Raw genomic sequence first — 57,671 nt, forward strand, 5'->3', positions numbered from 1 at the left:
ATCAAGATCACCGATCGTGAGATGAGAACACTCCTCGCGCGGTATCTGACCCCACACGAGTGGCACGGCGAATGGAACTACACCATCAGCCCGACCGACACACCCAGTTGAGCGTGTTGTTCATTTCCAAGCCCTTAGGCCGCGGTCCGCGTTTGCCGAACCCGATTGGTCCGCCCTGTCCCGTTGACGCCGATATGCCCACCGGATCACGAGCGGTACCGGCGGGTGCGCGGGTTCAAGCGGTGGTGGATCGCGGTCATGGCCTTGGGGTACGCGGTGGGGTCGTCGTGCAGAACGGACATCGCGTTCGCCCGATCGAGGAAGGCGACCAGCTCGAACGCCAACTGGGCGGGGTCGGCGTCCGGGGCGAGCTCGCCGGCGTGCCGCGCCTGTTCGGCGGTGTGCTCGATGAGCTCGGTCCATTCGGCGACGGATGCGGCGATCAGGTCGTGGACCGGACCCGGCTTGGCATCGAACTCGGCGGAGACGGCGGAGAAGAAGCAGCCGCCGGGGAAGACGCGGCTGCGCGAGTAGTCGAGCTGGTTCTCGCACAACTCGGAAAGCCGCCGCAGGCCCGCCGGCACGGTCATCGCGGGCTCCACCACGCGCTCCCGGAAGATCTGGACGGCGGTGCGGATCGTCGCCAGCTGCAGGTCCTGTTTGGAGCCGAACAGGGCGAGCACGCCGCTCTTGCTGATGTCGAGGTCGCGAGCGACTCCCGCGAGGGACAGGCCGTCCAGGCCGTCGGTCGAGGCGATGTCGGCGGCCCTGCGCAGGATCCTGCGCCGGGTCCTGTCGCCGCGCGCGGTGCGGCCGTCGGTGCGCGTGTCGGTCATTTCACCACCTCGTCCGAAATCCTAACAGACTATGTGACCGTCCGGTCGGTCATGTAGTACAGTCCGGCTCGCACCTCAGACGAACGGTTCCCCCGAGAGGACGGCCGACATGACCAACACCGACGAGAACAGTGGCGGCACCGAGGTTCGCCCGTTCCGGATCGAGATTCCGCAGGCAGATCTCGTCGATCTGCGGGACCGGCTGGCCAGGACCCGGTGGTCGGCCGACCTCGCCGGCGCCGACTGGGAGCGTGGCGTTCCGGTCGGCTACCTGCGCGCTCTGGCCGACTACTGGGCCACCCGCTACGACTGGCGCGGGCACGAGGCACAGCTGAACGAGCTACCGCAGTTCACCACCACGATCGACGGGCAGAACCTGCATTTCCTGCACGTTCGCTCACCGCACGCCGGGGCCACCCCGTTGCTGTTGATCCACGGGTGGCCGGGTTCGGTGGTGGAGTTCCTCGACCTGATCGGGCCACTGACCGACCCGGCCGCGCACGGCGGCGACCCGGCGGACGCCTTCCACCTGGTGATCCCGTCCATCCCCGGGTTCGGGTTCTCCGGCCCGTTGACCGAAACCGGCTGGACCGACAGCCGGGTCGCGGCCGCGTTCACCGAGCTGATGGCCCGGCTCGGCCACGACCGCTTCGGCGTGCACGGCGGCGACGTCGGCGCGTTCGTCGCACCCCAGGTGGGCCGGGCGGCGCCGGAGCGGGTCGTCGGGGTGCATGTCAACAACCTGGTCACCTTCCCCACCGGCGACCCGGCCGACATGGCGGCGCTCACCGAGGCGGAGCAGGGTCGGCTGGCGGAGATGAAGCGGTGGCAGGAGGAGCTCGGCGGCTACATGCAACTGCAGGGCACCCGGCCGCTGACCATCGCGCACAGCCTCAACGACTCCCCGGCCGGACAGCTCGGCTGGATCGTGGAGAAGTTCAAGGACTGGACCGACCCCGCCGCCAAGCTGCCCGAGGACGCCGTCGACCGCGACCGCATCCTCACCAACATCAGCATCTACTGGTTCACCGACACCGCCGCCTCCGTCGCCAACTCCTACTACGAACGGTTCAACGACCCCGGCATGTGGGCCCCCAAGCCGCGGGGCACCGTCCCCACCGGCGTCGCGGTCTTCACCACCGACACCTCCATCCGCGGCTTCGCCGACAAGGTGCACAACATCGTGCACTGGTCCGAGTTCGACCGCGGCGGCCACTTCCCCGCCCTGGAGGTGCCCGACGTGCTCGCCGACGACATCCGCACCTTCTTCCGCGCCCTGTAGCCGAACCCGTGCCCTGACCCCAACTGTTGGTCTGCCTCGGACATCGCGGCGTCGCCGGTCGGCGGCGCCGCGGCGTCACACCCAGACCCGGTGGCGGCCTTCCCATGTCCGCCAAGGTTTCCGCGAGCAAGCCTGCCGGGGCCGCCGACGTCCGCGGCACACGCCTCCAGTCGCGCTCGGACGTGGGATGGGGCCGTATCCGCGGGGTGATCCGGCACGACACCTGATCCCGCTCACGGTCGGCGGCCGGCGGGCTCGGCCCGCACCGGCGGTGAGCTGGTCGGGCTCGTCGGCGCCGCCGAGGTGGGGCTCGGTTCGGTGTCGACGCTCGGGGGTGCGGTGCCTGCCGCGTCGAGGAGCCCTCGATGGGCTGCGGCTCGTCCTCGGTGCTCACGCCGCAGCCGGGCGCACACAGGACGGCCAGGGCGGCGACCGCCGCGACCGCCGCGACGGCCCCGGGTCATTCGGCGGCCTCCGGGAGCTCGATGACGAAGCGGGCGCCGCCGCCCGGCCGTTCCTCGACCCAGACCCGGCCGTGGTGCCGGCGGATGTGTTGGGTGACGAGGGCGAGGCCGAGGCCGGCGCCGCTGTCGGTGGAGTCGCGGTCGGCGGGGGAGCCGCGGGCGAAGCGTTCGAAGATGTGTTCGCGGGCGTTGGTGGGGACGCCTGTGCCCGCGTCGTCGACCTCGATGCGGGCGTGGCCGTCGCGGCTCAGAATTCCCAGCCGTACCAACCCTTTGCCGTGCCGGGTGGCGTTGTCGAGGAGGTTGGTGACGGCGCGTTCGAGGCGGCGGCGGTCGGCGTGCACCCAGGGCCGCTCGGTGATGTCGAGTGCGTCGGGCGGGATGTGGCTGTGCTTGGCGGTGGCGTGGACGAGCGTGGCGAGGTCGACGAGCTCGAAGGTGGATCGGTCGGTGTCCTGGTCGCCGCGGGAGATTTCCAGGAGGTCGTCGACCATGCGGCGGAAGCGGTGCAGGTCGGTGTCGAGGAGGTCGACGGCTTGCCGGGTGTCGTCGGGTAGGTCCGGGCTGCGGCGTTGGAGTACGGACATCGCGTTGAGCATGGTGGTGAGAGGGGAGCGCAGCTCGTGGCTCACGTCGCCGGCGAAGCGGGTGTCGCGGGCGACCCGTTGCTGTAGTCGTTCCGCGGTGTCGTTGAACGCGTCGGTGAAGGGGATGAGGTCGGGGTCGTGGGTCGGGGGGAGCCGGACGCTCAGGTCGCCGTGCGCGGCTTTCGCCGCGGTGTCGGTGAGCTTGCGCAGTGGGCGCAAGGAGTGGGTGGTCGCCCAGCGGCCGAGCAGTGCGCCGGCGAGGCCGCTGGCGGCGGTCCCTGCGAGGAGGATCCAGCTGAGGAAGCGGAAGGTGCGGTCGAGCTCGCGCAGGGGTGAGACCTCGACATAGGTGGCCGACTCGGCGAGCAGGGGCAGGCCGACGGCGAGGACGGGGACGCCGTCGAGCGTGGTGCGTTGGTGAGCCGGAGTGCCGCGCTGGACCATGTCGAGGAACCCGCCGGGGAGGCGTTTGGGGTCGACGAGGTTGCCGCCGCTGATCATGTGGCCGTCGTCGACGAGCAGGACGGCCGACTCGGCCTCGGAGCCCAGGCCGGTCATGAGCTCCTCGAGGCCGACGGAGCCGCGGCGCAGGACGGCGGCGACGAGGCGGGCGTTGCCGGTGGCTTGGGTGACCGCGCTGCGCTCCCGCTGGTCGATCATGTAGCCGGTGGACAGCTGCCAGGTGGCGAGCGCGAGGGTGCCCGCGACGACGAGGGAGACGAGGCTGAACCAGGCCATCACCCTGGTGCGCAGCGGAAACCGGTTCATGGTTCGCTCTGTGACACTGGCTCGCTCCGCTGCTCGTCAGTCCCGCGAGTCCAACGCCCAGGACCCGCGAGTCCAACCCCCAGGACCCGCGAGTCCAACGCCCAGAACCAGACACCGGCGGCCTGTGACACTGGCTCGCTCCGCTCGCTGGTGAGTGGGCCGTCGTCCTGTGGCACGGGTTCGCTCACTGGTCATCACCGGGGTGGTCGCTGGGGGACTCGGCGCGGTAGCCGATGCCGCGGGCGGTGGTGATGAGGGTGGGCTGGCTGGGATCGGGTTCGATCTTGCGACGGAGCCGGCGGATGTGGACGTCGAGGAGGCGCGTGTCGCCGAAGTAGCCGTAGTCCCAGACGCGTTCGAGGAGTTGTTCGCGGGTGACGACGGTGCCGCGGGCGGTGGCGAGGGTGCAGAGCAGCCGGAACTCGGTCTTGGTCAGCGGGATCTCGTCGGTGCCGCGCAGCACCCGGCCTTCGGCGGCGCGGATGGTGAGGTCGCCGAGGTCGATCGTGTTGTCCTGGTCGGTGACCCGGGTGCGGCGGAGCAAGGCGCGGATCCGGGCGGCGAGCTCGCCCGCGTCGACCGGTTTGGTGACGTAGTCGTCGGCGCCGGCTTCGAGGCCGGCGATGACCTCGTGCGATGCGGTGCGGGCGGTGACCATGATGATGGGCAGGTCGCCGCGTTCGCGGATCCGGGTGCACACCTGCAGGCCGTCGATGCCGGGCAGCATCAGGTCGAGCAGGACCACGTCCGGGTCGGGCGGGTCGGCGAGCAGTTCGAGTGCCTGTTCGCCGGTGGCCGCTTCGACCACCCGGTAGCCCTCGTCGGTCAGGGCGAGGCGCAGGGCGCCGCGGATGCGCGGGTCGTCCTCGACGAGCAGCAGGGTGGTGGTCACACCGGCGTCGTACTCCATGGTCAACGGCGATGCTACGCGGCTGGGTCGGCCTCGCGAGCCCCACTCGGCGGGGGACAGGCGGGTGCCGAGTGGGGACTCGCGGGGTCAGGTGGCGGTGCGTTGGACTGCGTGGGAGAGCTCGATCAGGCGGTCGACGTCGGCGTCCAGGCTGTCGTCGCTCGGCATCGCGATGGGGATGGCCTGCGGCGGCACGGTCTGCCCGGCAGCGTGGGCCCGCAGCGCGCCGGTGAGCTGCTCGGCCAGGTGCTCCGGGACGGCCAGCTCGGCCGGGTCCGCGCCCATGTTCGCGAGGTACGGGCTGATCCGGACCAGCCCGTCCCGGCACTCGATGACCCTGCGGTAGTACCGGCGGTGCACGCTCCGCAGGCTCAGCGCGTCCCGCCAGGGGCTGATCGGCACCCGGCTCAGCGCGTCCTGCGGGAACCGCTCGTTCAGTACTGTCCACAGTGGACGGAGGTGGCGATACGCGCGGCGGTGCCGGACCCACACCCGCAGCGCGGCCAGCCGGGTGACCACGGTCGGGTAGGCCATCCCCGCCACGAACAGCACGATCCCGAGCAGCAGCAGGAAGATGCTCGTGATGACGATCGGCGGCGCGGCCGGGGTGCCGGCCCACCTGCTGACGTTCGACACCACGAACGTCGCCCCGGCCAGGGAGTCGCGGCCAACCCGCCGGAGGCGACCCGCAGCCCCCGACGCAGCCGCGGCTCGGCGCCGCGCGCGTAGCGGCGGGTCCACACGCATGCGGCGGCGAAGGCGTAGAGCAGGTAGCTGTTCGCCGCGATGTAGAACGCCGCGATGCTGTCCACCCCGACTGGACCCTCACCCGGCGTGGAGGTCACCGTGGCGGCCGGGACACGCAGGTCGGCCGGGATGGCGAGGTTGGCGGCGGTGACGACCGCCAGGGCGACCGCCAGCCCGACGGCCTCCCGGGCGGCCCGCCCCCTGGCGAGGCGCGCCTCGAGCGCGGAGAACTGGAAGAAGCAGACCAGGCTGTAGGCGGCGACCAGCAGCAGCCCGTGCTGGACGTAGCGGGCCGTCATCGCGTCGACGCCGAGGAAGTCCGTGCCCGCGCTCGCCGCGATGCCGAACGGGTAGGCGACCGACCAGCCGGCCAGCAGCCCCGCCACCGCCCACCGCCGGACGTCCCCTGGTGAGCGGGCCACCAAGTACAGCATCCACGCCAGCGCCCCGAACGACGCGATCCCGTGGATGACATCGAACGCCGTGTAGGTCACAGCCACCCCAACCGGTCGGTCAGCGCGGTGCCCATGCGCTGCGCCGCGGCGTCCGAGGAGGCCGCCGGCGGGCCGACCGAGTCGAGCACCGAGGCCCACTCCAGGATGATCGTGGCGACCGTCTCCGCCTCGCGCTCCTGGACGGAGACGTAGGAGGTCCGGCGCAGCGCCCGGCGGACCGCGCCCGGCGCCAGGTCCGGGTACTCGTCGCGCAAGGTGGCCGGTTCGACGTCGGGGCAGAGCTGGTCCAGCAGTGTGTCGTCGTCCTCGTCGCTGCGGTGGCCGGCCAGGATGTGGCCGAGCTCGTGCAGGATGATGTGGCCCTGGTGCGCCTTGCTGGTCTCCCGCTGGTACAGGATGTAGTCGGTGCTGTCGGTGGTGATCCAGGCGCCGAACGGGCCGGGTACGGGGATCGGGTGCGCGACGGGTCTGATCGGCTTGCCCCGCTGCAGCCCGACCCGCCGGCACAGCTCGTGCACGTCGAGCGGCGGTCGGATGTCGAGCTCGTTGAGCAACCGCCGGCAGCGCCGGCGTAACTCCCGTTCGCGCACCGTCATACCTCCCGACTCGCACCCCCAGCCCTGTGGCGTCAGCAGTTTTCCAGATCACCGCTCAAGTCGTCAGGCCCACCGCAGCTTCTCGCCCGTTCACTCTTCCGGACCAGTGTCGCGCTCGGCCCGCTCCAGCCGGTGCACGACGTCGAGCAGGTCCATCACCTGGCGGCGGCCCGCGGGCGAGAGCTCTCCCGCGCGCAGCGCCATGAGCTGGGCGTCGCTGCTGCCCATGATCTCGTTCAGCCGCGCCTGCTAGGCCCTGAGCTCCTCGAGCTGCTGGTCGACCCGGTCGGTCACCTCGTTGTCGAAGAAGTACGAGACCGGAACGCCGAAGAACGCGGCGAGCGCCTGCAGGTGCTTGAAGGTGGGGTTGTCCTTCTTGCCCTTCCGCAGCTGCCAGATGTAGCTCTGCGAGATGGTCACCCCGGTCGCCACGATCGCCGTCGCCGCCTGCTCGTTGCTGTACTCGTGACCGCGCCGGGTGGTCGCGGTGGCGAACAAGTGGTTCAGCTTGTCGGCCAGGCTTCTGGCCCGTCCGGGCGCCTGTTCGGCCATCGGTGCCCTCCCACCACCTCATGTCCTCTACCGACAGATAGACGTGATTGCGTGCCGTCATTTTTGTCAGTTGAAACCGGACGGTCAAGCAGTCTACGCTCCGCGGTGTCTTCTTCCACTCATGTGAAAGACGTTCTCATCCTATTGGCGTACCAGAGTCCAGGGAGGTTCCCGCGATGCGGCTCGCCGGCGCGGACGACGCTCCCCTCGGACCGTGTTGTACTACGTGCGGTCAACCGCTCGGCTTCCGCACCACCGACAAGCTGACCGGCCTGCTCGACCGGTGGGCCTGGGACGAGGCGGCGGCCGAGATCCTCGGCGAGGTCGGTGACCAGCCCGCCGTGCTGTTGATGCTCGACCTCGACCGGTTCAAGGACATCAACGACACGCACGGGCACCTCGCCGGGGACGCCGTGCTGCGTGCCGTCGCGTCGGTGGTCCGGGGTGCGGTGCGCCAGATGGACATCGTGGGCCGGTACGGGGGCCACGGCGGCGACGAGTTCCTCGTGCTGCTGCCGGCCACCGACCGCGACCGCGGGGAGAAGGTCGCCGGGCGCGTCCTGGCCCAGATCCGCGCCGCCGCCGTGTCGGCGCCGTCGGCACGCGACGGGATCATCACGATCACCGGCCTCACCGCGTCCATCGGCCTCGCGGCGCGGGAGCAGAGCTCCGACCACGACCTGGTCGCGTTGTTCCAGGGCGCGGACGCCGCGCTGCTGCACGCCAAGCACACCGGCCGGGACCGGATCGCGATGGCCAGCGCGATGGCCAGCGTGATGGCCACCGTCCGTGCCAGCGACGTGCCGCCGATCTGGCGGCAGTGCCGGCCCGACCTCGAGGAGATCCGTTTCCTCACCGACCTCACCAGCGAGTGGAGCAAGGCGTCGGTTCGCCGGGTCGCCGACCGCGCCGGGCAGTCGCACTACGAGACCGTCCTGGCCGAGCAGCTGCGCGCGCTGCTGCGGATGCTGCCCGGCGAGCACGAGCTGGACGTGCTCGCCGCGCTGTCCTGCGGGCCGCTGCCGTACAAGGACGTGGCCGGCACCAAGCTCGACACCACGCTGCGCCGGCTGGAGCAGGCCGGGCTCGTGGCCTGCGACCGCGAGGGGGACACCGTCGCGTGCTGCTCGCTGACGCTCGCCGCGCGCGAGCTGCTCGACAAGCTTCTTCCCGCCATCGAGTGGGCCGGGAAGATCAGTTCCACAGGGGCGGCAGGGGCGTGAGTGCGTGGCGGTGTGCGGGGGCAGCGCACCGCCACGCACTCACGAGAACGACCGTGTGGTGCGCGCGTCAGCTCTTGCGGGCGACGCCCGCGTAGAGCCCGTCCTTCTCCGGGTCCTCCGGTAGCTCGGTGCCCTGCTCCGGCCGCCACCGCGACGTCGTGACCAGGCCCGGCTCGACCAGCTCGAAGCCACCGAACAACTGGAGCACCTCGGCCCGCGACCTGGCGCGGACGTTGTTCTGGGACTTGCGCATCTCGCGGGTCAGCTGCTCGCCCCTGATCACCGCGAAGTCGTCGGTGAAGTGGGTGATCGCGAGATAGCTGCCCGTCGCGATGGCGTCGCGGTACGCGGCGAACACCCCGACCGGGTCCTGCTCGTCGAGGATGTAGTGGCCGATCGTGACCGCGAGCAGCCCGATCGGCTGGTCGAAGTCGAGGACGCGCCGGGCGTGCTCGTTCTGGAGCACGAGGCCGGGCGTGGTGACGTCCGCGTGCACCATGACCGCTTTCTCGTTGCCCTCCAGCAGGAGCTGGCTGTGGGCGACCGCGACGTACTCGTTGTCCACGTAGACCACCCGGGACCCGGGGTCGGCGGCTTCGGCGATCTCGTGCACGTTGCCCACGGTCGGGATGCCGGACCCCAGGTCGAGGAACTGCCGGATGCCGCGCTCGATCATGAACAGCACGGCGCGGCGCAGGAACGCCCGGTTCATGACGGCGACCCGCTTGGCCTCCGGCTGGATCTTGATGAGCCGTTCGATGAACTCGCGGTCCGCGGCGAAGTTGTGGTTCCCGCCCAGCAGGTGGTCGTACATTCTTGCCGCACTCGGCCTGCTGAGGTCGACTGATGTGGGAACCCAGTTGGTCTGCTGCGACACCGCACACCTCTCTGTTTCGGATCCGTGACCGAAACAGTACTGACGGACGTCGGCCCGGCGGGAAGGGTTCACCCGGTTGGCCCAGCAAGTGAAACGGTGACCCCGAACGGGTTGCTCGGCCGGCGCGCCGCCGCCGGCCGAGCAACCGGACCACTACCCGGCGGCGGGTTCGTCGGGGATCCCGTTGTCCGGTGGGGAGTCGGAGGCCGCCGAGTCGTCCTCCTCGATCGGGGCGTCGCCGATGTCGGTGACCAGGACCGGAGTCAGCTCCTCGCCCACACCGCCCTTGATCTCGACCAGCTGCATGCCCGAGATGCCCATGTGGCTGTCGGCCGAGAAGCGGAACGGGGCGAGCCCCGGTCCCTCGAAGTCCGCGCCGGCCTTCTCGATCGCCGCGACGATGCCCTCACGGGTGGGGTTCTCACCCGCGGCCTGCAACGCCTGCACGAAGGTGTAGGCCTGCGACATGCCGTACACGCGGTAGTTCGTCAGCTCGCCCTCGCCGCCTTGCTCGTCCCACACCTTCTGCCACAGCTTCATCCACGGGTCGTCCGGCACGTCGGTGCCCGGGATGTACTCGGTGGTCAGCACGCCGTCGAGCAGGCCGGAGCCGTCCTTCACCGCGCCCTCGGAGAACCTGGCGAGCAGCGAGCCGACGAGCGCCGGGTCGGAGCCCACGTTGCTGTAGAACCACTTCGGCTTGTAGTTCAGCCGCAGCGCGAGCAGCTGGCTCAGCGCGGTGTACGACGGCGTGTTGAAGCCCAGGATGAGGTCCGCGCCGGACGCCTGCAGCGCCGCCATCTGCGGCGCCACGTCGGTGTTGCCGGACTGGTAGCGCTGCACCTCGACGATCTGGTCCTCGAGGAACTGGCGCACGCCCTTCTCGCCGTCCCGGCCGAAGTCGTCGTCCTGGAGGAAGAGCCCGACCTTGGCGTCGGGCATGTTCGTCTTCACGTAGTCGCCGATGATCTTGCCTTCGATCTCGTAGTCCGGCTGCCAGCCGAACGTGAAGGGCTTGTCCTTCGGCGCGTCGCCCCACTGCAGCGAGCCGGAGGAGACGAACAGGTCGGGCACCTTCTCGCCGTTGAGGAAGTCGACCACCGCGCTGTGCGTCGGCGTTCCCAGCCCGCTCACCATCGCGAAGATCTCGTCGTTGAGGACGAGCTCGTTGGTCACCTGGCTGGTGTTGGTCGGGTTGTAGGCGTCGTCACGCACGACGAACTCGATCTTGCGGCCGTGCACCCCGCCGTTGGCGTTGACGAAGTCGTAGTAGGCCTGGTGCCCGCTGGGGATCTCGCTGTAGCCCGGCGCGGCCACCCCGGTCAGCGGGAAGTGGCCGCCGATCTTGATGCTGTCGTCGGTGATCCCGACGGTGGAGCCCTCGGACGGGGTGTCCTCGCGCTCGTCACCGGCGCCGCACGCGGCCAGTAACGCGCCTGTCGTCAGCACCGTGGTGACCAGCACGGTGGATCGGGGCCATCGCTTCATCGGTATTGCCTCCAAATAGGTGCTGGGTAGTGGAGCTGGGTTACTGGGAGGACCCACGGCGGCGGGCGGCGGCGCGGACCCCGCCGACTACCCCGGCCGGCGCGAAGAGCACGACGAGCATCGTGACCAGGCCGTAGATCAGTGGTGCCAGCTCGGCCGACCGCACGTCGCTCAGTCCGAGGTCCTGGCCGAGACCGGTGACCAGCTGCGGCACGAACGTGAGCATGGCGGCGCCGAGGAGCGCGCCGGTCAGCGTGCCGAGTCCGCCCAGGACGATCGCGGACAGCAGCAGCAACGACAGGGTCAGCGTGAACCCGCTCGGCGCCGCGATCCGCGCCGACAGCGCCAGCAGCCCGCCCGCGAGCCCGGCACACGCGGCGCTGACGACGAACGCGAGCACCCGCGCGCGGCCGAGGTCGATGCCGGCGAGCTCGGCGGCGACCTCGTTGTCCCGCACCGCCCGCCACGTCCGGCCGACCCGGCCGCGAGCGAGGTTGGCCAGCAGCACGAACGTCACGATCAGGCAGAGCCAGCCGAGGTAGGCGAGGTAGCGGCTGCGGCTCATGTCCTGCCCGGTGACGAAGAACACCGCGTCGGCGAACCAGTTCGGGATCTCCGGCACGCGCACGTTCAGCCCCTGCTCCCCGCCGAGCGTCTCGCTGAAGTACAGGGGAATGCCGGGGACCGCCACCGCGAGCGCGAGCGTCGCGCCGGCCAGGTACGGCCCGTGCAGCCGCGCCGCCGCGACCCCGACGAGCGCACCCGCCACGAGCGTCACGAGGGTGCCCGCGAGCAGGATCACCGGCAGCGGCAGCGGGTTGTCGCCCTGGAGCAGCAGCGCGGCGGTGTAGGCGCCGATGGCCATGAAGGCCCCGTGCCCCAGGGAGATCTGCCCGTTGAGTCCGATGAGGATGGTCAGGCCGCCGGCGGCGATCCCGTAGTAGGCCATCGACGCGAACTGGGCGTTGCGGAACTGCCCGGTGCTCTCCAGCACGAGGACGACCACCACCATGGCCAGCAGCGCGAGGGTGAGGTGGCGGCGCAGCGGCGTCCGGCCCATGATCCTGTCCACACGGGACACCCGGCGCGATGGCGGGGAGGCCGCCGCGGGGCGCTCCGCGGACGAGGTGGGGGCCTCGGTGTTCGTGGACATGTCACACCCTCCGCTCACGGACGTGGGCGAACAGGCCACCCGGGCGGACCAGCAGCACCGCCATGAGGATGACCAATGAGGCGAGCGGCACCAGCTCGGATCCGACGTACCCGCTGACCAGGCTCAGCGACAGCCCCAGGGTCAGCCCGCCGGCCACCGCGCCGGCCGGGCTGTCCAGCCCGCCGAGCACGGCGGCGACGAAGCCGTACACCACCACACCGTCCATGTAGGACGGATGGACGAGCCCGCCGCCGGCGATCAGCAGGCCGGAGAGCGAGCCGACCACCGCGGCCAGCGCCCAGCCCAGGGTCAGCATCCGGCCGACCCGGACGCCGAGCAGCCGCGACATCTCGATGTTGAACGCGGACGCGCGCATCTTCAGGCCGACGTTGGTGCCCCGGAACAGCAGCACCAGCGACACCATCACCGCGACCACCGAGAGGATCGTGAACACGCCGAACCCGGTGAGCGCGATGGTCGTGTCACCGAACTGGAAGCCGCGCAGCCCGAACGGCGCGGGGAACGACCGGTAGCGCGCGCCGAAGACCAGCGCGGCGACCGCGTGGATCACGATGAACAGGCCCAGCGTCAGGATCACCGCGTTGATCTCGGACTTGCCGACCATGTAGCGGATCACGAACCGCTCGACGAGCGCGCCGAGCACCAGGCCGGACAGCAGCGCGACCACGAAGCCCAGCCAGTAGGACAGCCCGGCGTCGATGAGCACCAGCGCGATGTAGGTGGTGATCATCGCCATCGGGGCCTGCGCGAAGTTCACGATCCGGGTCGCCCGCCAGATCAGCACCAGGGCGAGCGCGAACGCGGCGTAGACCATGCCGAGCGTCAGTCCGGTGAGGACGGTGGTGGTCAGCTGCTGCACGGGGCCCCCTTCTCAGAATCCGAGGTAGGCGTGGCGGAGCTGCACGTCCTCGGCGAGTGCGGACGCCTTGTCCTGCACCACGAGCCGGCCGAGGTTGAGCACCACGCCCCGGTCGGCGATGGACAGCGCGCTGCGCGCGTTCTGCTCCACGAGCAGGACGGTGAGCCCGTCGGCGGCCACGAGCGTCTGCAGCAGGTCGAAGATCTGGACCACGATGCGCGGGGCGAGCCCCAGCGACGGCTCGTCGAGCAGCAGCACGGTGGGCCGGGCCATCAGCGCCCTGGCGATCACCAGCATCTGCCGCTCACCGCCGGAGAGCACGTGCGCCGACTGGCGGCGGCGCTCGGCCAGGATCGGGAACAGCGAGTAGGCGCGGGCCAGGTCGTCGATCTTGACCCGGGAGCCCCGGCCGAGCCCGCCGAGGCGCAGGTTCTCCTCGACGGTCAGCTGGGTGATCACTCCGCGGCCCTCGGGGACGTGCGCCAGCCCGATCCGCGCCATCTGCTCGGTGGGCACCCTGGTGAGATCGCGGCCGGCCAGGGCGGCGGTGCCGCGGGTGGGCCGGACGAGTCCGGAGATCGTGCGCAGCAGGGTCGTCTTGCCCGCGCCGTTCGCGCCGAGCACCGCGGTGATCTCACCCCGCGGGGCCTCGAAGCTCACCCCGTCAAGCGCGGTCACCGGGCCGTAGCTCGCGGTCAGGTCCGTGACGGTCAGCATCCCCACCGCCGCTCCGGGCGCGTCGCCGCCGTCTCATGTGGAACGTCCTCGCCGAGGTAGGCGGCCAGCACCGCGGGGTGCTCCCGGACGTGGTCCGGGCCGCCGCGGGCGATGACCTTGCCGAAGTCGAGCACCACGATGTCGTCGCAGACGCTCATCACGAGATCCATGTGGTGCTCCACGAGCATCACCGAGGTGCGCACGGTCAGCCCGCGGATCAGCTCGCCGATCTCGGCCATCTCGTCGTTGGCGAGGCCGCTGGCCGGTTCGTCGAGCAGCAGCAGGTCCGGCTCGACCGACAGCGCCCTGGCCAGCGCGACCCGCTTGCGCACCGGGTAGGGCAGGCTCGCCGCGTACCGGTGGGCGACGTCGGCGATGCCGAGCTCCTCGAGCACCGCCATGGTCCGCTCGGTCAGCGCGCGCTCGTCGCGGCGGTGGCTCGGAAGCGCGAGCAGCGCGGACCAGAACGTGGTGCGGGCGTGCCGGGTGGCGCCGACCATGACGTTCTCGAGCACGGTCATGTGGTCGAAGAGGCCGAGATCCTGGAGGCTGCGCGAGATGCCGAGCCCGGCGAGCTGGTGCGGACGCAGCCCCCGCAGCTCCTGCCCCCGCCATCGCAGCAGCCCGGCGTCCGGCCGGACGAAACCGCACGCGACGTTGAACAACGTCGTCTTGCCGGCGCCGTTCGGCCCGATCACGCCGAGCACCTGGTTGGGCGCCACCTCCAGGGAGACGTCCGACAGCGCCACGAGGCCCCCGAAGGTCACCGACACCCCGGACATCTCGAAACCAGGTTCTGGCACGCACGGCTCCCAACGTCGGGATGTGGTGCGCACCACTTTGGTGCGCGGAGCACGATCAGAGACATAGGCGCGGCGCACAAAATAGGTCGTGCGAACCGACTCAATTCCGTCGCCCGGGTTGGTTCTTATGTGCGGCGGGTGCCACTCTTCTGACCATGGACGTGGCGCACGGCAGCCCTCGGGTTCCCCCGTCCGGGGTTCCCGACCCCGCGCCCGAGATGGAGCACAAGATCGAACGGGCCTGGGCGTCACTGCTGGGCCAGGCCGACGCGATCGCCGACGACATCACGCTCACGCTGCTGGAACGCGATCCGTACTGGTCCGAACAGCGCCCGGACCGGCAGGCCGACCTGCGCGCGAGCAGCCGCGAGCACGTCCGCAGCGGCATCCGGGCGATGGCCGGCATGGCCGACCCGGAGCAGCGGGCCACGGACGTCTGGCGCGAGACGGGCCGGCTGCGGGCGCGCCAGGGCGTGCCGATGGACCGGGTCCTCAGCGCGTACACGCAAGGCACCCGCACGTTGTGGGAGGCGTTGCTGCGGCAGGGATGGGCCGAGAAGGTCCAGGTCAACGAGCACCTGCTCGTGCTCGCCGGCCAGAAGCTGTGGGCCGCGCTCGACGTCCAGAACGCGGTCCTCGTCGAGGCCTACCGGCGCGAGAGTAACCGGCTGCAACGGCAGAACCTCCAGCGCCAGCAGAACTTCCTCGACGGCCTGGTCGAGGGCAGGGGAGCGGATCCGGAGTTCGCCAGGGAGGCGCGCGAGGCGCTCGGCATCGGCCCCGACGAGGTGGTCGTGTGCGTGGTGGCACCGTTCATCGATCCGCTCGACGAGCCGCTGCGGGCACCGGAGGACCGGCTCGAGCGCGCTGGCCTCAGCTCGCACTGGCATGTTCGGGGCGGCAACTTCTTCGGCCTGATCCCGAGCGGGGCGCTGACCGTGCCGCAGCTGGTCCAGGTGCTCGAGCCGTGCGTCGCCGGCCGGGTCGGCCTCGCCCCGTGCGCCGACGGGCTGGCCGGGTTCGCCACCGCCTACCAGCTCGCGTCCCGGACCGCCGAGTCCCTTCCCCGCGGCACCCAGCGACTTGCTCCGCTCACCGACCGGCTGCCGGAGGTGCTGCTCGCGGGGAGCCCGGAGGTGCTGCCGGTGCTGGTGGCCGAGACCGTCGGCCCGCTGCTGCAGCAGTCGCCGCCGCTGGCCCGAACGCTGCTGGAGACCCTCGAGGCCCTGCTCGCCCACGACGGCTCACCGACGCACGCCGCGGAGGCGCTGTTCTGCCACCGCAATACGGTGATCTACCGGATGAAGCAGATCGAGTCCCTCACCGGGCGGACCCTGCAGCGCCCGCAGGACAAGTTCGAGATGGCGCTGGGCCTGCTGGCGACCGGGCGTGCCTTCACCGGCCGCTGACCGGCCCGCGCCGCTACCGTCGCGGATCAGCGCCGCGGGAGCGCCGAGGCGGACGGGTCACCCCCAGGAACGACGCGATGGTCGTGGTGAACCAGGTGGGATCGTCGAGCCAGAGGAAGTGGGCGGCTCCGGGCAGGGTGGCGAGGGTGGCGTTCGGGAACAGTCCGGCGAGCTCGGCCACGACGCGCGGGGGGCTGTTCACATCGACTTCTCCGGCGAGCAGCAGGACCGGCGCGCCGAGGGTGGCCAGTGCCGCGCGGGTGGCTTCGGGGTGGAAGGCGCCCTCGGCGCCGTAGATGGCGGCGGCCCGGGTGTTGCGCCGCGTCTCGCCACTCACGTGGTGGGCTTGTGTCGCGGCGTCCCACCGGCCGTAGACGAAGGGGGTGAGGGCGGCCCGGTCGCCGTCCGTGGCCTGGCCGGCGTTGATCCTCTCGAAGGCCGCCGACGCCGGCCCGAACCAGGACTCGCCTTCGCGGAGCCGCACCACCTCGCGCCGGTCGTCGGCGGTGGCGGCGAGGCCGAGGGCGTAGGTGCTCGGCGCCACCAGGACGAGCTTGTCGATGTGCTCGGGGTACCGGGCCGCGTACAACACGGCGAGGTTCGTACCCCCGGAGTGCCCGAGCAGGTTCACGCGATCGAGGCCGAGATGCTCGCGCAGCGCCTCGACGTCGTCGACCAGGCGATCGCAGCGGTACGTGCCTGGGTCGGCCGGTGTCGCCGACTGCCCGGTGCCGCGGTGGTCCAGCAGGATCAGCCGAAGGCGCGCGGACAGGCCGCCGAGGTCGCCGAGGTAGTCGGAGTCCTGCATCGGACCGCCCGGCAGACACACCACCGGGGTGCCCTCGCCGAGCACGTGGTAGGCGAGTTTCGTTCCGTCGTTCGCGGCGAGGGCAGGCATGGACGGGATCGTCCCAGCGCCACCCCGACCGGGCAATCGAGATTCCCGTGGCGCGTACCCACCACGCGCCGGCACGGCGGGCGCTCAGCGTGCGGCCAGGTAGTCCAGGACCAGGTCGCCGAGCAGGGTCCGGTGCTGCGCGCGGCGTTCGGGGTCGAGCATGTCGCGCTTGAAGATGGCCTGGAACGTGTGCCGGTTCGCGATCCGGAACACGCAGAACGAGCTGATCACCATGTGGATGTCGAGCGGGTCGACGCCGCCGCGGAAGACGCCGGCCGCGTGCCCGCGGTCGAGGATGCGGGCCAGCACGTCCAGTGCCGGGTTGGCGAGGCCGGACAGCGCCGTCGACCGGGCCATGTGCTCGGCGTGGTCGATGTTCTCGATGCTCACCAGCCGGATGAAGTCCGGGTGCGACTCGTGGTGGTCGAAGGTCAGCTCGGCCAGCTGGCGCATGGCGTCGACCGGGTCGAGGTGCTCGATGTCGAGCTTCTGCTCGATGGCCCGGATCCCGGCGTAGGCGTGCTCGAGCACCTCGACGTAGAGCTGCTCCTTGTTGCCGAAGTAGTAGTAGATCATCCGCTTGGTGGTGCTCATCTTCGCGGCGATCTCGTCCACCCGGGCCCCGGCGTAGCCCTTGTCGGCGAAGTCGCGGGTGGCGACGTCGATGATCTCCGCGCGGGTCCGCCCGGCGTCGCGGGTGCGTTCCGCGCCGCCGGCGGGTCGGGGCGGCTGTCCGGCCAACGACTCGCCTCTCGTCTCGCTTGTCGTCACGTGTCGTCACTGTAGCGCCGGCCCGGAGCCACGCGGCTCAGGCGAGACCGGCGCGCAGCCGGAGCAGCCGGCGCATCGCGACGATGCCGGACAGCGGGCCGACCGCCAGCACGGCGAACGCCCACTGCCACCCGACGGCGCCCGCCAGCACCGGGACGAGCCAGATCGTGCCGCCGGTGAGCAGGAACCCCATCGCCACCTGCAGGGTCAGGGCGGTCCCGACGACGCTCCGGTCGGCCAGCTCCGTGCCGAGGGCGGAGAACTGCACCGAGTCGCCGACGACGCTGTAGCCCCACAGCAGGCCGACCGCGACGAGCAGCCACAGCGGCGCCGCGAGGAACAGCCCGATCGTGGCGGCACACTCGGCCGAGACCCGCCATCATGCCGATGGCCGTGCGCTCCCGACCCCAGCGGTCGCCGAGCACCCCGCCCGGGTAGTTGGCGACGGCGCCGGCGACGAACACGGCGAAGGTGACGTACGCGGCGCGCACCGGGTCGGCGCGGCCGTGCCGGTCCAGCGCGGCGGAGAAGAACGGCAGGAACCACGCCCACATCGCGTAGAGCTCCCACATGTGGCACAGGTAGCCGACGGACGCGAGGCGGGTGCCGCGGTCGCGCCGGATCCGCCGGATCTGGCGCGGGTCGAACACCGCCTTTCGGGAACGGGTACGGGCCTTCCCGGACGGCCGCCAAGGTGATCGCGCCGCCGACCAGCGTGAGCACGGACGTCGCCACGATGACCAGGCGCCAGTTCAGCCCACCGAGGCCGTTGACCAGATGCGGCACGCCGGAGCTGACGCTCAGCGCGCCGACCAGCAGCCCCATCGCGGCGCCCCGGCCGAGGCGGGACCAGGTGGAGATCAGCTTGAGCGCGGGCGGGTAGACGCCGGCGATGAAGAACCCCGTCGCGAACCGGGTCAGGGCACCCTAAATTACGTCGCTATTGACATTACTGACCTTCGGCGGTGAACACGTACGACCCGGCCGGCAGGTGGAACGTCCCGGCCGCGGTGGGCACCGCCTCGGCGGGATAGGTGATCGTCGACGGCTGGGTGGTGGGGACCTTGACGGTGGCCGAGGTGCCGGTCGGGACCGTCACCCGCAGCGTGAGCGTGCCCGCCGACACCGACCACTCGCTGACCGCCGCCCCGTACGGCGTCTCGTACCCGGAGCGGGCCGAGGTCAGGCCGCCGCCCGGTTTCGGGGCGACGAGCAGGCTCTCGTAGCCCGGGCTTGCCGGGCCGAGCCCGCCGACCTGGCGGTAGAGGAAGTCGCCGACCGAGCCGAGACCGTAGTGGTTGAACGAGTTCATCCCCGGGTCGTTGAAGGAGCCGTCGGAGCGGATTCCGTCCCAGCGTTCCCAGATGGTCGTCGCGCCGTTGCTCTGCATGTAGCCCCAGCCGGGGAAGTCCGGCTGCAGCAGGATCTGGTACGCCGTGGCGACGTGGCCGTGGTCGGCCAGCACCGGCAGCAGGTTCTCCACGCCGAGGAACCCGACCGACAGGTGCCCGCCGGTCGCGGCGACCTTCGCGGCGAGCTTGTCGGCCGCGGCCTGCCGCCGATCCGAGGGCAGCAGGCCGAACGCCAGCGCCAGCACGTAGCCCGTCTGGGTGTTCGCCCCGACGGTGCCGTCGGCCGCGGCGAACCGGTTGGTGAACGCGGCCGCCACCTGGTCGGCGAGCCGGCCGTACGAGGCGGCCTCGGCGGTGCGGCCGGTGGCGGCGGCCATCCGGGAGACCAGCCGGGCCGACCAGCCGAAGAACGCCGTGGAGATCAGGTCCTGCGCGGTGTTGTCGTTGACGTTGAGCCAGTCGCCGTAGGTCCACTGGTCGCGGATCAGGTCGCTGCCCGAGGTGTCGCGCAGGTAGTCGACCCAGCGGGCCATGGCGGCGAAGTGCTCGTCGACCACGCGGGTGTCGCCGTAGCGCTGCCACATCGTGTACGGCACGATCACGCCCGCGTCGCCCCAGCCGGCCCGGCCGGCGCTGTCCAGCACCGCCGGCACGACGTCGGTGTAGGCGCCGTCGGCCCGCTGCGCGTCGACGAGATCGTCGGCGAACTTGTCGAGGAATGCCTGCGTCGCCAGGTTGAACGTGGCGGTGCCGGCGAAGATCCCGATGTCGCCGGTCCAGCCGAGGCGCTCGTCGCGCTGCGGGCAGTCGGTCGGGATGGAGAGCATGTTGGACCGCTCGCCCCAGACGATGTTGTGCTGCAACTGGTTCACCAGCGAGTTGGAGGTCGTGAGCGTGCCGGGCTGTCCGCCGCTCGTCCACGCGGCCCGGCCGGTGATCATGTCCGCGGTGGGTGTGACACCCGCGGGCAGGCCGGTCACCTCGACGTACCGGTAGCCGTGCACGGTGAACCGCGGCTCGTAGGTCTCCACGCCGCCGGTGCCGGCCAGGGTGAACCGGTCGGTGACCTGCGCGCCCCGTATGTTGGCCAGGTACACCGTGCCGTCGGGGTTGAGCACCTCGGCGTGGCGCATGGTGACCGTGGTGCCAGCCGGCCCGCGCACCGCGAGCCGGTTCCAGCCGGTGAGGTTCTGCCCGAGGTCGAACACCCACACGCCGGGCGTCGGCTGGGTGATCGCCGTCGGCCGGAACTCCTGCTGCACGGTCACCCCGTTGTCCACCTGGGACACGAGCGCCGGCTTGGCGTCGGTGCGCACGACGGGCGCGGACCAGGCGCTGTCGTCGAAACCGGGACCGTCCCAACCGGACACCGCGAGCCGGGCGTCGTAGGTCTCGCCGTGGTAGAGGTCGTCGGCGCGGATCGGTCCGCTGGTCACCTTCCAGCTGTTGTCGGTGCGCACCGTCGTGCTCGTGCCGTCGGTGAAGGTGAGCCGCAGCTGCGCCGAGTACCAGGGCCGCGTGCCGTACCGCTGGCTGCCGGCTATGCCGAGGCTGCCCGAGTACCAGCCGTTTCCCAGCCACGCGCCGAGTGCGTTGGCACCGTGGCGGATCTGCCCGGTCACGTCGAACACCTTGTACTGCACGCGTTTGTTGTAGTCGGTCCACCCGGGCGCGAGCACCTCCGCGCCGACCCGCGCGCCGTTGAGCCGGGTCTCGTGCAGGCCGAGCGCGGTGGTGAGCAGCCGCGCGCTCGCGACCGGCTTGTCGACGGTGAAGCCCTTGCGCAGCAACGGGGACGGCTGGGCCACCCGGACGTTGGCCGCCCACGGCCCGCTGCCGTAGGTGGCCAGCGCCCGCGCGGCCGGCCAGGCGCTGTCGTCGAAGCCGGTCCGCTCCCAGCCGGCCGGGCCGCTCTGGCCGGCCTTCCAGCCGGCGTCGGTGACCACCGTCTGTCCATCCTGGACGGTGAGCTTGCCGATGAGCCCGGCGGGGGACTGGGTGGTGTTCTCGCTCCGCACGGCGATCGTGTTGGTGCCGGCGACGAGCCGGCCGGTCAGGTCGACGACGGCGGCGCTCTTCCATGACTCGAACACCCGCGGCGAGGCGCTGACCTGCGTGCCATTCACCCACACGTCGGCGGTGTCGTCGCCGGTGACCACGAGCGTGGCGCGGGCCGGCGCCGCGGCGAGGTCGAGGGTGCGCCGGAAGTACCGGGTCGCCGGCGGCACCCCGGCGGCCGGATCGCCCTCGGGGAACCAGATCCAGCTCGCTCCGGTGAGGTCGGGCGCGACCGCGGCCTGGCCGATGAAGTCGGCGGTCCACTCCGACGCCGGTGCGCGCAGGCCGGTCTCGAAGGTGTGGGTCGGGCTCCAGGCGCCGGCCCGGCCCTGGCCGTCCCACACCCGGACGCGCCAGGAGTAGCGGGTGAGCGAGGTCAGCGCGGGGCCGCCGTAGACCACGTCGACCTGCTGGCCGGACGCGACTCGCCCGCTGTCCCAGATGTCGCCGGCGTCGGTCGACACCACGACCTGGTAGGCGGCCTGGCGTTGCTGTGCCGTGGCGGACGCCAGCTTCCAGCCGAACCGCGGCCGTTCCGCGTCGACACCGAGCGGGTTCGCCCGGTGCTCGACGGTGCCGCTCGCGACCCGCAGCGGCGACGCGGTGTCCAGGTCGGGTGCCGCGACATCGCTGCTCCACGGCGAGATCCCGTAGGTGCCGAGGTCGGTGGCGGCCGGCCAGGAGCTGTCGGCGAACCCCGGTAGCTCCCACCCCTCGCCGACCGTGCGGTCGGCCTTCCAACTGCCGTCGGTGACCAGGTCGGTCGTGCCGCCGGCGGTGGCGACACGCACGCGCCCGATGACCCCGGCCGGTCCCGTCGCGGTGTTGCGCGCGGCGATCGCGATCGTGTTGGTGCCGGCGGTGATCGCAGGCCGGAGGTCGACGAACATCGCGCGGCGCCAGGAGTCGTCGCCGCGGGCCGAGGCGGCGAGCGGCTTGCCGTTGAGCCAGACGTCGACCGTGTCGTCACCGGTCACGACGAGCTGGGCGTCGCTGACCGCGCCGGCGGCCACGACGAAGGTCGTGCGGAAGTATCGGTGGGCGGCGGGCGCGCTGACGCGCGGGTCGCCCTCCGGGTACCAGACCCAGTGCGCCCCGGTCAGGCCGACCGGTGCGGCGGCGCTCGCGAGCCCGCCCGGTACGGCGAAGACGGACAGGACCAGGGTCGTGACAAGCACGGCGACCACCGCGCGGCGGCTGTTCCGGGGCATGGCAGGGCTCCCACTCAGCAGACCGACGTCTCAGATTTAAACGTTTCATTTGACAGGGTGTGCACAACTGTAATCACCGTGTCACGCGCACGCAACGGTCGGACTCGTACCGGGTAGGAGCTCCTTGTGCCGCAACGAAAAGGTGGCAGGACCGATGACCGGGTGGCGCACCGGTTCGGCCTGTCCACTCCGATCGGTCCTACCGCAAGGATCGTGGGGTGACCCAACAGCCGAAAGATCGACCGCGGTCCGATGGAAACCGGGTGCCGTGCCCGTCGCGACGGGCACGGCAGGTGGCACGTCCGCGACTTCGCGAGCGCCCGCGCGGTGCTCCGCGGCACCGACACCGTCCAGGCCGGTCTCGGGGTGGCGAAGGTGGCGAAGCTGTCCGCACAAGTGTCCCGGCGCGCACATCGCCATCCAGGAGTCGGACATCTTCCTCTCGACGCTGTTCGCCCTGGACGGCGTGCGGATGACCACCCCGCCGCGCGTGTCGTTCAACGAGGACTTCGCCAGCTACGCGCCGCACGGCCTGACCGTCTCAGTAGGACGGTGAGGCCGCAGGCCCTGGTGAAACACTTCGCGGATGTGTACCGTCCGGCTCATCCCGCCGTCGACGTTGGGAGAGTCGTGCGAACTCGCAGCCTGCCCGCCGGAGTCGTGCTCGTTCTCGCCGCGACCCTGCTCGCCGGCACACCCGCACACGCGTCGCCGGACCGCCGGCTGCCGATCGTGTTCGTGCATGGCAACTCCGGGTCGGCCGCACAGTTCGAGACCCAGTTCCAGCGCTTCGCCAGCAACGGGTACCCGCGGGAGCTGCTGTTCGCCTACGAGTACGACACGAGCGTGCCGGACAACACGGTGGCCGTCGCGGAGCTGGAACCCTTCATCGACGATGTGCTGGCGCGCACGGGAGCCGGCCAGGTGCTGGTGGCCGCGCACTCGCGGGGTACGACCGTCAGCCACGCCTACCTCGCCGACCCCGCGCACGCCGCCGAGGTCGCGAAGTACGTCAACCTCGACGGCCGCAGCTCCGACACGCCACCCGGTGGCGTGCCAACGCTCGCGGTGTGGGGTGAGTGGCAGTCACCGCCGGACCCGATCCGCGGCACGGTCGGGTCCATCGGCGGCGCACGGAACGTCTACAACAGGCAGTTCGGCCACACCGAGACGGCGTCGTCGGCGAAGACGTTCGGCGACATCTACCGCTTCTGGTTCGGCCGGAGCCCGGCCACCACCGACGTCCTGCCCGAGCCGCCCGGCCGGGTCGAGGTCGCCGGCCGGGCGGTGCTGTTCCCGGAGAACATCGGCTACGCCGGCGCCGAGCTCGAGGTGTGGGAGGTCGACGCCACCACCGGCCGGCGCCGCGAGCGGCGCCCGGAGGCCACCTACCCGATCGACGAGACCGGCGCGTTCGGCCCGTTGTGGGTGCACGGCAAGAAGAGCTACGAGTTCGCCGTCACCCGCGAGGACGGCTCCGTCCATCACTTCTACCAGCGGCCGTTCACCCGGGACGACTACTTCCTCCGGCTGAACACCGGCCGGCCGGGCGCCGGGCTGGAGGCGTTCACCAAGCACGATCCCCGGCACGTCAACCTGACCTTCGTGCGCGCTCGCGAGATGTGGGGCGACCAGCCCGACAGCGACGTGCTGACGGTGGACCGGCTCCGCGACGGCACACCGCCGCTGAACGTCCTCACGCCGAGCGTGGCCCCGCGGACGAGCCCCGGCGGCCAGGGCGGCAACACCGGCGAGGTCAACGCGCTGTTCCTCACCGACGTCGGCGCCCGCACGGCCACCGGCTACGCGGATCCCGACCAGCGCACCGATCTCGGGAAGAACCAGCTGTTCCCCTTCGACAACCTGACGTTCCTCGCCGCCGCGGACGTGTACGTGCCCGCCGACACGCCGGCGAGGGGAACGGTGCGGCTCGCCCTGACTCCGCGCGGCGGCCGGACCGCGGCGGTCGTGAACGTGCCCGCCTGGCCGTCGGACGTTCACCGGATCTCGGTCACGTTCCCCGACCCCGGCCAAGGCCGGTGCGACTGAGCACCGCGCCGAGCACGACCCCGACCACGACGAGGCAGCCGCCGGTGATCGCCGCGATCACCGGCGGCTGGTCGGGATCTCCAGGTACCCGGTGATGCCGAGGATCCGGGACAGGCCCCAGGGGAGCAGGGCGAGCTGGTCGTTCCACAGGGTCATGGCGCGTTCGAGACCGAGCACGGCGACGAGCCCGCCCAGCGCGGCCGGCGGCAGGCCGGTCGCGACCAGGATCCGGCCGGCCGCGCGGGCGCGGGTCATGCCGTACCCGTTGCGCAGCACGGCGTAGGCGGTCACGAAGACGGCGAGGAACGCGGCGAACGCCACCGTGACGTACACCGAGCGGGCGCCGGGCTCGGTCCAGAACGCGAACCAGTAGTGGCCGGGTCCGCGCGGCACGAGCGCGAGAAGCAGCACCACGGTGCGCAGCAGGGCCAGGCCGCCGACCGCGGCCAGCAGCATCTGACCGGGCACGGTCGAGCTATTGCGTCCATTGGACGTAACTTTGCCTCAAACCGTACAAACTTTCGTTGACCGTCGACGAAAGTATTCGTAAGTTCGGCTCCACGGGCTGTCCAGCCGAGGCGAACCCCTGCCGCCTCAACGGCCCCGAGGAGCAACGATGCACCTGTCCATCGACAAACCGTTCCGCCGTGCGCTGCCGGCGGCACTCGTCGTGCTGGCCACGGTCGGCGCCGGCCTCGTCATCGCGCCCGCGCGGGCGCACGCGGACGTCCCACCCCAGGAACCGGGCGTGACCCTGCGCGTGTTCGACGTGCAGGTCGGCCTGAACGAGATCTGCACCCTGAAACCCGGGCAGACCCCCAACGTCGACAAGCTGATGCCGACGATCGACTGGACCACCACCGAGGACTTCGGCATCGGCGACTACTTCGTCTCCGAGGTCACCGGCAACATCAGCGTCGCGACCGCGGGCACCCACGACTTCCGGCTCACCAGCGACGACGGGTCTCGCCTGCGCATCGACGGCACCGTCGTGATCGACCACGACGGCCTGCACTCGCCGACGTCCAAGGACGGCTCGGTCGCGCTGACCGAGGGCTACCACGCCCTGCGGATCGACCACTTCGACAACCAGGTCGACCAGCAGATCACGCTGGAATGGCGGCCGCCGGGCGCATCGGACTTCGTCGTGGTGCCGAGCTCCGTGCTGAGCACGGACGCGGGCGTCGTGCGGGTGACCGCGCCGGGGCGCAAGGAGTGCGAGGGCGTCACCGACACCCCGGGCGACGGCCTGCCGCTCACCGGCGTGCACCCGAACTACACCTTGACCAACCTGCGCCCCGACGGGTTCGAGCCACAGGTGAGCGCGATGGACTGGCTGCCCGACGGCCGGCTGGCCATCGCCACGTGGGGCGGTACGGACAACGAGCTCGGCGAGGTCTACCTGCTGAGCAACGTCACCGGCAGCACCGACCCGTCACAGGTGCTGGCGCAGCGGATCGCGAGCGGTCTCAAGGAACCGATGGGCATCAAGTACGTCGACGGCAAGCTGTACGTGTCGGAGAAGAACGGGCTCGTCGAGCTGAACGACACCAACGGCGACGGCGTGACCGACGACTACCGCACGATCGCCACCTGGCCCTTCGGCGGCAACTTCCACGAGTTCGCGTTCGGGCTCCTGTACCGGGACGGCTTCTTCTACCTCAACCTGTCCGTGGCCATCGACTACGGCGGCGCCACGACCGACCCGCAGCCCGCGCCGACCGCGGCACCACCGTCAAAGTCGACCGGAACACCGGCGCGGTGTCCTATGTGGCCGGTGGGCTGCGCACCCCGCACGGCATCGGGTGGGGTCCCGGCGGCGACGTCTTCGTCACCGACAACCAGGGCGGCTGGCTGCCGTCGTCGAAGCTGGTGCACATCAAGCAGGACCGGTTCTTCAACCACTACATGAACCCGGACGGCCCGTTCGACTCCCAGCCGGTGACCCAGCCCGTGCTGTGGCTGCCGCAGAACGAGATCGCCAACTCGCCGAGCAACCCGGTCCTGCTGAGCGAGGGCGTCTTCGCCGGGCAGATGCTGTTCGGTGACGTGACCTACGGCGGCATCCAGCGGGCGTACCTGGAGCAAGTGAACGGCGAGTACCAGGGCGCGGTCTTCCGCATGACGCAAGGACTCGAGGCGGGGGTGAGCCGCATGAGCCTCGGGCCCGACGGCGCGATCTACACGGGCGGCATCGGCGCGGGCGGCAACTGGGGCCAGCCGGGCAAGCTCAGCCACGGCCTGCAGAAGCTGACCCCCAACGGCGCCAACACCTTCGACATCCTCGCGATGCGGGCGGTCCAGGGCGGCTTCGAGCTCGAGTACACCCAGCCGCTGTCGGCCGAGACCGCGCAGGACCTCGCGGCGAGGTACGAAGCCAGCCAGTGGCGCTACGTGCCCACCGCCGACTACGGCGGCCCGAAGGTCGACGAGCAGGCGCTGACCGTGACGTCCGCGTCCCTGTCCGCAGACCGCAAGAAGGTCACCCTCGCGCTGTCCGGTCTGCAACCGGGTCGCGTGGTCCACGTGCGGTCGCCGCGGCCGTTCGCGGCGGAGTCCGGTGAGTCGCTGTGGAGCACCGAGGCCTGGTACACGCTCAACTCCATGGTCGGCAACACCGGACAGGCCACGGAGTACGAGGCGGAGACGGCCGGGCTGAGCGGCGGTGCCGCGGTCAACACCGACCACACCGGCTACTCGGGCACCGGCTTCGTGGACGGGTACTGGACCCAGGGTGCGACCACCACGTTCAACGTCAGCGCGCCGTCCGCCGGCACCTACAACGTCGGGCTCCGCTACTCCAACGGCCCGAACCCGGTCGCCGGCACCAAGACGGTGAGCCTGTACGTCAACGGCACCAAGGTGCGGCAGCTGCCGCTGGCGAGCACCGGTGACTGGGAGACCTGGGCGACCCACACGGAGGCCGTCGCGCTGGACGCCGGCTCGAACTCGGTGGCGTTCAGGTACGACAGCGGCGACGACGGCAACGTCAACCTCGACAAGATCACCGTCGGCTCGGGGCGCGGATCGTGCTGTTCGACGGGACGAACCTCCACGCCTGGGAGGCGCGCTCCGGCGGCGCGGCGACCTGGCCGGTGGCGGACGGCTCGATGGAGTCGCTCGGCGGCGACATCCGGACGAGGCAGAAGTTCGGCGACTTCCGGCTGCACGTCGAGTGGTACGAGCCCGAGTACCCGCCGGAGGTCACCGGGCAGGCCAGGGGCAACAGCGGCATCTTCCTGCAGGAGCGCTACGAGCTCCAGGTGCTCGAGTCGTTCGGTGACACCACTCCCGCGTCGAACGAGGCGGGCGCGATCTACTCGAAGCGGGCGCCGGACAGCAACGCGGCGACGGCGTCCGGGACGTGGCAGACCTACGACGTCACGTTCCGCGCGGCTCGCTTCGACGCCGCCGGGAACAAGACCGCCAACGCTCGGGTGACAGTCGTCTGGAACGGCGTCGTCGTGCACGACGACGTGGAGATCGACGGCGGCACCGGCGACAGCCTGCCGGAGGACGCGGCACCGCAGTCGATCCGCCTGCAGGACCACGGCGATGCCGGCGCGAACCCGCGCTTCCGCACCATCTGGGTCGAGCCCTTGGCCTGACCCGGCCCGACCAGGACGGGCTCGGCGACCATCCGGCCGCCGGGCCCTACCCGGTCGCCAGCACGTCCTCGAGCTCCGCCACGGCCGTGGTCAGCTCCTCGGCGAAGCGGTGCATCTGGTCGGCCACGTGCCGCGGGGTGCTCAGGTAGATGTTGAGCCCGTCGGGCAGCAGCACGTAGGCGACCCCGATGCACTGCGGGCTGGTGGAGCCGAAGCCGAAGTACTGGATGTTCGCCGACGGCGCGGAGCTGGTGCTCAGGTAGTCGTCGCGCATGACGAGCCAGCCGGGACTCTCGTAGAGCGCGATCGGCTCGGTGGCGCCGGCCCGCTCGGCGATCAGCTGCAGCTCCCAGAGGTGCTGCTCGGGAGCGTCGCCGGCCTGGCACTCCTTCGCCAGGGCCACGTGCTTGGCCGCCGCGGCCCGGAAGGCGGCCGAGCGGGCGGCCCGGTCGGCGCTGTCGTCGTCCATTGTGGACACGAAGGTCAGCACCTCGGGGGTGACGACGCGCATCGCCTCCGTGCGGCCGTGCCGGTACTGGCGGGTGGCGATCGACTCGTAGGTGGCGCCGGTGAGTCCCTTCGCCCGCCGGTGGGCGAGCTGGTAGGCCATCTGCACGAACGCGTCCGGGGACATGCCGAGCTGCTTCGCCCTGCTCGCCCCGAAGTCCGCGAACGACACCGTCCGCGTCGCGGTGGCGTCGGCGTACGCGGCGAACGACTCGCCGGCCTCCCGCGCGGTCCGGCCCAGCGTGGCGTCGAGGGTGAGCTCGATGCGTGTCGCGGTGGGCACCCCGGTCGCGGCGGGCGGGCCGGCGGGCGCCGTGTCGAGCTCTGCGGTCAGCATGATGTCGACGAAGCTGAGGATCGTGGTGCCGTCCAGACCGCAGTGCTCCACGTTGATCCCCGCGGTGCCGTCGGCGAACACGACCAGCGAGAAGGACTTGTCGAACCACCGGTTGCCGCTGTTGCCGTGCAGCAGCCCGTCGCAGGCCTGCTGGGTGTCCGCGGGCGAGACGTCCTCCAGGCACAGGCCGAACAACGCGGTCTCGAGCTCCTCGAATGCCGCCGCGTTGCCGGGGTCCGCGAGCAGGGTCTGCCTCGCGCCGGCCCACTCCGCCCTTGCCATCGTGGTGAGGTGCCCGGCGGCGGTGGCCGGGTCGGCCAGGACCTCGCCGGTCTTCATGATCGTGTGGAGCGCGGCGGCGAGGCTCTCGCGGTCGTAGGGCCGACCGTCCGGGTCGAGCACGTCCAGCCGGAACGGGGTGCCGCGGAAGAACACCACGAGGTGCCGGGCGGTCGAGGGCCCCGGCCACTCCTCGCTGTAGGGCGCCCGGACGGTGTCCTGCACGGCGCCGGGGATCCGGGTGGTGGAGAACAGGAACTTGTTCTGCACCATGGACAACGGCCGGCCGCGCTGGACGGCAGGCGGAACCGACTCGTCGTCAAGACGTAGCTTGTAGTCGACCGCCGCGGCCACGAGCGTGGCGGCCCGCTCCACCTGGTCCTGGCCGGAGTCGTGGAACAGGAAGAAGAAGTTGGCGTTGAGCGCGATCCGGTCCCGGCGGCCGAGGTAGCGGTAGGGCCAGAACTCGTCCAGCCAGCTGCCCACGTCGGGCCGCGCGTCGTAGCGTTCCAGGGCCGCCTGCAGCTCGTGGGCGGGGCTCTGCGGCGCGAGGAACGCCGCCACCGCGTCCTCGGTCCGCGCCCGCTGCGTCGCGGTGAGCAAGGGCGCGGACCATTCGAGGAACCGCCGGCAGGTGTCGGCCAGAGCGGGGACGGGCACCCGAGGGAGGTGCTCCTCGTTGCCGAAGGTGCGCGGGGACGGGTTGGGGTTCACGGTTGTCCTCGGGTCTCGACGGGCTCGGAAAAGTAGAGCTGGGCGCAGAGCCAGCCCTCGGTCTCCAGTTCGTGCGGTTCCACGCCGTTCGCGCGGAGGGCGTCCAGGATCTGCTCCTGCTCCCGCGGGTCGGCGAACCTGCGCTGCTTGACCATCCCGGCGACGCCGGTGGTGCGGTAGCCCAGCGCGGCGAGGCTCTCCGCGATCGGCTCGTAGGAGAACATCCGCAGCACGAAGTGCGCCATCGCGGGGCGCCGACCGTCCGGCATGTCGGCGATCCGGGCGATGGTCCGCTCCGTGATGTAGCCGATGCACCCGGTCGAGACGACCAGGTCAACTCCGGCGAGCAGCGCGGCCTGGTGCTCGGTCGGGGCGTCCCGCTCCAGGTCCGCGGGAATCGCGTCGTCGATGAAACCGGCGGCGTGCGCGTACTCCAACGCGGGCGCCGAGGAGTCCAGCCCGATGAACCGGGCACCGCGGGACCGCCCGAGCGCCCGGTCGCGGTCGAGCAGCCCGGTGCGGTCGAGCCGGCCGGCTTCCTCGCCGGTGTAGTGGTCGTAGAGCTCGTCCATGGTCGCGTCGCACCGGTACAGCGCCGCGTTGACGCCGTAGGAGCAGCCGACGTCCAGCACGGTCGGCTGGGGGCGTTCCTCGATGAGCTTCGCGAAGTAGGGCTTCGCCAGCTGCGGCAGCTGATAGTCGAGCTCGCGCAGGGTGGCGAAGTAGGGGCGGGGATCGGGCTCGGTGTAGACGTGGTCGAGGGAGACCTTGCCGGTCGAGTCGAAGGGCACTGGTCAGCTCCTTGCCTAGTCGAGCAAGCTGTCGCCGCGGACGGCTTCCGCGGCGAGATGCTCGGACAGGACCCGGCCGAAGAGCTGCCTGGTCCGCTCGGCGCTGCCGATCACGCCGGGCCGCTGACTGTAGGCGAAGATCGCCGTGTGCCGGGCCCGGCCGCCGCGCACGGTGCTGACCCGGTGCAGCGCGAGGCGGCCGCGGAACAGCTGCAGGTCGCCCGGGCGCAGGGTGAGCCTGCGGACGAGGTGCTCGCCGTTGCCCGCCAGCACGGCGGCGACGTCGTCGACGTTCTCCTCGCCGGCGGAGCGGATGTTCGGGCAGTACTCGAAGACGCCGTCGCGGTCGGCCCGCCGGGTGAGCATGCTGACGGTGAACTCGTTGGTGTCGAAGTGCCACGGGTGCGCCCTGCCCGGCGCGATCACGTTGAGGCACAGGCCCGACAGCGGGTCGGCGAGCTCGTACAGCCCGGGCAGCGCGAAGCAGTCGGCGACGAAGCGCTGGAACACCGGGCTGGTGTAGAGCTGGTGGATCACCGAGGACACCGGGATGTGGTCGCGGGCCACGAAGGCGTTGCCGCGTTCCATGACGGTGCGGCCGGGATGGCCGTCCGGCAGCGGCGCGTCGATGGCGATGTTGTAGGCGTTGACCAGCTCGACCCGGCCGTGTGCCAGCGGGGCGATCTCGGCGCACTCCCGTTCGAGCGCGTCCAGGAGAGACGGCCGGACGAAGTCGGCAAGGACACAGCAGCCGATGTCGTCCAGCTCCGCCCTCGCGCGGGCGACGACGGCCCGCCAGGCCGGCCCGTCGGGATCGGACAGGGGGTAGCGGTCGGTGTCGACCACCTCATCCACGGACACGGCTCCCGAGATGCTCATGGAAATCATGGGTACAGCACGAGATCGTGGCACAACAGGACCAGCGGTCGTTGGTGACACACCCCACACACTCGGTAGCCGCCGAGGACTTCACCAGTTGCGGGTGATGGGTGGGGCCAGTTGGAGGACGACCGTGCGAGCGGTGCCAGCGATCCGGCTGACCGCACCGGCCACGCGACTGGCCGGCACGAAGCCGGCGGAGGAGGTGCGCCGGTGCCGCAACAGCGATACGAGTTTCGGGTGAGCGGCAGGCTTTCCGAGCGCGCGCAACACGCGGTCGGGAACTTCAGCGAGGTGCGGATCGTGCCGGACCCGCCGGAGACGATCATCTACGGTGCGGTCACCGACCAGGCCCACCTGCACGGGATCCTGGCGTTCCTGGAGAAGCTCGGGCTGCAGATCGTGTCCGTGCACCAGCTGCCCGACGAGACCGAGTGACGGCACCCGGTGTCGGTTTGGCTCGCTTCGCTCGCTGGTGAGTGGGCCTGTTTCCGGTGTCTTCCCTCCTGTGCTGCTCACTCACTCGTTCCTCGCTCGCTCCGCTGCTCGTCAGTCCAGACACCGGCGGCCCACTCACGGCCCCGTGTCGTGGCTTGCTCGGTCCGCTCGGTCACGATGTCGGGGGCGTGGTGTTCGTCGGCGGGTCGGATGGTGAACCCGTTGTAGGGGAGCAGATGCTGGCCGCGTCGCCCAGTGCGGTGGCTAGGTCGCGTGCGGCGGCGCGCAGGCCCGTGGTGTCGATCGGCTGCGCCGTCAACGCGGTCTGCACGCGGTCGAGGGCCTGCCCGGCCTCGTCCAGACCGGCGCGCGCGTCGGGCTCGACCGCGTCGCGGGCGGCGTCGAACGCGTCGGACAGCTCTCCCGCCGCCGCGCTCACCTGGTCGGCGGTCGCGTCTCCGGTGGCCAACCGGCCGACCTCGGTGACGAGCGTGCGGGCCCGGTCCGCAACGCCGGTGCATTCCGGCCGGATCCCGTCCGACGGGGCAGTGGTCGTCGGTGTCGTCGCCGGGGGCTCCTGGGCCGGTTCGCCGTTCGTGGGGGAACAGCCCACGTGCAGCAGCAGCGTCACGCAGAGCATCAGGGTCGGACGTCGAACGGTCACCCGGCCATGGTCACCGCTGGGCGATCGCGTCCGGTGTCGTCAGCGTCCTGGTCGGCATCGTCGTGCTCGCGTACCCGGTGTCCAGCGTGACCACGATGATCTGGCTGTTCGGCATCGCCCTTGTCGTGATCGGTCTGACCGCGGTCGTGGGCGCGTCGTTCGGGGTCAGCCGCGGCCGGGCCACGTCCCGCGTCTCGCACGCCGCGGGCCCGGCCACCCCGTGAGGGTGTGTGCGACGCCGACATCAGACATGCGGTGATTGTGGATGTTCACTACGTGGAGCTGATCTGGGCCGCGCCGTAGGTTCACCAGCATGACTGCTGGGGATCTCTCCGGAAGACGTGCGCTGGTCACCGGAGCGGCCAGCGGAATCGGCCGGGCCTGCGCCACGCGGCTCGCCGCCGCCGGGGTGAAGGTGGTGGCCGCGGACCTGGACGCCGGCGCGGTCCAGCGGGTGGCCGCGGAGATCGACGCGCAACCGGTGGTCGTCGACCTCTCCGATCTCGACTCCGTCGACCGGCTCGACCTCGACGTCGACATCGTCGTCAACAACGCCGGGCTGCAACACGTCGCGGCGATCGAGGAGTTCCCGCCGGAGCGGTTCTCCTACATCCTGCGGGTGATGCTGGAGGCCCCGTTCCGGATCGTGCGGGGCGCCCTGCCGCACATGTACGCCCAGGGCTGGGGCCGGGTGGTCAACATCTCCAGCGTGCACGGGCTGGTCGCCTCGCCGTTCAAGGTCGCTTACGTGGCCGCCAAGCACGGGCTCGAAGGGCTGTCCAAGGTGATCGCGCTCGAAGGGGCCGAGCACGGCGTCACGTCCAACTGTGTCAACCCTTCCTACGTGCGGACGCCGCTCGTGGAGAACCAGATCGCCGCGCAGGCCGAGGTCCTCGGCATGGAGCCGGGCCAGGTCGTCGACGAGGTGATGCTCGGGCCCGCGGCGGTGAAGCGGCTGATCGAGCCGGCGGAGGTCGCGTCGCTCGTGGTGTACCTCTGCGGCGCCGACACCTCCGGCGTCACCGGGGCGTCCATGCGGATGGACGGCGGCTGGACCGCCCGCTGACGCATCACCGGGCGAGCCGAAGAACCGGGGCGAGGGGCTATGGGAACCATCGGCGGCATGTTCTGGAACGACTTTCTCCGGCTGCTCACCCGGGACGCCGCCGCGGTCGAGTTCGAGGGCCCGTTGCTCGCGGCCCGGTCGGGCGGCGCGCCGCCGGAGGTCGTGGCGGAGCTAGCGGAGGGCAAGCGGCTCGCCCTCCAGGTCCGCGAGGTGCTCGCCAGCCGCCGGCGCAGGGAAGGCCAGCTGACCGCGTTGTTCGAGACCGCGGGCGACCTCGCGCGGCTCACCGACCTGGACTCGGTCCTCTATGCGATCGTTCGCCGGGCCCGCCAGCTGCTCGGCACCGATGTCGCCTACCTGACGATGCACGACACCGAGCGCGGCGACACCTACATGAAGGTCACCGACGGCTCCACCTCAGCCGCCTTCCAGAAGCTGCGGCTCGGGTTCGGCGAGGGGCTCGGTGGGCTCGTCGCGCAGACCGGGATGCCCTACGTCACCGCCAACTACACGACCGATCCCCAGTTCCGGCACACCGGCGGGATCGACTCGGCCGTCGACGAGGAGGGGTTGGCGTCGATCCTCGGTGTCCCGCTGCAGATCGGCCAGCGGGTGATCGGCGTGCTGTTCGCCGCGAACCGCACCGAGCGCCCGTTCACCAGGGAGGCGGTCGCGTTGCTGGGCTCGCTCGGCGCGCACGCCGCGGTGGCGATCGACCAGACCCGGCTGCTGGATGAGACCAGGGTCGCGCTCACCGAGCTGAACAACGCCAACCACCTGCTCCAGGCGCACAGCGCGGCGGTCGAACGCGCGGCGGCCGCCCACGACAAGATGGCGCAGCTGGTGCTGACCGGCGGCGGGGTCGCCGACGTCGCGGTCGCGACCACCGAGGTGATCGGCGGGTCCCTGCTGGTGCTCGACGAGCAGGACCGCGAGCTCGCCCGGGTCGGGGAGCCCGGCCGGGTCGAGGCGAAGAAGCTGGCCGGGGCGGTCGCCGCGTCGCGGGCGACGGGCCGCGCCGTCCGGGAGTCCGGGCACTGGCTCGCGGCGGTCTCCGCGGGCACCGAGCACCTCGGTGCCTTGGTGCTCAGCGGAATGCCGGACCTCGAGGAGCCCGATCTGCGCATCCTCGAGCGCGCCGCGGTCGTCACCGCCCTGCTGCTGCTCGCCCGGCGGTCCGAGGCCGAGGTCGAGAGCCGGGTGCGCGGCGAGCTCCTCGACGACCTGCTGCGCCGCCGCGACCTCGACCCGGCCGTGCTCGTGGCGCGGGCCCGGCGGCTCGGCGCCGACCTCGACGTGCCGTACTCGGTGTTCGTCGCCGACATCGGCAGCGCCGACCGCCAGCGGGCCACGTTCGCGGCGAACCACCTGGCCCGCACCAGGTACGGCCTCAGCGGAACCTTCGACGGCGAGCTGGTCCTGCTGCTGCCCACCGAGGAGCCGGGCCCGGTCGCCGGCACCCTCGTCCGCGAGCTGGGCTCGACCCTGTCCGCGGAGGTGACGGTAGGCGGCGCGGGCCCGGCGCGGGGCGCCCGCGACGTCGGGCCGACCCATCGCGAGGCGCAACGCTGCCTGGGCGCGCTGCGCACGCTCGGCCGGACCGGCGAGGGGGCCAGCTCGGCCGAGGTCGGCTTCGTCGGCCTGGTCCTGAGCGACCAGCCGGACGTGGCCGGGTTCGTCGAGTCGGCGCTCGGCCCGATCCTGGACTACGACGAGCGGCGGGGGACCGAGCTGGTGGGCACCCTGGAGACCTACTTCTCCCGCGGTGGCAACCTCACCCGGACCAAGGAGGCCCTGCACGTCCACGTCAACACCGTCACCCAGCGACTGGACCGGATCGCGCAGCTGATCGGCTCGAACTGGCAGTCCCCGGAGCGGGAGCTGGAGCTCCAGCTGGCGCTGCGGCTGCACCGGGTGCGGGGTGGCCGATGATCACGAGAACGCGGGCCTATGTGTGGACCGCCCACATCCGGCGTGGTGCTTGTGGACCCAGTGACCATGTTGCCGCGGTTCACCACTCCCTAGTGTCGTCGCCGTGACGAGTGCCACACCGCCCGCAGTGGAGCGGGCACAGCCGGCGATGGGGGAGACCCCCATGCTGCGAACCCGCGGACTCTCGAAGGAGTTCAACGGCTTCCGCGCCGTCAACGACGTCGACCTCAGCGTCGAGGCCGGCACCGTGCATGCCCTGGTCGGTCCGAACGGGGCCGGCAAGACCACGCTGTTCAACCTGCTGACCGGTTTCCTCAAGCCGTCGGGCGGCACCATCTCGATCGACGGCCACGACGTGACCGGCATGCGCCCCGAGCGGATCGCCCAGCGTGGCGTCGCCCGCTCGTTCCAGATCACCAGCCTCTTCGAGGAGCTCACCCTCGCCCAGCACGTCGAGCTCGCGCTGCTCGGCCGCGACGGTGAGGGCTACCGCTTCTGGCGCTCCGACAAGCGTCTGCGCCGCTACCGCGCGGAGACCGAGCGGCTCCTGGAACAGGTCGGGCTCGCCGGGCGGGCCGGGGTGACGGCCGGAAGCCTCGCCTACGGCCAGAAGCGGGCGCTCGAGCTGGCCCTCGCGCTGGCCCTGTCGCCGCGCCTGCTGCTGCTCGACGAGCCGACGGCGGGCATGGGTGTCGAGGACGTCACCGGGACGATCGAGCTGATCCAACGGGTTCGCGAGGACCGCACGGTCGTCCTGGTGGAGCACAACATGAAGGTCGTCGGCGACCTCACGGACCGGGTCACGGTGCTGCAGTTCGGCAAGATCCTCGCCGAGGGCTCCTACGAGCAGGTGCGGGGCGACCCCCACGTCATCACCGCCTACCTGGGAGAGTCCGTGAGCGAGACCGGGAGAACGAGCGCCAGGCACGCGACGAGGAAAGACGGCGTGTAGCGGATGAGCGAAGCGAATGATCGGACACAGCTTGACGTCCAGGACGTTCGGGCCCGGCACGGCGAGGCCCAGGTGCTGCAAGGGGTCTCGCTCGACGTGGCGGCCGGCGAGGTGGTGACCCTGGTCGGGCGCAACGGCGCCGGCAAGACCACGCTGCTGCGCTGCCTGATGGGCCTGCACCGGTCGATGACGGGCACCGTCGTGCTCGACGGCAAGGACATCTCCCGGATGCCGTCGCACAAGCGGTGCCGGCTCGGCCTCGGCTACGTCCCCGACGACCGCGGCATCTACTCGACCCTCACCGTCGAGGAGAACCTCACCCTGCCGCCGACGACCGGGCCCGACGCCTGGTCGTTGGAGAAGGTCTACGAGACGTTCCCGGTGCTGGCGCAGCGGCGGCGCCAGTCGGGCACCCACCTCTCGGGCGGCGAGCAGCAGATGCTGTCGGTCGCGCGGGTCCTGCGGATGGGTGCCCGCCTGCTGCTCGCGGACGAGCCCACCGAGGGCCTCGCACCGCTGCTGGTCCAGCAGATCGGCGACATCATCCGCACGGTCAAGGCGCACGGGGTCACGGTCCTGCTGATCGAGCAGAACGTCCACTTCGCCTCGACCGTGGCGGACCGGCACTACCTGATCGCCCAGGGCCGGGTGGTCGAGTCACTCGACAACGCAGAGGTCAAACAGCGCGAGCACGAGCTGCTCGAGTACCTGGGCATCTGAGAACAACAGGAGGAACACACGTGGCAACCAGGCTCAAGGCAGCGGGCGTGCTCACGGCCACCATGGCGGTCGGTGCCCTGCTCGCCGGGTGCGGTGCGGGCGGTCCGCAGAGCGGCGGCGGCAAGGTCAGCGGCGACGCCATCAAGCTCGGCGTCATCACCGACCTGTCCGGCGTCTACTCCGAGCTCGCCGGGAAGAACGCCGTCGAGGCCGTGCAGATGGCGGTCGACGACTTCAAGAAGAAGCACGCCGACGACGCGGTCACCGACAACATCGAGGTGAGCTCGGCCGACCACCAGAACAAGCCGGAGATCGCCAACACGGCCGCCCGGGAGATGTACGACCGCGACGGTGTGGACGCGATCTTCGACGTGCCGACCTCGTCGGCCGCGCTCGCGGTGGCCACGGTGGCCGGGCAGAACAAGAAGCTCTACTTCAACATCGGCGCCGCCACCACCGAGCTGACCGGCAAGCAGTGCAACCCCTATACCTACCATTACGCCTACGACACCTACATGCTCGCGCACGGCACCGGGACGACCGTGACCGAGCAGGGCGCCAAACAGTGGTACATCATCTACCCGGACTACGCCTTCGGCCAGGACATGAACAAGAGCTTCACCGCGGCGATCGAAGCCGCGGGCGGCACGGTCGGCACCGCCGACCCCACCCCGTTCCCGAACGACAACTTCGCCACGTTCATGACGAAGGCACCCAACCTCTCCCCGAAGCCGGACGTGCTCGGCACGATGCAGGCCGGCGGCGACCTCGTCAACGTCGTCAAGCAGTACAACGAGTTCGGCCTGCGGGACAAGGGTGTCGACCTCGCCGTCGGGCTGATGTTCGACACGGACATCAAGTCCATCGGCGTCGCGCCGCTGGCCGGCACGCTCTTCACCACCGCCTGGTTCTGGAACATGGACGACCAGAGCCGGGAGTGGGCCGACAGGTTCAAGGAGCGCACCGGAACCCGCCCGACCTTCGACCACGCGGCCAACTACTCCGCCGCGACGCAGTACCTCGAGGCGGTCCAGCGGGTCGGAACCGACGACGCCGACGCGGTGCGCGAGGAGCTCGACGGGTACGAGTTCGAGGACTTCTTCGCCCGCGACGCGAAGTTCCGCGCGGAGGACCACTCCGTCACGCACGACTCCTACCTCGTCAAGGTGAAGGCGGAGGACCAGGTGAAGGAAGACTTCGACTTCACCGAGCTGGTCGAGAAGATCCCGGCCGGCGAGTCCTTCCGCAAGGCCTCCGACAGCGGCTGCTCGATGGGCTGATCCAGTGCCTGTCTCGGGGATCATCATGTGAGGTCGTGTGCCGACCAACGCGACCTCAGGGGATCGTGACGGCACTCAGCCACAATCAACCGGACCATCCGCGCCGTTCGCTGGGACGCAACCGACGCATTGAATTCCGGGGAGGCGCACGTGGAACTGGTGCAGCAGCTGGTCAACGGTCTGGTGAGCGGCAGCTTCTACGCCCTGCTGGCGCTCGGCCTGTCGGTGATCTTCGGCATGCTCGGTGTGGTCAACTTCGCCCACGGCGCCTTCTACATGCTTGGCGCGTTCGGCGCCTTCGTGCTCCTGGACACCGTGGGGCTGAGCTGGTGGCTCGCGCTGCTCGTGGTGCCGGTGGTCCTCGGCGTCCTCGGCATGGTCTTCGAGCGGCTGTTCGTGGCGCGGCTGGTCCGGCTCGACCCGCTGTACAACTTTCTGCTCACCTTCGGCGTCGCGTTGATCCTGCAGGACGTCGTGCGGTTGCGGTACGGGGTCGCCTCGCAGCCCTACGCCCGGCCGGAGCTGCTCGACGGGTCGGTGAGCCTCGGCCTGTTCGACTACCCGAAGTACCAAGTGTTCGTGTTCGTCTTCTCGATCGTGGTCTCGGTGCTGGTCTGGCTGGTGCTGACCAGGACCAGGGTGGGCGTGATCGTGCGCGCGTCGACGGAGCGGCCCGAGCTGACCCGCTCGCTCGGCATCGACGTGCGGCGCTGGGTCACCCCGGTGTTCGGGTTCGGGATCGCGCTGGCGGGGCTCGCGGGCGTGCTCGCGGCGCCGATGCGCGCGGTCAACTCCAGCATGGGCGGGGACCTGATCATCGTGATCTTCGCGGTCGTGGTGATCGGCGGGCTCGGCTCCGTCTTCGGCTCTGTGGCCGCCGGCTACATCGTCGGGATGCTGTCGGCGGTGGGCAACCTCTACCTCCCGGCGCTCTCGCAGAGCCTGGTGTTCATCCTGATGGCTCTCGTGTTGCTGCTGCGGCCGGCGGGACTGTTCGGTCGTGAGGAGGGCGTGCACGCATGATCATCTCCAGGCTCGTCGAGGGCCGGTCGCCCGCCGGGCGCCTCGGCCTGCTGGCCGTCGGGCTGGTGGTCGCGTTCGGGCTGCCCTGGTACATCTACCCGCCGGTGGCGCTGGATGTCGCGGCGTGGGCGTTGTTCGCGGTCGCGCTCGACCTGCTGCTCGGCTACACGGGTCTGCTCTCGTTCGGGCACGCCGCCTTCTGGGGCTCCTCGGCGTACGCCACGGGCCTCATCGCGATCGAGACGGGCATGCCTTTCTACGTGGCCGTGTTGGGCGGCGCGGTGGTGGCCGCGCTCATCGCCCTGCCGATCGCGATGCTGTCGGTACGTCGCACCGGTATCTACTTCGCGATGGTGACGCTGGCCTTCGCGCAGCTGATCTACTTCGTCGCCAACCAGTGGCGCTCGGTCACCGGTGGCGAGAACGGTCTGCAAGGGATTCCCCGGGAGCTCTTCGGCGTCGACCTGTCGGACTCGTTCTACTTCTACTATGCGGCGATTCCCTTGATACTGCTCGGGTTCCTCGGCGCGTGGCGGGTGGTGCACTCGCCGTTCGGCCGGGTGATGGTCGCGATCCGGGAGAACCCCGCCCGCGCGCGGGCGCTCGGCTATCCGGTCGACCGGTACAAGGTCCAGGTCTTCGTGGTGTCGGCGTTCCTGGCCGGCATCGCGGGTGGGGTGTACGCCGTGGGGCACGGGTTCGCCTCGCTGCAGGAGGTCTACTGGACCACCTCCGGCAAGGTGGTCGTGATGAACATCCTGGGCGGCATGGGCACGCTGTGGGGCCCGGTGCTCGGCGCGGGGATCATCGTGGCGCTCGAGGACTACCTGGCCACGGCGGGCATCGACGCCGTGGGCACGGTGACCGGGGCGATCTTCGTGGTCACCGTGCTGCTGTTCCGCAGAGGCATCTGGGGCACCGCGCGGCGCCTGCTGCTCCGGTTCCGCCGCAACCGCACCACATCCGAGCCGGTGTCCGATGAGGAGCCGCTCACCCAGGAGCCGAGCCCGACACCGGCGCCGCAGGCCTGACCGGAAGCCAGACTTTCGTGGGTGTCTGACGAACTGCCTGGCATGACAGGGTTTCAGCCACGCCTGCCTTGCCCTTTGCACGACATCATCGATGACGGCACGCATCTCACCTACGACCAGGTGTGGGACGCGTTGAAGGTCACCGACGAGGACCCGGCGAACCCGGCCGACGTCGTGATGATCTACAGCGGCGCGTCGACGGCGACTCGTTCGAGCCGCGCGACGCGGTGAAGGGCGACATCGCCCGCGGCATCCTCTACATGGCCGTGCGTTACGACGGGTTCGCCGACCTGGAGCCGAACGACGCGGTGAACAACAGCTCGGCGCCGTTCATCGACCACCCCGAGTTCGCGGAAGCCATCTGGTGAGCGGTCGGGTGCACCGGTCGGCTGCCGATCGGGCGCGCGTGCGCGTCCCAAGGGATCAATGTGGGCGCACGGTGTCGTGATCGATTGACAGGGAACTCCGGCATCCCTCCTAATTCTTTCGAACCCTGCTACCCGTAGGACGATCGAGAAGAGGGCCCGCGTGTACCCACGTGTCTTTCGCGTCGTCGCGTTGTCGTTCACCACAATGGCAGTCGCACTCGCCAGCTCCACCGTTCCCGTCCAGGCCGAGCCCGGCTCCGGTGCGCACACCGGAGTCTCGGCGGCGGGCACCGTCGCCGCGATCACCGACCGGCTCGCCCGACAGCTCGCCGCGCCACTGGCCGGCGACGCCCGGCGCGCCGGGCTGTTCTCGGCCACCGAAGCGGCGGCCACCGGAACGGCACTGTCCGGCGCCGCCGCGAGCCCGGCGCTCGACGGTGCGCTGCGCCAGGCCAACCGGGATGTGTTGGCCGCCAAGGGACTCCCCGCCGACGGGCCGTCGTTGCTGCGGCTTCGCCTGGCACATCCCGACATGCGGGCGGCGCTGAGCCGCGGGGAGGCGCCGCTGGTCGCGGCCGCCCCGGCCGACGACGTCGCCACGACCGTGACCGCGTACGCCGGCGACGGCGCGAAGGTCCTCCTCGACGCGAGGAAGGTGCCGCGGCAGCCCGTGTTCGTGGTCGAGGTCGACACCGCGAAGGCACTGCCGCTGGGCCTGGACGTGCTGCGGTCGGTCCTGGACCGGCACGGCATCACCGGCGCGCAGCCCGCCGCGGACGGCGGCTACTGGGCCACCCAGGTCCGGTCGGTGCGGCTGAACGACGACAAGGAACCGTGGATCAAGGGCGACGCGGAGATCTTCGGCATCACGGGCGGGTTCGGCCTGGACGGCAAGGTCGCGGTGGACACCGTGACGATGCCCTACCTCGACAACGACGGCACGACCTACTATCCGAACCAGCTGATCGTCCATTTCTCGGCGTACAAGTACAACCTGGCCGACTTCGTGATGATGGAGGACGACGGCGACACCAACTACCAGTCGCTCGCCGTCGCGCTGGCGAGCGCCCTGCTGACCATTGTGGACGGTGGGGCGTACGTCCCGCTGGTCAACGCGATCCTCAACGCGATCCCCGCATCCTGGTGGACGGACGACCCGGACTATGTCGACTCCTGGTACACCCTGTCCACCGCGACGGGCGGCCAGCTCAACGGCGCCGCCGGCAACGGCTCGATGAGCCTGGCGCCGTACTGGGTCGCACCTCTCTGACAACTCCGCGACACACCAAAACCCGCCGCCGCCCGCACGGGCGGCGGCGGTTCGTCGTGACGACATCTGTTCCTAGTGTATACGGTATGCAGTATGATGGAAGGAGTTGACCCAGGCACGGTGTCGTAGCGAACGGAGGCTCACGCCCCCCATGTACTCAGTCACCAACCCCGCGACGGGCGAGCTGCTCGAGGAGATCGAGAACGCGACCGACGAGGAGGTCAGGGCCGCGATCGACCGCGTCCACCGCGGGTACTCGTCGTGGCGGCGGCGGCCGGTCGCCGAGCGCGCGGAGATCGTGCTGCGCGCGGCGGAGCTGTTCGCCGAGCGGGCCGACGAGCTCGCCGCGATCATGACGCTGGAGATGGGCAAACGGATCAACGAGGGCCGCGGCGAGATCGGCGTCGTCGTCGACATCTTCACCTACTACGGGGAGAACGGTCCGGCGCTCGTGGCCGACGAGCCGCTGCCGATCAAGGGCGGCGAGGCGGTCATCGCCAAGCAGCCCATCGGCGCGCTGCTCGGCGTCATGCCCTGGAACTTCCCCTGCTACCAGGTCGCCAGGTTCGTGGCGCCGAACCTGGTGCTCGGCAACACGATCGTGCTCAAGCACGCCTCGATCTGCCCGCGGTCGGCGGCCGCGATCGAGCGGGTGCTGCGGGACGCCGGGGTGCCCGACGACGTGTACGCGAACACCTTCGCGTCCAGCAGGCAGATCCCGTCGATCCTCGCGGACCCGCGCATCGTGGGTGTGTCGCTGACCGGCAGCGAGCAGGCGGGCATCGCCGTCGCGGCCGAAGCGGGCAGGAACCTGAAGAGGTCCGTCCTGGAGCTCGGCGGGTCCGACCCGCTGATCGTGCTGGACACCGACGACATGGACGAGACGGTGAACGCCACCGCGACGGCCCGGATGCGCAACTGCGGCCAGTCGTGCAACGCGCCCAAGCGGATGATCGTCATGGCCGACATCTACGAGGACTTCGTCGACCGGCTCACCAAACGCGTGGCGGACTTCTACCAGCCGGGGGACCCCGCGGACCCCGCGACGAAGCTGCCGCCGCTGGCGTCGGTCGGCGCGGCGGACGAGGTGGCCGCGCAGATCGAGACCGCGATCCGCCAGGGCGCGACGCTGCGCACCGGCGGGCAGCGCATCGACGGCCCCGGCGCCTACGTCGAAGCCACCGTGCTGACCGACGTGACCCCGGAGATGGACGCGTACCGCGACGAGATCTTCGGCCCGGTCGTGCTGGTGTTCCGCGCGGAGACCGAGGAGGAGGCGATCGAGATCGCGAACGACTCGCCGTTCGGGCTGGGTGCCAGTGTGTTCGGCACCGACCGGGACCGGGCCCGCCGCGTCGCCGAGCAGATCGAGGCGGGCATGGTGTACCTGAACAGCTCCGGCGGGTCGCAGGCCGACCTGCCCTTCGGCGGGATCAAACGCTCCGGCATCGGCCGCGAGCTCGGCCCGCTGGGCATCGAGGAGTTCATGAACAAGAAGGCCATCCGCCTGTAGCCGGTGCCCAGGGGCATGCCCTGAACGACGCGCTCGGGACAGTGACCGCCTCGAGCGCGTCGTTCAGGGCATGCCGCGCCGGGTCACGGGTTGGTGGCGCGTACCAAGCCGGACTCGTAGGCCGCGATCACGAGCTGGGCCCGGTCGCGGACCTGGAGCTTGGTCAGGAGCCTGCTGACGTAGGTCTTCGCGGTGAGCGGGCTGATCACCAGCCGTTCGGCGAGCTCGGTGTTGTTCAGGCCGCGGCCGATCAGCGTCAGCACCTCGCGTTCGCGGTCGGTCAGCGCCGCGAGCTCGGCCGGGGCCGGGCCGGCCGGGTCGGGTTGGCGCAGCACCCGCTCGATCAGCGTCTGGGTCGCGCCGGGGGACAGCAGGGCCTCGCCGCCCGCGACCGTGCGGATCGCGGCCAGCAGGTTCGCCGGCTTGGTGTCCTTCACCAGGAACCCGCTCGCGCCCGCGCGCAGTGCCGCGACCACGTTCTGGTCGCTCTCGAACGTCGTGAGGATCAGCACCCGCACCCCGGCGAGGTCCTCGTCGGCCGCGATGGTGGCGGTCGCCGCGATCCCGTCGACCCCGGGCATCCGGATGTCCATCACGACCACGTCGGCCCGGCTCGACCGCGCCAGCCGGACGGCCTCGTCGCCGTCGGCGGCCTCACCGACGACGTCCATGTCCGGCGCGGAGCGCACGAGCATCGCGAACGCACTGCGCACGAGCTCCTGGTCGTCGGCCAGCACCACCCGGATCACCGGGCACCCCCGGCCGGCGCCCCGGTCGGCGCCCCGGTCGGCATCCCGGTGGGCACGGTCACCGCGACCCGGAACCCGCCGGCCGGCCCGTTGCCGGTGTCGAGCCGACCGCCGACCGCGTGCGCGCGCTCGGTCATGCCGACGATCCCGTACCCACCACCGGTCCCGTCCGCGCCGTGCCCGTCGTCGGTGACCTCGAGCCGCACCTGGTCGGTCCCGTACTCCAGCACCACCCGCGCCCGCTGTGCCCGCGCGTGCCTCACCACGTTGGTCAGCGCCTCCTGGGTGATCCGGTAGAGCGTCACCTCGACCGCGGAGGCCAGCGGCCGGCGCGTGCCCCGCACGTCCACGTCGACCGCCACCCCGACCTCGCCGGTCACCGACGCGAGCCCGGCGAGCCCGTCCAGGCCGGGTGCCGGCTGCCGGTCGGCGTCGGTCTCGTTGCCACGCAACACGTCCAGCGTGGTCCGCAGCTCCGCCAGCACCCCGCTGCTGGCGTCCGCCACGGTGTGCAGCGACCGGGTGATCGGCGCGAGCGTCGGGTCGTCGCCGCGCTCGTCGAGCAGGTGCGCGGCCACCCCGGCGTGCGAGTTGATCACGACGATGTGGTGCGCGAGCACGTCGTGCAGGTCGCGGGCGATCCGCAGCCGCTCCTCGGCGACCCGCCGCTCGGTGGACTCCGCGAGGAACGCCCGGTGGATCCGCACCGCCTGCCCGCCGACCGCGGCGACCACGAACCACCCGAGCGGGCTGATCACCTCGACCCCGGGCGGCCCGTCCTGCTTCAGCCCGACGGTGAGCAGGAGCGCGAGCGACGTGACCCCGAGCACGACCAGCGTCGCCACCCGCGAGGTGCCGACCGACACCGTGTAGATCAGCACGACCGCGACCGGCAGCCCTGCCTCGTGCGCGTAGCCCAGCGCGTGGTAGACAATCTCCACCAGCACGCACGACAGCAGCGCGACCACCGGGTACCGCCGCCGGACCAGCACCGGCAGCGCGGACAGCACGAGCAGCGCGAGCCCGAGCGCGTCGATCGGCTCGCCGTCGATCCAGTGCCGGGGCAGGACGAGGACGGCGAACAGGATCACGACCAGCAGCGCCGCGGTCAGCAGTACGTCCGATGTGCCGATCCCCAGCCTGCCCGCCGTCCTCATCCCTCAGCTCCGTTCAGCAGTGACGGTCACCGGCTCGTCCGTGGCCCGCGCCGGGTCCCTCGTCGCCGACCGGCCAGGCCACCAGATCCACCGGCGCAGACCCACGACCATGGGCGCCACCAGCGCGGGCGCCACGAGCAGAGTCTGCAGCAGAACCCCGACCGCGACCACCACACCGATCTCCACCATCGGCACGAACGGCAGCAACGCGAGCACCGCGAACGTCGCGGCCAGCACCAGCCCCGCCGACGCGATCACCGGTCCGGTCACCGCCACCGCCCGCCGCGTGGCGGCCTCGGTGCCCAGCTCCGCGCGGTCCTCGGCGATCCGCGCGACCAGGAAGATCGCGTAGTCCACGCCGAACGCCACCAGGAACACGAACACCAGCACCGGCATCGTCGGCTCCGCACCCGCGAACCCGAGCAGCCCGTGGAACACGAGCGTGCCGAGCCCCAACGCGGCGAGGTAGGACAGCACGACCGCGCCCACCACCAGCAGCGCCGCGGCGAGCGCCCGCAGCAGCAGGAACAGCACCACGAGCACGACCCCGAGCACGATGGGGATCACCAGCCAGGTGTCCCGCGCGCTCGCCTCCTCGGTGTCCACCCGCTCCGCGCCCTGGCCGCCGACAGTGCCCCGCCCGGCAGGTCGGCGCGCAGCCGCGCGACCACCGCGGCCTCCTGGTCGCTGTCGGGTCCGGCCGCGGGCACGACGTCGACGAGGGTCCAGCCGCGGCCCTCCCGGTCGGTCTCCGCGGAGACGACGCCGTCGGTCGCCCTGGCCGCGGCCAGCACGTCGTCGACCCGGTCGGTGGGCGTGGCGACGGTCAGCGGCCGGCCGCCTTCGCCGGGGTAGGCCTTCGCCAGTGTCGCGAACCCGGTGACCGACTCCGGGGTGGTCGTGAACGAGTCGGCCTGGCGCAGGTCGGTCGACAGCCCCGCCATGCCGATGCCGAGCGCGCCGAGCGCGATCGCCGAGATCGCCGCGGTCCGCAACGGCCGGGCGAACACCCACCGCCACAGGTCCCGGCTCGCCGGGGGAGTGCTGCCGAGCGTCGGCACCCGTGGCCAGAACACCTTGCGCCCCAACGAGATGAGCACCGCGGGGAACAGCGTCAGCATGGTCAGCAGGGTGGCCACGATGCCGACCGCGCCGATCACGCCGACCCCGGAGATGTCGTTCATCTCGGCCACGAACAGGCACCCGAGCCCGAGCGCGACGGTCGACCCGGACGCGAGGATCGCCGGCCCCACCCCGCGCAGCGCCGCCCGCATCGCGGCGTGCACGTCGCCGTACCGGCGCAGCTGCTCCCGGTAGCGCGCGACCACCAGCAGCGCGTAGTCCGTGCCCGCGCCGAACACCATCACGATCATGATCGACGAGCTCTGCGTGCTGACCGTGAGGTCGAGTGCCCCGGCGACCACCCGCACCAGCGCCATCGACAGGAACGCCGCCGCTCCGACGGTCAGCAATGGCACCAGCCACAGGAACGGGCTCCGGTAGGTGAGGATCAGCAGGAACGCCACCACCAGCACCGTCACCAGCAGCAACGTGGTGTCGATGCCCTCGAACACGGCATCGATGTCCGCGCCGACCGCGGCCGGCCCCGTGACCTCCGCCGACAGCCCGGCCGGCAGGTCGGCGGTCACCGCCCGCACCCGGTCGACGAACGCGGATGTGGCTTCCTCACCGCCGCTCGCCGCCCGGCTGACCGCGAACATCAGCGCCGTCCCGTCCTTCGACGGCACCGGCGGCATTCTGACATCGAACTCCCGCGCGAGGGTGTCGTGCTGCTCGCCCACCGCGCGGTCGTCCGCGCCGGTGAGCCCGGCCGCGCGGTGGTAGACGACGAGCACGTCGTCGGTCCCGGTCCCCGGCACGCGGGACTCGACATCGTGCACCAGGGTCGACTCCGCGCCGGCCGGCAGCCGGTCGGTGGCGTCGTCGCTCTGCACCGAGTCCAACCCGGACGCCAGCGGGAACGCCGCCACCAGCAGCATCACCCACAGCGCCATCGTGGCCCATTTGCTTCGGTGCCCGGCGGGCAACGTGAACATGGCGAACCTCCGTGTGTTGTGTGCACACGGTGGCTCGCGGGGCCTGTCCGGCGCGTCTGCCCACGGTGGACAGTCAGGGGTACTCCCGTGGTTGACCCCGCCGGTGGGGGGAGGCGAGCGGACCGGTGTTTTGGTTCTGCCGAACACCGCGGCGACCGGCTCGGTACGGGTAGACTCACCGTTGATCTTCGCGTTTGCTCGGACCACGGTGGGCCGTTGGCACGCAGACAGGCTTGCGGGCGCGGTGCTTTTCGCCTATCGCCGTTCTGGCCGCGCGTGCCCGGCTACCCGAGGGGAGCACACGCGATGAGGATAGGAATCCTTGATCTTCTCGGGCCGCCGGCCCGTCGCCCGGTGGACATCGGCTACCAGCTGCTGATCACCAAGCAGTACGCCAGCATCACGCCGCAGTCGATCTCGGTGTGGTGCCGGCGCCAGGGGCACGAGACGTTCTACGCCACCTACTACGGCCTCGGCCAGCCGCACCGGCTGCTGCCCGCCGACCTGGACGTGGTGTTCATCTCCTGCTACACGCAGGTCAGCCATCTCGCTTACGCGCTGGCGAAAATCTACCGCCGGGCAGGGATCCGGACGGTGATCGGCGGCCCGCACGCCAAGGCGTTCCCGGTGGACTGCCTGCGTTTCTTCGACCTGGTCGTGGGGGAGTGCGACCCCGAGCTGGTCACCGACATCCTGTCCGGCCAGTTCGACCCTGGCAGCATCATCTCCTCCGACCAGCCGTTCGACGACGTGCCCACCGTCGAGGAGCGGATGCCGGAGATCCGCGCGTCCGCCTTCTTCTGGGGCCGCAAACCGCTGATCCTGTCGGCGGTACCGATGCTCGCGAGCATGGGATGCCCGTACCGGTGCGACTTCTGCATCGACTGGAGCAGCACCTACCGGCCGCTGCCCGCCGACCGGCTCGCGGCCGACCTGCGCTACCTCGCCCGGCACCTGCCGGGCAGGCTCATCGTGTTCCACGACCCGAACTTCGCGGTCAAGTTCGACCAGGTCTTCGAGACGCTGGAGGCGCAACCGCCGGACCATCGCCCGCCCTACATCATCGAGAGCTCGCTCACGGTGCTGCGCGGGGACCGGCCACGCCGGCTGAAGGAGACCAACTGCGCGATGGTCGCGCCGGGCGTCGAGTCGTGGACCGACTACTCGAACAAGGCCGGGGTCGGCCGCGAGGCCGGTGTGGCCAAGGTCGACCACGTGGCCGCACACTTCGCGCAGCTCGCGGAGAACGTGCCGTACCTGCAGGCCAACTTCATCTTCGGGCTCGACACCGACCGGGGCGACGAGCCGATCGAGCTGACCAAGCGGTTCATGGACCGCGCCCCGTTCGCCTTTCCGACCATCAACATCCCGGTGCCGTTCGGCGGCACCCCGCTGCACGACAAGCTGACCGCCGACGACCGCATCCTCGGCGCGATGCCGTTCAGCTTCTACTACGCGCCCTACCTGGTGACCACCATCAAGAACTACGACCCGATCACCTACTACGAGAAGCTCACCGAGCTGTACGCGCACGCCGCGTCGCCGGAGATGTTGCGCAAGCGGCTGCGGACCACGTCGCACCGCGCCATCGGCTACGTGCACCGGGCCCGCACGGCCAGCTTCCGCACCGACATCGGGAGCTTCCGGCGGATACTGGGAATGCTGCGTTCCGACCGGAAGTTCCTGGCCTTCCACGAGGGGCGGAGCAACTCCCTGCCGGAGTACTACCGGCGCACCGGCGAACGCATGCTGGGCCGCTACGCCGAGCTGCTGTCCCCGGCCGACCGGACACCCGACCTGTCCCCGGCCGACACCCGGCGGCACCACCTGACCATCGAGCAGCGGTAGCCCGCGGCCTTCGACTGTCCATCCCGGACAGATCGGTGTCTACTATGGACAGAGTGGGTGCCTCGACGTCAGGCTGAGCCGACCCGGAACGGGGACGGCACCAGCAGTTCCACGTTGCGGTCCTGCACGGAACCGCGCCTGCCGTCCTCGCCCGGGACCGGCCTCGCCCGGGACTGCCAGTCGTTTCCGGCGAGCTCGCGGGCCAGCGAGGCCAGCGCGGTGGGGCTGTCCAGCCGGCCGCGGTGGGCGGCGGGCGCGGCCATGTCGAGGATCGTGCCGAAGATCGACAGGGTGCCGTCCTGGTTGTCCACCAACTCCAGCACCCGGGACTGCTGCGGCCAGTCGATGTGCGCCGCGGTGTTGACCTCCCAGAAGCCGCCGCCCGCCGGGGCGCGGTGCGGGATCACCGTGTTGCGGTGGGTGTGCCCGTTGACCCACAGCACGGCGTTGGGGAAGCGCAGCAGCAGGTCGCGCACGCCGGTGCCGCCGATCCGCGGTGGTGCGCCGGCGATGTTGTCCATCGTGGCGATGGTGTGGTGGCTGAACACGACGAAGATCCGGTCGCGGCAGCGTCGGGACGCGAGCTTGCCGGTGGCGTCGAGGTACCGGCTGCTTCCCGCGGTGAGCTCGCGCTCCAGCCAGGCGTACTGCTCGGGGTCGATCGAGCCATCCGACCCGCCGTTGGGGTTGACGGTGTCGAGCACGATGCCGCGGACCGGGCCGCGGTCGAAGGCGTAGTAGGCGTTCCCGGTCCGCAGGTTCCACCGGCCGAAGCCGTGCCCGCGGGGCGACGAGCTGGTGGCGAAGTGCTCGCGGATGGTCTCGAGCCGGCTGACGAAGCGCCGGTTCGGGTCGGCGGTGACCGTGCGCGCCGGGCCGGCCAGCAAGGTCGCGAGGCCGCGCGGGTCCAGTGCCTGCAACTGCAGCGCGAGCTGGACGATGTCGGTGCCCGGCGGCAGGTCGACGATCTTGCGGTTGCCGACCGCCACCGGCGCGAGCTCCGGTATCGGCGGGAGGTTTCCCTGGATGAGGCCGTCGTGGTTGCCGTAGGCGGTGAGCCACGGCGTGTCCAGCCCGGTGGCCCGGAACGGCCGGCGCACCGCGTCCAGCAGTCCCGGCACGGTGGGGTAGCCGAACGTGGCCCGCGGGAGGTCGTCCTGCTGCCCCGCCGGGGTGCCGTCCGGATGCCAGTAGCGCACGTCGTAGGACGCCTGGTCGGCGACGCCCTCGTAGCGCGACAGGTCACCGGAGTCGGGGCGCACCCGCTTACCGTCGAGGAGGTCGATGTACCAGCGGAGCTCGTTGAGCTGCACGTTGTCCACGTTGTCGCCGGTGGCGACGGTGAACGACAGCCGCCGGCCGGTCGCGGGCCCGTGCCGGACGAGGTTCATCGAACGCACCATGGCGTCGCTGATGTGCGCGGACATGAACTCGTGCGCGCGGTAGGACGACTCGAACGGCAGCAGGCCCGCGAACGGTGAGCCGGGATCGTTGTACCGGTCGAGGAACTCCACCCTGGCCGGCGACTGGGTGTCCATCGTGTGGATGTCGGTGAGCTGGCCGAAGGCGAGGATCGGCCGGCCGCGCCCGCGCCTCCCGTGGCCGTCGCGGTGCCGGCTGGTGAGCAACTCGTCGCGGACCAGGTGCGGCTCGCCGGGGCCACTCACGATCGGCCGGTAGCCGCCCGCGCCGGGCGGCCCGAGCAGCAGCGTGCGGTCGAGCGTCGTGTGCTCCGGGTGAAGGTGGCCCGGGTGAAGGTGGCCCGGGTCGGCCGATGCCGTGCCGGTGCCCGACCCGGCCGCCGTCGCGGCCACCCCGAGGGCTCCGGCGCGCAGTGCGTCCCGTCGGCTCAGCTCCATTGCCGCCTCCACCCGTGCGCGGTACGAGGGCACGTCTGACGGATCATCGGCCGCGCGGTTCGCGCCAAGCGCGGTCCCTGTCCGTGTTACAGCGTTGTCGGCAGGGCCAAGTACGCCCGGTACGCGGCCCTACCGCCGCCTTGCCAACCACCTGCAGCACGAGTCGCATCGACCATGATCCGCCACATGCGCCCTGGTGAACAGTCGGTGCATTGAACGCCCGCGCCGAAGCGCCGGTCAATGCCGCCGAACGGCCGTTCGCCGGACGCCAGGTGGATCAACGGGCTCGGTCAGACCGCCGTCCACACCTGGTGGGCGGCGGTGAGCGCGGCGGCCTGGTAGGGCGGCAGCAGGTCACCCTCGACGACCACCTCGAGCTGCCACTTCTCCTGCAGCACCACCCACAGCCGGGAGGTGAGGCCGCTGTACGCCCCCAGCTCGTCGGTCCCGGCGGCCACCTGCAGCACGTACATCCAGGTCGGCCCGTTCGGCGCGCCGTCGAGCGGATCGCGCCACGCGCGGCGCAGCCGGCGGCCACCGTGCCGGTGCGCGTCCGCGGACAGCACGGCGTCGGCCCGGGAGGGGTCCGGCGCGGTCGCGGGGCCGGCCGGGACGAACCGGTAGAGCTGCGGCGGCGCGGTGTCGAGGATCGCGACGTCGTCCAGGTCGGGGTTGTCCGGATCCTCGAGCATGCCGCGGATCAGGTCGTGCTCCTCCCGCGTGACCCCCACGCCCTCGTAGGCGAGGCTGAGGAGCAGCGTCGACTCGGCCAGCTCCCGCTCGCCCGCGTAGTAGTGCTCGCGCACCGTCCCGACGATGTCGTCCGACAGGCGGCCCGCGAGCCGGGCGCAGACGCCGGCGATCGTGGCGTAGGTCCGTACGTCCATGTCGTTCATTTCTTGAACGGCCCGTGGTCGGTCCTGGTTTCCTTGCCGTTGGCGTCTATGACCATCTCGATGTCTCTCCCGCCCTTGTTGCCGCGCCACGTCCAGCTCTCGTCGCCGCCGACATCCGGATGACTATAACGAGGCGGGTTGCCCAAGGGGCTGCCCGACGGGGCCGGCGGCGCGGGCGGGTTGGTGATGGCGCCGGGATCGGCGCCGTTGGGCGGGTACGCGGTGCGGATCTCGCCGTTGGCCAGCACGGTCGTCTTGACCGTCACGCCGTCGACCTGCCCGGTGTAGTCGTAGGCCCAGGCGGGCTCGCCGTTGACGTCCTTGGTCGGGTACGGGCCCTTGCTCGGCGGCCCGCTCTGGGTGACCTGGTGCGCGGCGTCGAGGATGTCGTTGTCTTTCCAGTCCTTCGGGTACTAGGTCTTCTTCGGCAGGCCGGTGCCCGCGCGGTCGCCGCCGAGGATGTGTTCCTTCGAGGCGTCGCTGTGCTTGATGTCGTCCGCGCCCGGTGGCGCGGCCGGCTTGGGCGGGGGAGTCTTCTTGGGCGGCTTTCCGCCTGTGCCACCGTCACCGGGCGGTTTTCCACCGTCGCCCGGCGGCTTGCCACCGTCGTCGGGTGGTTATTGTCACCGGTCCCTGGAACGGCTGGCCGCCGAAGGCGCCGTCCCACCTCTACGCTGACGACACGTCGTTCGCGAAGCACGATGTCCGGGAGGACGCAATGGGGCGTCGAATCACCGTTGTCAAGGCCGTGGTCACCGCCGTGGCTGCCGCCGGTCTCGTCAGTACCACCGTCACCGCCGCGGCCGCGGGGCCGCCGTCCGGGTCGCACGGTGCGCTGCGGCTGGAGATGTTGTCCGGGCCCGCGCGGTACGTCAGTGGCGGGACGGCGCGGGTCCGGGTGGTGCTCCCGCGGTCCGTGCCGCTCGACGCGGCGACGGTGGCGGTCGACGGGGTCGACGTCAGCTCCTCGTTCGTCCCGGACGACCAGGCCCCGCACGCGCTGGAAGGCGTGCTGCGTGACCTGCCGGTCGGCGAGAGCACGGTCAAGGCGCGGGTGCCCGGGCGCGACCGGGCCACGCTGCGGCTGGTGAACCACCCCGTCACCGGGCCGATGTTCTCCGGGCCGCAGCAACCCGACTTCTTCTGCTCGACGCCCGACCACCTGGCCGGGTTCGACCTCACCGGACCGTTCCTCGACACCGACTGCTCGCTGCCGACCCGGGTCGACCACTACTACCGGTCCACCGCCGACACCTGGCGACCCTACGACCCGGCGGCGCCCCGCCCGGCCGACATGACCACGACCACGACGAGCGACGGCACCACGGTCGACTTCGTCATCCGGTGGGAGCGCGGCACGATCAACCGCTTCGTCTACACGATCGCGGTGCTCGACCCCGAGGGGACCGGGCCGGCCGCGCTGCCGCACTGGAACCGCAAGCTGATCTACTACTTCGGCGGTGGCGTGGCCATCGGCCACTACCAGGGCTCCAACAACCAGAGCGAGTCCCGCTACGCCTACGGCCTCGGGCAGGGCTACGCGATCGCGTGGTCGACCGGCACGAAGACGAACACGCACTACAACCTCGTGCTCGGCGGCGAGACCGCGCTGATGGTCAAGTCGCGGTTCGTGACCGAGTACGGCGACCCGGAGTACACCGTCGGCCTCGGCGGGTCCGGCGGCGCCATCCAGCAGTACGTGTACGGCCAGAACCACAAGGGACTGCTCGACGGCGCGATCCCGCAGTACTCCTACCCGGACATGGTCACCCAGACCATCCACGTCGGCGACTGCGAGCTGCTCGAGCGCTGGATGGACCTGAAGGTGCGCGCGGACCCGAGCTCCCCGTGGGGCGTGTGGACGAACCGCACGCTGATCGAGGGGCTGGCCACGTCGGACACGGTGCCGAACCCGTACCAGCAGCTCACCCCGTGGCTACCGGCGCCGGGCTCGTCCGAGTGCGTCAACGGCTGGCGCGGCCTGTCCCCGCTCGCGCTCAACCCGAAGTTCGGCACCGCGCCGGGGATCACCCCCGAGCAGCAGGCGCAGGTCGAGTGGACGCACTGGAACGACGCGGTGAACGTCTACGGCCGCGATCCCGCCACCGGGTTCGCCCGGTCCACTTGGGACAATGTGGGTGTCCAGTACGGACTGAAGGCGTTGGTCGACGGGAACCTCACGCCGGCGGAGTTCCTCGACCTGAACGCGTCGGTCGGCGGGTGGAAGGACCCGGCCGATGCGGTGCAGGAAGGCTGCCCGTTCGTTGCCAGCGCCTGCCCGGCCGACGTCGACGTGTGGAGCGCCAGGAACATCACCGCACCCGGGCCGGACGGCGTCGCCCCACGCACCGAGGGCAGCGTCGAGTCGATGCGCGCCGCCTACCGGTCCGGGCTCGTGTTCGACGGCCGGATCGACATCCCGATCATCGACTGGCGCCACTACCTCGACGCCGAGCTCAACATGCACAACGCCCGCCAGTCCTTCGCGTCCCGGCAGCGCATGCGGGAGCGGCAGGGGAGCGCGGCCAACCAGGTGGTGTGGTTCACCGACGCACGCCCGGCCCGCGCGTTCGACCAGACCCCGATGGCGCTCGCGGTGATGGACGAGTGGCTCGGCAACCTGCGTGCCCACCCGTCCCGGGGCGTGCTGGGCGCCAAGCCGGCGGCGGCGGTCGACAGCTGCTTCGCCACCGACGGAACGTTGCTGTACCGCGGGAAGGACGCCTGGCGCGGGATCATCGACAAGGCTCCGGCCGGCCCGTGCACGCGGCGCTTCCCGATCCACGGCACGTCCCGCACCGTCGCCGGCGCCCCGTTCGACGAGCAGCACTACAAGTGCGCCCTGCAACCGGTGCGGGCGGCGATCGCCCACGGCGGCTACGGCTCGTGGCACCCCACGAAGGCGGAGACGGACCGCCTGACGCAGGTCTTCCCGACCGGCGTCTGCGACTACCGCAAGCCCGACGCCGGCCGGCCGCGAGCGTTCGGCTAGGCCACGCGGAGGGGCCGGCTCGACCACACCGTAGGTCGGCTCGGCGACGTGGGGGGTCGACACGGCGACGTCGGGGCTGGGGCGCGGTGGACTACTGACCGCTGTGCGCGCCCAGGGCGGTGGCCGCGGCCACCACGTCCACGAGACCCGTTCCCTTGTCGTAGCTGGAGGTGTACGGGGCGGCCGCCTGGTACGGAGCGCCCGCGGCGAACTTGTACGCGGTGGACTTCAGCGCGTTCTCGATCTCCGCCGGAGTGGCCGACGGCTTGGCCTGGAACAGCTGGGCCACGATGCCGGTGATCTGCGGCGCCGCCATCGAGGTGCCGCTGATCACGTTGTACGTGCTTGGCGAGCTACGGATGAGTCGTGGGCCGTTCGGCTCAATCCCGGAGCTCCGGCGTTTACAGCGCGACCGTGCCGGCACTAGCCTGCAAGAAGTTTCAATCTCTTTCGCAAGATGCGGCAAGCTCTCGACGAGGAGAGATCGGCATGCGAGAAAGAACCCTGCGCGCAACCGTCCTGTCCGCCGTGCTGCTGTCCACCGCCGTGCTGGCCCCGGCGGCACCCGCCTCGGCCGAGGCTCCGGTCGTCGCTCCGGTCGTCGCCGCCGACACCGGTGTCCCGAACGGTGACGTGATCGCCAACCTGTGGTCCTGGAACTGGCGCTCCGTCGCCGCCGAGTGCCGCGACCACCTCGACCCGGCGGGCTACGGCGCCGTCTGGGTCGCCCCGCCCGCGGAGTCCCTCCGGCATCCCAGTGGCGTCTGGTGGGACGTCTACCAGCCCTACAGCTACCGGCTCAACGGCCGGTTCGGCACGCAGGCGCAGTTCGCCGCGATGGTCACCGCATGCCACGACGCCGGCATCGAGGTCTACACCGACGCCGTGATCAACCACACCGGGGCGCAGACCGGCACCGGCTACGACGGCACGGTCATCACCGACAAGTACGACCCGCCGATGTACAGCCGCGGCGAGTACAACGTGGACGTCTGCGACCACGCGATCAACAACTGGGGCGACCTGTGGGAGGTCCAGCACTGCGAGCTGCTCGACCTGCCCGACCTCAAGACCAGCGACGCGGGCGTCCGCGGCAAGATCGCCGGCTACCTGAACTCGCAGATCGCCCTCGGCGTGGACGGCTTCCGCGTCGACGCGGCCAAGCACATCCCGAGTGGCGAGCTCGCCGCCATCGTCGGGCAGCTCGACGACACGACCTCGGGCGCCCGCCCGTTCGTCTTCCACGAGGTCTTCCCCGGCGAGCCGCCCGCGCCGGGCGACTACTACGGCAGCGGCGACGTACTGGACTTCACCTACGCGGACCGGATGAAGAGCGCCTTCCAGGGCGACATCTCGACCCTGTCGTCGTTCGGCCCGGGCTGGGGCATCCTGCCCGCCGCCAACTCGGTCTCCTTCGTCACCAACCACGACACCGAGCGCAACGGCCGCCATCTGACCTATAAGGACGGTGCGACGGCCACCCTCGCCAACGTCTTCCAGCTCGCCTGGAAGCACGCCACCCCGACCGTCTACGCGGGGTTCGACTTCGGCAACAGCGAGCAGGCACCCCCGAACTCCAACGGTTTCGTCACCGACACCACCTGCGGCGGCGGCTGGCACTGCCTCGACCGCGACCCCGCCGTCGCCGGCATGGTCGGCTGGCACAACGCGGTCGGCACCGCGAACGTGACCGACTGGCAGTCCCCGGCGGCCAACGTCATCGGCTTCGGCCGGGAGAGCACCGGGTTCGTCGCCATCAACAACACCGGCGGCACGCACACCGCGCAGTACACCACCGGGCTACCGGACGGCACCTACTGCGACGTGACCAACGCCTGCGCGAGCCAGGTGACCGTCAGCGGCGGCCGGGCGACCATCGCCGTGCCGGCCAAGGGTGCGGTCGCCTTCCACACCGGCGGCGGCACGGGCGAGCCGAACCCGGGCCAGGTCAGCGTCGGCTACACCGTGCGGGCGGAGACCGTGTGGGGCCAGAACGTCTACGTCGTCGGCAACGTCGCCGGGCTCGGCGTGTGGAACCCGGCCGCGGCGGTGCCGCTGACCACCGGCACCGACACCTACCCGCGCTGGTCGGGCAGCATCGCGCTGCCCCCGAACACCGACATCGAGTACAAGTTCGTGATCAGGCAGGACAACCAGCCGGTGATCTGGGAGACCGGGGCGAACCGGACCCTGCGCACCCCGGCGAGCGGCGCGCTGTCCGTGGACGGCGACTGGTTCCGGCGCTGATCGGGGGCACTAGCTCGGCGGCGGGGCGACGCCACGGTCGCCCTGCCGCTGGGGTCGCCGCGGCCCGGCTCCGGTCGAGCCGCGCACGACCAGCTCCGGCATGAAGACGAACTCCGCGTGCGGGGCGGGCGTGCCGCCGATCTCCTCGAGCAGGGCGTTGACCGCGGCCTGGCCCATGGCCTCGACCGGCTGGCGCAACGTGGTCAGCGGCGGGTCGGCGAACACGATCAGCGGCGAGTCGTCGAAGCCGACGACCGACACGTCCTGCGGCACCGACAGCCCGCGCTGGCGCGCCGCGCGGATGGCGCCGAACGCCATGAGGTCGCTGCCGCAGACGATCGCGGTGCAGTCCCGGTCCAGCAACGCGTTCGCCGCGGCCTGGCCACCTTCGACGGTGAACAGCGAATG

At 71.1% G+C, this 57,671-nt stretch carries 49 protein-coding genes and 4 pseudogenes (1 of these 53 running past the window's edge); 22 read left to right on the forward strand and 31 right to left on the reverse strand.

Annotation, left to right across the window (positions count from 1 at the left end):
- Positions 1-206 precede the first annotated feature (206 nt).
- Positions 207-836 (reverse strand): TetR/AcrR family transcriptional regulator, encoded by a 630-nt coding sequence (locus GEV28_RS08160; RefSeq protein ID WP_291410277.1) that lies wholly within the window; start codon positions 834-836, stop codon positions 207-209.
- A 109-nt stretch (positions 837-945) separates the two neighbouring features.
- Here GEV28_RS08160 and GEV28_RS08165 point away from each other — a divergent pair, with 109 nt between their 5' ends.
- Positions 946-2,118, forward strand: a complete 1,173-nt coding sequence (locus GEV28_RS08165) for an epoxide hydrolase family protein (RefSeq protein ID WP_291410278.1) — start codon at positions 946-948, stop codon at positions 2,116-2,118.
- Between the two features lie 460 nt (positions 2,119-2,578).
- Here the strand turns inward: GEV28_RS08165 and GEV28_RS08170 are convergent, their stop codons facing one another.
- From GEV28_RS08170 to GEV28_RS42195, 3 genes are all read right to left on the reverse strand, one after another.
- Positions 2,579-3,937, reverse strand: a complete 1,359-nt coding sequence (locus GEV28_RS08170) for a HAMP domain-containing sensor histidine kinase (protein ID WP_291410279.1) — start codon at positions 3,935-3,937, stop codon at positions 2,579-2,581.
- A gap of 184 nt (positions 3,938-4,121) precedes the next feature.
- Positions 4,122-4,829, reverse strand: a complete 708-nt coding sequence (locus tag GEV28_RS08175) for a response regulator transcription factor (RefSeq protein WP_291410281.1) — start codon at positions 4,827-4,829, stop codon at positions 4,122-4,124.
- A gap of 105 nt (positions 4,830-4,934) precedes the next feature.
- Positions 4,935-5,594 carry an MAB_1171c family putative transporter gene (locus GEV28_RS42195; protein WP_367115050.1) on the reverse strand — a complete coding sequence of 220 codons (660 nt, stop codon included), beginning with the start codon at positions 5,592-5,594 and terminating at the stop codon, positions 4,935-4,937.
- A 54-nt stretch (positions 5,595-5,648) separates the two neighbouring features.
- Here GEV28_RS42195 and GEV28_RS42200 point away from each other — a divergent pair, with 54 nt between their 5' ends.
- A complete protein-coding gene (locus GEV28_RS42200) occupies positions 5,649-5,849 on the forward strand; it encodes a hypothetical protein (protein WP_367115051.1) in 201 nt (66 codons plus the stop codon).
- A gap of 235 nt (positions 5,850-6,084) precedes the next feature.
- Here the strand turns inward: GEV28_RS42200 and GEV28_RS08190 are convergent, their stop codons facing one another.
- The 3 genes from GEV28_RS08190 to GEV28_RS08200 form a co-directional block, all read right to left on the reverse strand.
- A complete protein-coding gene (locus tag GEV28_RS08190) occupies positions 6,085-6,639 on the reverse strand; it encodes a hypothetical protein (protein ID WP_291410287.1) in 555 nt (184 codons plus the stop codon).
- A 96-nt stretch (positions 6,640-6,735) separates the two neighbouring features.
- Positions 6,736-6,873, reverse strand: coding sequence for a hypothetical protein (locus GEV28_RS08195; protein WP_291410289.1), 138 nt, complete (start codon positions 6,871-6,873; stop codon positions 6,736-6,738).
- A 21-nt stretch (positions 6,874-6,894) separates the two neighbouring features.
- Positions 6,895-7,197, reverse strand: coding sequence for a helix-turn-helix domain-containing protein (locus tag GEV28_RS08200; RefSeq protein WP_291410291.1), 303 nt, complete (start codon positions 7,195-7,197; stop codon positions 6,895-6,897).
- Positions 7,198-7,373: 176 nt separating this feature from the next.
- Between GEV28_RS08200 and GEV28_RS08205 the strand changes: the two genes are divergently transcribed.
- A complete protein-coding gene (locus GEV28_RS08205) occupies positions 7,374-8,420 on the forward strand; it encodes a GGDEF domain-containing protein (protein WP_291410293.1) in 1,047 nt (348 codons plus the stop codon).
- A 67-nt stretch (positions 8,421-8,487) separates the two neighbouring features.
- Here GEV28_RS08205 and GEV28_RS08210 read toward each other — a convergent pair whose 3' ends face one another.
- From GEV28_RS08210 to GEV28_RS08235, 6 genes are all read right to left on the reverse strand, one after another.
- Positions 8,488-9,297 carry an SAM-dependent methyltransferase gene (locus GEV28_RS08210; RefSeq protein ID WP_291410295.1) on the reverse strand — a complete coding sequence of 270 codons (810 nt, stop codon included), beginning with the start codon at positions 9,295-9,297 and terminating at the stop codon, positions 8,488-8,490.
- A 153-nt stretch (positions 9,298-9,450) separates the two neighbouring features.
- Complete coding sequence (locus GEV28_RS08215) at positions 9,451-10,785, reverse strand: ABC transporter substrate-binding protein (RefSeq protein ID WP_291410298.1); 1,335 nt, start codon at positions 10,783-10,785, stop codon at positions 9,451-9,453.
- 40 nt (positions 10,786-10,825) lie between these two features.
- On the reverse strand, positions 10,826-11,845 hold the full coding sequence (locus tag GEV28_RS08220) for a branched-chain amino acid ABC transporter permease (protein ID WP_291410399.1): 1,020 nt from the start codon (positions 11,843-11,845) through the stop codon (positions 10,826-10,828).
- Positions 11,846-11,939: 94 nt separating this feature from the next.
- The gene (locus GEV28_RS08225) at positions 11,940-12,818 is read right to left on the reverse strand and encodes a branched-chain amino acid ABC transporter permease (RefSeq protein ID WP_291410300.1); all 879 of its coding nucleotides are present in this window, start codon (positions 12,816-12,818) and stop codon (positions 11,940-11,942) included.
- Between the two features lie 12 nt (positions 12,819-12,830).
- Complete coding sequence (locus GEV28_RS08230; protein ID WP_291410302.1) at positions 12,831-13,535, reverse strand: ABC transporter ATP-binding protein; 705 nt, start codon at positions 13,533-13,535, stop codon at positions 12,831-12,833.
- Positions 13,529-14,317, reverse strand: coding sequence for an ABC transporter ATP-binding protein (locus GEV28_RS08235; RefSeq protein ID WP_291410401.1), 789 nt, complete (start codon positions 14,315-14,317; stop codon positions 13,529-13,531). The genes GEV28_RS08230 and GEV28_RS08235 overlap by 7 nt, the downstream gene beginning before the upstream one ends.
- Before the next feature lie 176 nt (positions 14,318-14,493).
- Here GEV28_RS08235 and GEV28_RS08240 point away from each other — a divergent pair, with 176 nt between their 5' ends.
- Positions 14,494-15,747, forward strand: coding sequence for a CdaR family transcriptional regulator (locus GEV28_RS08240; protein WP_291410304.1), 1,254 nt, complete (start codon positions 14,494-14,496; stop codon positions 15,745-15,747).
- Between the two features lie 13 nt (positions 15,748-15,760).
- Here GEV28_RS08240 and GEV28_RS08245 read toward each other — a convergent pair whose 3' ends face one another.
- The 3 genes from GEV28_RS08245 to GEV28_RS08255 form a co-directional block, all read right to left on the reverse strand.
- A complete protein-coding gene (locus GEV28_RS08245) occupies positions 15,761-16,645 on the reverse strand; it encodes an alpha/beta hydrolase (protein WP_291410306.1) in 885 nt (294 codons plus the stop codon).
- A gap of 84 nt (positions 16,646-16,729) precedes the next feature.
- Positions 16,730-17,386, reverse strand: coding sequence for a TetR/AcrR family transcriptional regulator (locus tag GEV28_RS08250; protein WP_291410403.1), 657 nt, complete (start codon positions 17,384-17,386; stop codon positions 16,730-16,732).
- A gap of 67 nt (positions 17,387-17,453) precedes the next feature.
- Positions 17,454-17,684, reverse strand: a complete 231-nt coding sequence (locus GEV28_RS08255; protein ID WP_291410308.1) for a hypothetical protein — start codon at positions 17,682-17,684, stop codon at positions 17,454-17,456.
- A 426-nt stretch (positions 17,685-18,110) separates the two neighbouring features.
- On the opposite strand from GEV28_RS08255, the gene GEV28_RS08260 reads away from it, so the two are divergent.
- Entirely contained in the window at positions 18,111-18,299 is a 189-nt protein-coding gene (locus GEV28_RS08260; protein ID WP_291410310.1) for a hypothetical protein, read from the forward strand.
- 66 nt (positions 18,300-18,365) lie between these two features.
- Here GEV28_RS08260 and GEV28_RS08265 read toward each other — a convergent pair whose 3' ends face one another.
- A complete protein-coding gene (locus GEV28_RS08265; RefSeq protein WP_291410312.1) occupies positions 18,366-22,037 on the reverse strand; it encodes a family 78 glycoside hydrolase catalytic domain in 3,672 nt (1,223 codons plus the stop codon).
- A gap of 630 nt (positions 22,038-22,667) precedes the next feature.
- Here GEV28_RS08265 and GEV28_RS08270 point away from each other — a divergent pair.
- Complete coding sequence (locus GEV28_RS08270) at positions 22,668-24,086, forward strand: hypothetical protein (RefSeq protein WP_291410314.1); 1,419 nt, start codon at positions 22,668-22,670, stop codon at positions 24,084-24,086.
- A 57-nt stretch (positions 24,087-24,143) separates the two neighbouring features.
- Here the strand turns inward: GEV28_RS08270 and GEV28_RS08275 are convergent, their stop codons facing one another.
- Positions 24,144-24,554, reverse strand: coding sequence for a hypothetical protein (locus tag GEV28_RS08275; protein WP_291410316.1), 411 nt, complete (start codon positions 24,552-24,554; stop codon positions 24,144-24,146).
- Between the two features lie 148 nt (positions 24,555-24,702).
- On the opposite strand from GEV28_RS08275, the pseudogene GEV28_RS08280 reads away from it, so the two are divergent.
- A pseudogene (locus tag GEV28_RS08280) lies at positions 24,703-27,694 on the forward strand (family 16 glycoside hydrolase).
- Between the two features lie 46 nt (positions 27,695-27,740).
- On the opposite strand, the gene GEV28_RS08285 reads toward GEV28_RS08280, so the two are convergent.
- From GEV28_RS08285 to GEV28_RS08295, 3 genes are read right to left on the reverse strand one after another with little or no spacing between them, the layout of a single operon-like run.
- Positions 27,741-29,531, reverse strand: coding sequence for a choline/carnitine O-acyltransferase (locus GEV28_RS08285; protein ID WP_291410318.1), 1,791 nt, complete (start codon positions 29,529-29,531; stop codon positions 27,741-27,743).
- Entirely contained in the window at positions 29,528-30,322 is a 795-nt protein-coding gene (locus GEV28_RS08290) for a class I SAM-dependent methyltransferase (protein ID WP_291410320.1), read from the reverse strand. The genes GEV28_RS08285 and GEV28_RS08290 overlap by 4 nt, the downstream gene beginning before the upstream one ends.
- A 15-nt stretch (positions 30,323-30,337) precedes the next feature.
- Entirely contained in the window at positions 30,338-31,201 is an 864-nt protein-coding gene (locus GEV28_RS08295; RefSeq protein WP_291410322.1) for an arpA protein, read from the reverse strand.
- 213 nt (positions 31,202-31,414) lie between these two features.
- Here GEV28_RS08295 and GEV28_RS08300 point away from each other — a divergent pair, with 213 nt between their 5' ends.
- Positions 31,415-31,639 (forward strand): hypothetical protein, encoded by a 225-nt coding sequence (locus GEV28_RS08300; RefSeq protein WP_291410323.1) that lies wholly within the window; start codon positions 31,415-31,417, stop codon positions 31,637-31,639.
- 172 nt (positions 31,640-31,811) lie between these two features.
- On the opposite strand, the gene GEV28_RS08305 is transcribed toward GEV28_RS08300, so the two are convergent.
- Entirely contained in the window at positions 31,812-32,303 is a 492-nt protein-coding gene (locus GEV28_RS08305) for a hypothetical protein (protein WP_291410325.1), read from the reverse strand.
- An 86-nt stretch (positions 32,304-32,389) separates the two neighbouring features.
- Between GEV28_RS08305 and GEV28_RS42205 the strand changes: the two genes are divergently transcribed.
- From GEV28_RS42205 to GEV28_RS08360, 11 genes and pseudogenes are all read left to right on the forward strand, one after another.
- Positions 32,390-32,527, forward strand: a complete 138-nt coding sequence (locus tag GEV28_RS42205; RefSeq protein WP_367115052.1) for a hypothetical protein — start codon at positions 32,390-32,392, stop codon at positions 32,525-32,527.
- Between the two features lie 89 nt (positions 32,528-32,616).
- Positions 32,617-33,369: a 3-hydroxybutyrate dehydrogenase gene (locus GEV28_RS08315; RefSeq protein ID WP_291410328.1), complete on the forward strand. Its 753-nt coding sequence runs from the start codon at positions 32,617-32,619 to the stop codon at positions 33,367-33,369.
- 39 nt (positions 33,370-33,408) lie between these two features.
- Complete coding sequence (locus GEV28_RS08320) at positions 33,409-35,301, forward strand: GAF domain-containing protein (RefSeq protein WP_291410330.1); 1,893 nt, start codon at positions 33,409-33,411, stop codon at positions 35,299-35,301.
- A gap of 148 nt (positions 35,302-35,449) precedes the next feature.
- Positions 35,450-36,253, forward strand: a complete 804-nt coding sequence (locus tag GEV28_RS08325; protein ID WP_367115053.1) for an ABC transporter ATP-binding protein — start codon at positions 35,450-35,452, stop codon at positions 36,251-36,253.
- A gap of 3 nt (positions 36,254-36,256) precedes the next feature.
- The gene (locus tag GEV28_RS08330) at positions 36,257-36,973 is read left to right on the forward strand and encodes an ABC transporter ATP-binding protein (protein ID WP_291410333.1); all 717 of its coding nucleotides are present in this window, start codon (positions 36,257-36,259) and stop codon (positions 36,971-36,973) included.
- Positions 36,974-36,993: 20 nt separating this feature from the next.
- A complete protein-coding gene (locus GEV28_RS08335; RefSeq protein WP_291410335.1) occupies positions 36,994-38,253 on the forward strand; it encodes an ABC transporter substrate-binding protein in 1,260 nt (419 codons plus the stop codon).
- A gap of 150 nt (positions 38,254-38,403) precedes the next feature.
- Complete coding sequence (locus tag GEV28_RS08340; protein ID WP_291410337.1) at positions 38,404-39,276, forward strand: branched-chain amino acid ABC transporter permease; 873 nt, start codon at positions 38,404-38,406, stop codon at positions 39,274-39,276.
- Entirely contained in the window at positions 39,273-40,307 is a 1,035-nt protein-coding gene (locus tag GEV28_RS08345) for a branched-chain amino acid ABC transporter permease (RefSeq protein ID WP_291410339.1), read from the forward strand. The genes GEV28_RS08340 and GEV28_RS08345 overlap by 4 nt, the downstream gene beginning before the upstream one ends.
- A gap of 75 nt (positions 40,308-40,382) precedes the next feature.
- Positions 40,383-40,630 (forward strand): annotated as a pseudogene (locus GEV28_RS08350) (endonuclease); the annotation flags it as partial.
- Between the two features lie 250 nt (positions 40,631-40,880).
- Complete coding sequence (locus GEV28_RS08355; protein ID WP_291410342.1) at positions 40,881-41,945, forward strand: DUF3103 family protein; 1,065 nt, start codon at positions 40,881-40,883, stop codon at positions 41,943-41,945.
- 151 nt (positions 41,946-42,096) lie between these two features.
- Positions 42,097-43,458 carry an NAD-dependent succinate-semialdehyde dehydrogenase gene (locus GEV28_RS08360; RefSeq protein WP_291410344.1) on the forward strand — a complete coding sequence of 454 codons (1,362 nt, stop codon included), beginning with the start codon at positions 42,097-42,099 and terminating at the stop codon, positions 43,456-43,458.
- A gap of 83 nt (positions 43,459-43,541) precedes the next feature.
- Here the strand turns inward: GEV28_RS08360 and GEV28_RS08365 are convergent, their stop codons facing one another.
- From GEV28_RS08365 to GEV28_RS08380, 4 genes are read right to left on the reverse strand one after another with little or no spacing between them, the layout of a single operon-like run.
- Positions 43,542-44,207 carry a response regulator transcription factor gene (locus tag GEV28_RS08365; protein WP_291410346.1) on the reverse strand — a complete coding sequence of 222 codons (666 nt, stop codon included), beginning with the start codon at positions 44,205-44,207 and terminating at the stop codon, positions 43,542-43,544.
- Entirely contained in the window at positions 44,204-45,364 is a 1,161-nt protein-coding gene (locus tag GEV28_RS08370; protein ID WP_291410347.1) for a histidine kinase, read from the reverse strand. Before GEV28_RS08370 ends, GEV28_RS08365 begins: the two co-directional genes overlap by 4 nt.
- A gap of 3 nt (positions 45,365-45,367) precedes the next feature.
- Positions 45,368-45,970, reverse strand: a complete 603-nt coding sequence (locus GEV28_RS08375; protein WP_291410349.1) for an MMPL family transporter — start codon at positions 45,968-45,970, stop codon at positions 45,368-45,370.
- Complete coding sequence (locus tag GEV28_RS08380; protein WP_291410351.1) at positions 45,928-47,421, reverse strand: MMPL family transporter; 1,494 nt, start codon at positions 47,419-47,421, stop codon at positions 45,928-45,930. The genes GEV28_RS08375 and GEV28_RS08380 overlap by 43 nt, the downstream gene beginning before the upstream one ends.
- Before the next feature lie 306 nt (positions 47,422-47,727).
- Between GEV28_RS08380 and GEV28_RS08385 the strand changes: the two genes are divergently transcribed.
- Positions 47,728-49,269 carry a radical SAM protein gene (locus GEV28_RS08385; RefSeq protein WP_291410353.1) on the forward strand — a complete coding sequence of 514 codons (1,542 nt, stop codon included), beginning with the start codon at positions 47,728-47,730 and terminating at the stop codon, positions 49,267-49,269.
- A gap of 68 nt (positions 49,270-49,337) precedes the next feature.
- Here GEV28_RS08385 and GEV28_RS08390 read toward each other — a convergent pair whose 3' ends face one another.
- The 3 genes and pseudogenes from GEV28_RS08390 to GEV28_RS08400 all read right to left on the reverse strand — a co-directional run.
- Entirely contained in the window at positions 49,338-51,128 is a 1,791-nt protein-coding gene (locus GEV28_RS08390) for a TIGR03767 family metallophosphoesterase (RefSeq protein ID WP_291410355.1), read from the reverse strand.
- Positions 51,129-51,418: 290 nt separating this feature from the next.
- Positions 51,419-52,024, reverse strand: a complete 606-nt coding sequence (locus GEV28_RS08395; RefSeq protein ID WP_291410357.1) for a hypothetical protein — start codon at positions 52,022-52,024, stop codon at positions 51,419-51,421.
- A pseudogene (locus GEV28_RS08400) lies at positions 52,021-52,425 on the reverse strand (hypothetical protein); the annotation flags it as partial. The gene GEV28_RS08395 and the pseudogene GEV28_RS08400, both read right to left, overlap by 4 nt.
- A gap of 212 nt (positions 52,426-52,637) precedes the next feature.
- Between GEV28_RS08400 and GEV28_RS08405 the strand changes: the two are divergent.
- Positions 52,638-55,016 carry a DUF6351 family protein gene (locus tag GEV28_RS08405; protein WP_291410359.1) on the forward strand — a complete coding sequence of 793 codons (2,379 nt, stop codon included), beginning with the start codon at positions 52,638-52,640 and terminating at the stop codon, positions 55,014-55,016.
- Between the two features lie 91 nt (positions 55,017-55,107).
- Here GEV28_RS08405 and GEV28_RS08410 read toward each other — a convergent pair.
- A pseudogene (locus GEV28_RS08410) lies at positions 55,108-55,410 on the reverse strand (S8 family serine peptidase); the annotation flags it as partial.
- Between the two features lie 95 nt (positions 55,411-55,505).
- Between GEV28_RS08410 and GEV28_RS08415 the strand changes: the two are divergent.
- Positions 55,506-57,263, forward strand: a complete 1,758-nt coding sequence (locus tag GEV28_RS08415) for a carbohydrate-binding module family 20 domain-containing protein (RefSeq protein ID WP_291410360.1) — start codon at positions 55,506-55,508, stop codon at positions 57,261-57,263.
- Positions 57,264-57,272: 9 nt separating this feature from the next.
- On the opposite strand, the gene GEV28_RS08420 is transcribed toward GEV28_RS08415, so the two are convergent.
- Positions 57,273-57,671, reverse strand: the final stretch of a protein-coding gene (locus GEV28_RS08420; protein WP_291410361.1) for a LacI family DNA-binding transcriptional regulator. 690 nt of this gene lie beyond the right edge of the window; 399 of the gene's 1,089 nt are visible here — the last part of the coding sequence; the start codon falls outside the window, past its right edge; its stop codon occupies positions 57,273-57,275.

This window comes from Actinophytocola sp., from assembly GCF_009379765.1.
GTDB lineage: Bacteria > Actinomycetota > Actinomycetes > Mycobacteriales > Pseudonocardiaceae > Actinophytocola.

Excerpts from the sequence above, each read along its gene's own strand:
- GEV28_RS08355 (WP_291410342.1), top strand. The coding sequence starts at position 40,881 with ATGGCAGTCGCACTCGCCAGCTCCACCGTTCCCGTCCAGGCCGAGCCC.
- GEV28_RS08385 (WP_291410353.1), top strand. The coding sequence starts at position 47,728 with ATGAGGATAGGAATCCTTGATCTTCTCGGGCCGCCGGCCCGTCGCCCG.
- GEV28_RS08195 (WP_291410289.1), bottom strand. The coding sequence starts at position 6,873 with ATGGGCAGCAGCGACGCCCAGCTCATGGCGCTGCGCGCGGGAGAGCTC.
- GEV28_RS08330 (WP_291410333.1), top strand. The coding sequence starts at position 36,257 with ATGAGCGAAGCGAATGATCGGACACAGCTTGACGTCCAGGACGTTCGG.
- GEV28_RS08390 (WP_291410355.1), bottom strand. The coding sequence starts at position 51,128 with ATGGAGCTGAGCCGACGGGACGCACTGCGCGCCGGAGCCCTCGGGGTG.
- GEV28_RS42200 (WP_367115051.1), top strand. The coding sequence starts at position 5,649 with ATGCTGTCCACCCCGACTGGACCCTCACCCGGCGTGGAGGTCACCGTG.
- GEV28_RS08380 (WP_291410351.1), bottom strand. The coding sequence starts at position 47,421 with ATGTTCACGTTGCCCGCCGGGCACCGAAGCAAATGGGCCACGATGGCG.
- GEV28_RS42195 (WP_367115050.1), bottom strand. The coding sequence starts at position 5,594 with ATGCGTGTGGACCCGCCGCTACGCGCGCGGCGCCGAGCCGCGGCTGCG.
- GEV28_RS08370 (WP_291410347.1), bottom strand. The coding sequence starts at position 45,364 with ATGAGGACGGCGGGCAGGCTGGGGATCGGCACATCGGACGTACTGCTG.
- GEV28_RS08205 (WP_291410293.1), top strand. The coding sequence starts at position 7,374 with ATGCGGCTCGCCGGCGCGGACGACGCTCCCCTCGGACCGTGTTGTACT.
- GEV28_RS08240 (WP_291410304.1), top strand. The coding sequence starts at position 14,494 with ATGGACGTGGCGCACGGCAGCCCTCGGGTTCCCCCGTCCGGGGTTCCC.
- GEV28_RS08325 (WP_367115053.1), top strand. The coding sequence starts at position 35,450 with ATGGGGGAGACCCCCATGCTGCGAACCCGCGGACTCTCGAAGGAGTTC.
- GEV28_RS08230 (WP_291410302.1), bottom strand. The coding sequence starts at position 13,535 with ATGCTGACCGTCACGGACCTGACCGCGAGCTACGGCCCGGTGACCGCG.
- GEV28_RS08295 (WP_291410322.1), bottom strand. The coding sequence starts at position 31,201 with ATGAGCATCTCGGGAGCCGTGTCCGTGGATGAGGTGGTCGACACCGAC.
- GEV28_RS08320 (WP_291410330.1), top strand. The coding sequence starts at position 33,409 with ATGGGAACCATCGGCGGCATGTTCTGGAACGACTTTCTCCGGCTGCTC.
- GEV28_RS08265 (WP_291410312.1), bottom strand. The coding sequence starts at position 22,037 with ATGCCCCGGAACAGCCGCCGCGCGGTGGTCGCCGTGCTTGTCACGACC.
- GEV28_RS08220 (WP_291410399.1), bottom strand. The coding sequence starts at position 11,845 with ATGGGCCGGACGCCGCTGCGCCGCCACCTCACCCTCGCGCTGCTGGCC.
- GEV28_RS08395 (WP_291410357.1), bottom strand. The coding sequence starts at position 52,024 with ATGAACGACATGGACGTACGGACCTACGCCACGATCGCCGGCGTCTGC.
- GEV28_RS08235 (WP_291410401.1), bottom strand. The coding sequence starts at position 14,317 with ATGTCCGGGGTGTCGGTGACCTTCGGGGGCCTCGTGGCGCTGTCGGAC.
- GEV28_RS08165 (WP_291410278.1), top strand. The coding sequence starts at position 946 with ATGACCAACACCGACGAGAACAGTGGCGGCACCGAGGTTCGCCCGTTC.
- GEV28_RS08315 (WP_291410328.1), top strand. The coding sequence starts at position 32,617 with ATGACTGCTGGGGATCTCTCCGGAAGACGTGCGCTGGTCACCGGAGCG.
- GEV28_RS08170 (WP_291410279.1), bottom strand. The coding sequence starts at position 3,937 with ATGAACCGGTTTCCGCTGCGCACCAGGGTGATGGCCTGGTTCAGCCTC.
- GEV28_RS08360 (WP_291410344.1), top strand. The coding sequence starts at position 42,097 with ATGTACTCAGTCACCAACCCCGCGACGGGCGAGCTGCTCGAGGAGATC.
- GEV28_RS08345 (WP_291410339.1), top strand. The coding sequence starts at position 39,273 with ATGATCATCTCCAGGCTCGTCGAGGGCCGGTCGCCCGCCGGGCGCCTC.
- GEV28_RS08415 (WP_291410360.1), top strand. The coding sequence starts at position 55,506 with ATGCGAGAAAGAACCCTGCGCGCAACCGTCCTGTCCGCCGTGCTGCTG.
- GEV28_RS08245 (WP_291410306.1), bottom strand. The coding sequence starts at position 16,645 with ATGCCTGCCCTCGCCGCGAACGACGGAACGAAACTCGCCTACCACGTG.
- GEV28_RS08160 (WP_291410277.1), bottom strand. The coding sequence starts at position 836 with ATGACCGACACGCGCACCGACGGCCGCACCGCGCGCGGCGACAGGACC.
- GEV28_RS08200 (WP_291410291.1), bottom strand. The coding sequence starts at position 7,197 with ATGGCCGAACAGGCGCCCGGACGGGCCAGAAGCCTGGCCGACAAGCTG.
- GEV28_RS08215 (WP_291410298.1), bottom strand. The coding sequence starts at position 10,785 with ATGAAGCGATGGCCCCGATCCACCGTGCTGGTCACCACGGTGCTGACG.